Source organism: Quyinboa mangrovi (assembly GCF_042219825.1).
Lineage (GTDB): Bacteria > Bacteroidota > Bacteroidia > Bacteroidales > UBA5342 > JBHJHP01.
The window spans coordinates 1-57,671 of record NZ_JBHJHQ010000011.1 but is presented as its reverse complement, the minus strand read 5'-3'; the positions used below and the strand labels follow the sequence as shown (position 1 = coordinate 57,671).

The following is a 57,671-nucleotide window of genomic DNA, read 5'->3' as shown; positions in this document are numbered from 1 at the left end:
TTGGATAAGAGATTGTTAAGAATCTTTTCGATTTTGTCAGGATCAAAAGCAGTAAACAGACTTTTCTTTAAAGTTGTGAACTTTAGCCTGATCTGCTTTTCTTCTGCCAGAGACCTAAATGATTCTACTATGTTTTCGACAAAACGTACAATATCAGCTTCTGTCAAATTTAATTTCAGGTTTCCGGTTTGCAGTTTTCTGAAATCCAGAAGCTGGTTGATGAGCCGGTCAAGATTTTTTGCATTCCTGTGTACAAGCTTAATGTTATCATTTACCTCAGTTTCGGATAGTTTGTTATGCATTATTTTTTCAACAGGACCTAAAATGAGTGTAAGCGGTGTTCGTATTTCATGGGAAATGTTGGTGAAGAACTTCAGTTTCATCATGTCCAGCTCATGCAGTTTTCTGGCATTAACGCGTTCCATTACCAGCTGATTTTTAATTTTTTCCCTGTTTATAAAAAACCTGAACAGCAAATACATCATTCCTGCAATGGAGAGAAAAATGAGCCCCAGAAACCATCTTGTTTTCCAAAAAGGAGGTAAAACAGTGATGTCAAGAAGCCGTTCATTCATATTTGATTGAGAACCTCTTATAAATTTTTTGATGTGTAACACATAATCACCGGGATTAAGGTTTGTATAAGTAGCTGAACGTGTGGTGCTTGGCTCTACCCAGTCCCGGTTGAAATTTTCGAGTTTATATGAATACAGATTTTTTTCACTGTTAATGTAATTCAGTGCAGCAAATTCAATGGTGAAAAAATTTTGATCGTAATTCAGTGTGATATGATTAGTCTCAGAAATACTTTTGGATAAAATTGCATTTTTATCGTCCGAGACAGGAATGGATTTATTGAAGATTTTTAAATCCGTCAGAACGATTGGGTAGTCATCTTTTTCCAGAATTATTTTTTCCGGATTAAACATGTTAAAGCCTGATATAGAACCGAACAGCAGTTCTCCGTCCTTGTTTTTACAGGCGGCTCCGTAACAAAACTGATTGTTACTAAGGCCATCCTTGTTTGAAAAATTCCGGAAAATTTCAGTTTCCGGATTAAACTTTGATAACCCGTTTGTTGTACTGATCCAAAGGTTTTTGTGATTGTCTTCCAAAATACAAAGCGCCTGGTTGTTGGTAAGTCCGTCGGTTTCGGTATAGTATTTAACCGGACCGTTTTGTGAGGAATAAATAGCAATGCCTTTGTCGTTTGTAGCGATCCATATTCTATGTTCCGAATCCTCAAACATGCTGCGGGCATGCTCAAAATAGCGGGTTATTTTTTTGCTCTGAGGATTAAAAATAATAACTTCATCAAGGGTTCCTATCCATAAATTTCCGTTTGAATCCATATCTATCCACGATATTTGCTCAAATCCGTTCACCTGGGGATAATGTCTGAAAGAGTTGGTCATTGGCATATATCTGTCAAGCCCCTTAGTGGTAGCAATCCAGATGTTCCCTTGTTTGTCCATACATAAATCCCAGACACGGTTATCAGATAGCGATCCTTTTTGTCCCGGAATGGATTTATAGTTGATGATGCGGCCGGTTTTTAAATTGATAACATCAACACCTCCAAGAAAGGTTGCAACCCAAAGATTCCCTTTTTTGTCGTCCAGGAAAGCTTTAATACAATTCTGACTTATTCTGTTTTCCCCACGGGAATCTGCCGTCAGGTAGTTATATTTTTCTGTTTTAGGATTGTAAATATTTATACCACCATCTTCTGTTCCTATCCATATTTTACCGTCATCATCTATCCAGAATGCATAAACTATGCTGCTGTTCAGAAATCTGTTATCTCCGGGTAATGATCCAAAATTCATGAACACTTGTTTACTCCGGGCCAATAAATTTAATCCGCCACGTGTGCCTATCCATGTCTCTCCATTCCTGTCGTGATAGACACATAATACAGATGTATTGGACAAACTCCTGACATTGTATGTGTTATGTTTATAATAACCGGTAATTCCTTTTTCGGCGGAGTATGTGAACAGACCACCTCTGGTGCCGATCCAGTATTCTCCAAATGTTCCTTTTGATACAGTTTTTACAGTTTCTGACCTATTAATTCCCGGAGGCAGGATGACAGGTTTGATGGAGCGGGTAGCTGGATCTACAATAAATAATCCTGATGAGTACGTCCCGATCCATAATAACCCGGTGTCGTCACCATATAATTCCCATATTTCATGGTTTTGTCCATCTCTGTAAGGAAGATCAAACGCTTCCATTTCGTTTGAGCCAGGATTATAAATAAATACACCATTCGAGGTCCCGATCCACAATGATCCGTTTTGATCCAGTTCCAGATTCCTGATATAATTTCCGGTAAATGTGATATCGTTATCCAACATCTTTGGGTTTATTATATTCAACTGGCTGGACGTATCAAGGTATATCAGGTTATAATTGGTACCTATCCATAAGCCGCCCGTCTGGTCAACTTCTATATCGTTTACAGAGATCTCTTTATATTTTAAATCCGGATGATTTTTAAATGGATGAGAAAATGTTTCCTTGTCGCGGTTGAAAATATTCAAACCACCTGCTTCGGTACCTATGTAAAGGTTTCCTTTGCGATCTTCTCTGATAACGCGGACGAGGTTTCCTGATAAACTGTTATTTAAAGAAGAATTTGGCAGAAAATTTTTAAATGTATAGCCATCAAAGCGACTTAGTCCCTGGCTCGTCCCAATCCATATCCAGCCCTGTTTGTCCTGGAAAATGCACTGAATCTGATTGTTTGGGAGTCCGTTTTCCTGCGAATAAATATCGAAGCTCAGTTCTGTTGATCCGGTTGTTCCTACCGATATAAATATATTCAGAGCAGAAAGCAGGAAAACAAGATAAATATGATAGGATTTTATAGTCTTAGCTCTCATGATTGGCAATACATAATTATCCCCAAAATAAAACTAAATTTTCATAAAACCCTATGTTCATCCTAATAATATAAGGCATGTAGGAATCCTTTTTTTCTGACTGCTGATAAAAATCTGAGTGCCTGATTCTTGATAATCAGTATATGATAAATCAAATTATTAGATTAAATTTACCCTTATTTTGTTACGTTTCACAACCAAGATGTATATTATGTATAAAAGATCCAATGCTTCAGTAACTGTGTTAATATTTTTCGTTCTGCTGTCAGGTGTAGCTTTAATGGCACAGGAAAGACCTCCGGTTCATGATCCTGTAATGATGAAACAGGGAGATACCTATTATGTGTTCAGCACGGGATGGGGAATATCGGTTCAGTCATCAAAGGACTTAAAAACATGGGAAAGGGAGAAAAGGGTTTTCGAACAGGCTCCGGAATGGACCAAAGAAGCTGTAGAGGGTTTCAGGGGACATATGTGGGCTCCGGACATTGCATATTTTAACGGTCAGTATTACCTGTTTTATTCTGTATCGGCTTTCGGGAAAAACACATCTTGTATTGGTTTAGCCACTAATAAAACGCTTGACCCGGATGATCCGGAATTTGAGTGGGTGGATCAGGGTAAAATTATTCAGTCTTATCCGGGGAAGACAAACTGGAATGCTATTGATCCGAATTTTATAGTGGATAAGGATGGAACGCCGTATCTTACTTTTGGCTCTTTCTGGGATGGTTTAAAACTGGTAAAACTGGCCTGGGACGGTAAAAGTGTGGATGATGATTTGGATCAGATACCTACCATTGCTTCACGTAAACATAAACCGGGTGAACCTAATCCTCCGGCCATAGATGATAATCCAAAAGATGCAGGCGGGAATGCCATTGAGGCGCCTTTTGTTTTCAAGAAAGGGAAATATTACTATCTGTTTGCATCTATAGATTATTGCTGCAAAGGTCCCCGCAGTACGTATAAAATTATTGTGGGCCGATCCAAAGACCTGGCGGGCCCGTATAAAGACAAGGATGGATATGAACTGAAGTATGGTGGCGGAACCATTGTGCTAAAAGGGGATGATAACTGGTATGGCATAGGTCACAATGCTGTTTATTCAGCCGATGGAAAAGATTATCTCATTTGCCACGGATATGATGCCAATGATAAGGGAAAATCAAAACTGATCGTAACGGAATTGACGTGGGATAAAAAGAAATGGCCTGTAGTGGAAGAGAAACTTTAGAGTTTTTATCTTTCCGCATCAGATTCAATTGTCCGTTTTTTAAATTGGGAAAGAAGTAATGCTGTGATCATGCCGGCAAGGCTGAATACAGCCAGCAGTGAAAACAGATTCTGAAAACCCGGCAGACCGGGTTCAGCATCAATAATTCGGCCCGCAAGAGGATAGAAAAATACGTCCGGTGTAAATCCAATCACCGAAATAACACCAATAGCAGTACCTGTAAGATGACGTCTGATGCCTGTTTCTTCCATCATGGCAAAGTAAACACCACGAAGTGCATATACAGCAATCATTGATATGATGATGCTGCTGAAAATTATGATTTCCGTGTTTACACCCGGATCAGCCAACTGAAGGATGGTAAACACTATTAATAGTAAACTGAATAACCATACAATAACCTGTGAGCCACTGAACCGGTCAGCAAGCAGTCCTGCAAGAACAGCCGCTCCGATTCTGATGTAAGCCATCCGTGAAACAAAGGCTGCTGCGGCAACCTCATTCATGCCAAGAGGCCCTGCACAATACAGGGTATAAAAGTCGATAGCCTTAAAGCCACAGTAGGCAAAAATAACAATCAGTGCCTGTAACCACACTACGCGGCTTTTTAGCACCTGAATAAGTTCACTGAAGTTATATTTCTTTTCCCCCGACCGCTTTGCTTTTGTGTCGGGAACGGTGAACCACGTAAATACTGCTGCCAGCATAGCCAGCAATGCATACAGGCCTGTAACCCAACGCATAGCGGACTGGCGGTCAGAAAACGTTGCTTCGGTAACTGTTGCAGGGAGAATAAAACCAAGCACAACGACACCCAGACTGGCAGCACCTGCAGCCATCATACCACGTCCGGCTTCCAGAATACCAAAAGCCTGTCCCTGTCTGAATTTACCACCCCATATCCGGGTTGCCTTCAGCATTCCTGCCCAGAAAAGGAAAATGGTTGTGATACCCCAATAACCATAGAGAATTGTGAGTCCGGTTTTTCCCGGCAGGGTCATCATATAAACACCTCCAAGTCCGGTGGCAAACTGTGAAAGCGACATCAGCTTCCGTGCAGAGAACCGGTCGGCCAGAATGCCGCCCGGGAAATAGGATAACATGGCCATGATGCCGTAAACACTCATGGCATCTCCCAACTCCGTGTTGTTCATATTTAATGCATTCAGTAACGTGGGGCGAAAAAACCGTGGGAGATGAAAGGGTAGGCCAAATATCATTTCTCCACCAAATATAAGGCAGAAAATGATTATCCAGTGCCGGAATTTTTCTGAGCGTTTCATTAAGTAGGAAAGCTGATTGTTGCAGATTATATATAAAAAGAACAGTATATATGTCGATTGGTTCGGATCAGACCATTGTATGCATGTGCTGAAACCCCAAACATTTTTAGCTTAAGGTAAGCCTATATCTCTTAATTGGCTGGATTAAATTCCTTGTTTCTGATCCGTTTGATCTTTGTTGCCTCGTCTCCTTTTTCACTGAACCGGATTAAACGCAGCAGGAGCTTGATCACTCCTCTGCTTTTTGTGATCATGGGTGTAATATCTGCTATTTTCTGGTCTCTGATAGCTATAATTTCTTCCTGATTTTTGCGGGAGAGCTCGAGTTCCATTGCAAAGCTCCATGCACCGTTTCGGGCAATTTTCATGCTGAAGTTAACAAAAAGATTATCCAGGTTACCTGCTAACTTCAAAGGATATCTCAGCCAGCGCCAAACCTTTGTAAGGTCCTGTTGAACTTCATCTAGAAGTTCGCCAAGCAGTTCATTTATCTTAATAAAATCGTTTTTTAGTGCCAGTATATCAATTTTACCTGTAATCTGAGCCGCAATTCCGAGGTCAAAATTTATATGTGCATTCATTCCCAGCAACAAGTGTTGCAACACTATCAGATTATCTTTTTCAGAAGATTCAAAAGACGATTGCCAGGATTTGCTACACAACTGGTGATTTTTATATTGGTTATACGCCTCCAGGTAACGGTTCGCGAAGACAATATCAAATTGCTCCATTCGCGCATCATCATCAAAATAGCCGGTACCCAGTTTTTCCTTTACCCTTATCGTAACTTTTTGGTACAATACGGCGAAATAACCATACGTACTTTGTTTTTCAATGGATTCCAGAATGATCTTTTCAAGTTGCTCAATGACTTCATTCAATGTATTTGCTGCCATGTTTGCGAGTTAACAGATTATTCTTTCAAACAGATGGAAGGGGAGATATGTTTCATTTGGTTACAGGATAAAGACGTGCGCTATGTAAATACTGTCCCATAGCAACTTATTCTATCGTTTTTGGTTTATAGTTTATTTTTGTAATATTATCTTTTCTGTACTTTTTTAATGGTATTCTTATGCCAAAGTCAACGTATGCGAGGTGAGAATATTCCCATACATTTTTTTTTAAGGTAAAAAATGATGGCAAATAACTTGCACCAATATAAAAGTATTTTAAAAGAAACAAATTGGCTTCGAAACATAGTCCAAGTGTATAATAGTGATTATTCTGTGTCAGATTAAAATGTTGTTCCAATTGATTTAAAATGTGTTCCTTGTATTGAAAATATGAAAGACTTAATCCATATCCCACGGAAAATCCAAAATTCTTTGTCGTGGTTATATTGAAATCATAGTTATTGGTCAGTTTTGTACTCATAGACAAGAAATTCGTAATAGTATCACCAAAATCCCATCTATCCATATATATCTGAGGAATATCATCAAACCCTGTCACACCAATGTTCCATGATATAAACGAACGTTTTGAATGGTAGTAGTCTGCTCCTAGCGTAAGTCCTTTATAAATATTGTAAGTTTCATATTTGACTGGATTTTTGATGCCTATGTTGTCAAACCAGGGAAGGGAACTTCGAAAATAGATTTGTCCTTTTTTTGATGGTTTCCATTTTTTATATTCTGATAAGCTGTTGTTAAGATCTATATAAATAGAGTTATGATATGTATACATCGCATCACGATAATATGCGTCTCCTACATATCCCAAAGGGGAATATAAAACAAAAAATAAATTGCCAAAAGTAAATTCGGGTGAAAGGCGGCTTTTAATTCTTACATTCTTATAGGTTGTGTCATTTTTTATAGCTACATAAAAATCGTTTGGACCTCTTGGAACTTCAAGTATGACAGGTGTGTCTACGCAGGTATCATTATTCAGACAAATTTTAGCTGATTGAGACGAAGTGTGGATCTCTATGTTAGTCTCTCTTGAATTCAGTAATGTTGCGCATGAATACATTAACAAACAAATAAAAAATAATGATATAATTTTAAATATCCTCATGATTATATAGGTTTAATTTTGAGGTAGATATAAAATTTCATGAAAGCGATAAAATATATCAGTAATAATTTTTCAGTACCTTATGGTTTAGCAGCCAGTCCTTTATCTGTCCGATTTACCTTTTGAATGGTTCCGTCGTTGTTAAAATACAGGTATTCTGCACATATATGACGCTGCCGGCCACAGGATGAATCTGTATCCAGCCAGCGGTGATAGAACAGGATCCATTGTCCCTTGTATTCAACAATAGAGTGGTGGTTGTTACTTTGGTGTTCCTGTTCCATGATAACACCTTTATAGGTCCATGGTCCAAGTGGTGAATCGGCCATATAGTAGGTGAGGACACGGTTTCCTTCGGGCATGGTAAAATAGTATTTGTCCTTGCGTTTAAACACCCAGGGACCTTCCATAGGGGGTTCATAACCGCCCATATCCATTTTAATAAAACCTCCTGTTATGCTGCGCATGTCATCGGCCATTCTTGCCACATGATAATTCATGCCACTTCCGCGAAAATAGATGTAAGCGCTGTCGTTGTCATCAACGAACAGGCAGGGATCATTGGCATACGGTTTACGCCATAAAGGTGCACCAATGACATCTTTAAAAGGGCCGGTTGGAGAATCACTTTCCGCTATTCCAACCCCCATCCATTTGGTGCTGTTTTTCGGATTGACCCGGTCTTTTATTCCGGTTCCGGCGGGGTAACAGAAATAATACTTTCCGTTTTTGTAGGCACAGTCCGGTGCCCAGGCATAATTATCAGCCCAGGTCAGATCATCCACAGACAAACAAGCGCCATGATCCACCCAGTTTATAAGGTCATCGGATGAAAATACGTGCCAGTCCTTCATGAAAAAATCGGGCTGACACTCTTCGTCATGCGATGCATAGATATATATTCTGCCGTCCTTCCATACGTGGGCTGAAGGATCAGCTGTTTTAATGTTGCTGCCAAAATCAAGTGGATTCTGGGCATAACTCATACTAATTGTTAACAGGGCTATAAAAACCGTTAAAAATGAGGATAACTTCATGAGTATTTATTTGAAAAATAATAATAGTCACCGGATGAAATAAACTATTATTTAAAGTTCACCCGGTGACTAAAAAGTCTTATTTGCTTAGCTGAATAAGCACAACAGATTTAGAAGGTAAAGTGACATTCATTTTACCATTCTTTGGTTTTTTAACGTCCCATTCTGTAAGCGTAACTTCTTCTGCTTTACCAAAGTCGTTATAAGCAGCCATTTTTTTACCGGTCACAATCTGCGCACTTACTTTTTTATATTCTTCGGTTCCCAGATTCAACTCAATGGGCTCTTCCTTATTGGGGTTCAGGTTACACAGAGTAATAGACATTACGCCATCTTTAACTGAAGCTGATGAATTTACTGCAGGCATGGATTCACCTTCCAGTTCATAGTTTTCGCAGGTCAGATCTGTCGGAATAAGCATCGCATCCTGGTGCACCTTATACATTTTAAATACATAATAGGTTGGGGTCAGAACCATTTCATCGCCCTGTGTCAGGATCACTGCCTGTAAAACATTAACTACCTGGGCAATGTTGGCCATCTTAACACGCAGAGCATTGTTATTGAATATATTCAGGTTGATACCGGCTATAAGCGCATCGCGTAATGTATTCTGCTGATAAAGGAATCCCGGATTAGTTCCCGGTTCCACATCATACCATGAACCCCATTCATCCACCATTAGTCCAACACGTCCTCTGGGATCATACTTGTCCATTATAGCACCATGCTTATCGATCAGTTCCTGCATTTTAAGTGTTTTATTCAGGGTGGTGAACCATTCCTTTTCGTTAAAATCAGTGGCACTTCCCTTATGTCTCCAATTGTACGGAAGGGTGTAATAATGCAACGAAATGCCCTGCATTAAGTTTTGCTTATTGCGTGTTCTTTCCATTACTGTTTCTGTCCAGTTGTAGTCGAAAGAGTTGGCGCCGCAGGCAATTTTAAATGGTGCCCCTTTGGAATAGGATGCATAGCGTCTGAACAGATCCGCATAATACTCAGGGCGCATGTCACCGCCGCAGCCCCAGCTTTCGTTGCCGATACCCCAGTATTTCACATGCCAGGGTTTGTCACGACCGTTCTTTTTACGCAGGTCTGTCATAGGACTGATATTGTCAGATGTAACATATTCCACCCACTCGGCAGCTTCCTGAACCGTTCCGGATCCTACATTTAAGCTGATGTAAGGTTCTGTGCCCAGCAATTCACACAGGTTCAGGAATTCATGTGTGCCAAAGCTGTTGTCTTCGGTTACACCACCCCAAAACACATTTACAATGGATGGTCTGTCCTCTTTAGGACCAATGCCGTCCTTCCAGTGGTAGGTATCCGCAAAACAGCCGCCCGGCCAGCGTAAAACAGGTATCTGCATATCCTTTAGTGCATCCACCACATCCATTCGGTATCCATTAATATTCGGAATCCCGGATGTGTCACCCACGTAAATGCCACCATAAATACAGCGCCCCAGATGCTCGGCAAAGTGACCATAAATCTCTTTGTTAATCTTTGTTCCGGCATTGTCAGGATGCAGGACAAGGCTGTTCTGCGCCTGTCCGGCAAATAATGCCATACATACTACTCCCAATAATAAAAAAGCTTTTTTCATTCTGATTATGTTAATTAAGTTTTGAAATTATTTAATTGCCATCAATTTGGTATTGTAAATATACGTTACTCTGTTAAATTTTCCCAACGAAGCAGGATCAACCATTCGGGAAATAATTCAATTATATCTTTCGTACTTACTTTCTTTTAACCCTTTCATTATTAAACATATTATGCCATCGTTTTTCCGATAGCGTATTTCTGTTGGCTAATGTAAATCTACCCAAGTAGAGATGATTTTATTTATTTTACAGATTAGACAAGAAAACATGCATCTTCATTCCGTTGTCTGTATTTTTTGATGTATCGATCTGCACCCATTGTTGGTATCTGAAAAGCGCTACCTTTGTTCATAAATTAATTCTTACTAAAAAATATAAATATGAATCAGCAAATTCGTGATATAGCTGAAAGATTGCGCGGATTAAGGGATTTGTTTGATATTTCTGTTTCAGATATGGCAGCAACCTGTCATGTCTCAGAGCAGGATTATCAGGGTTATGAAAGTGGGGAATGCGATATCCCGATCGGAGCGCTTCAAAGTATTTCAAAAAAGTACAATTTTGAACTCTCAGCTTTGTTATTCGGAAATGAGCCGAATATGAAATCTTTTTTTCTGACCCGTGCCGGGAAGGGGGACACTGTGGAACGCACACGGGCTTATAATTACCAGTCGCTTGCATCTCGTTTTACGGGAAGGAAGGCTGATCCTTTTATTGTTACGGTTGAGCCGGAAGCAGAGGAGAAGGCAATGAATCTTAACAGCCATAACGGACAGGAATTCAACTATGTGCTGGAAGGTAAAATGCTGTTAAGTGTTGGAGGACATGAGCTCACGCTGAACACCGGGGACAGCCTCTATTTTGACGCTACGCTTCCTCATGGTATGAAGGCCCTGGATGGCAGGACTGTACGCTTTCTTGCAGTGATAATATAACAAATTCTGAACGAAACATAAGCTCCATGATTGATAAATATTTAAAACAGACAAGCTTTAAAGACTTAGAAGATTTTACAACAAACTATGAACTGATTATTCCCGGAGATTTCAATTTTGCATACGATGTAGTTGACGGATGGGCAAAGTCAGATCCCGATAAAAGGGCACTGCTGTGGACCAATGATAAGGGTGAAAGCCGAACATTTACCTTTGGTGAATTAAAGGATATTACAGATCGGACTGCAGGTTATCTTTCGTCACTGGGTATTGGTAAAGGCGATATGGTGATGGCTATATTAAAGCGCCGTGCAGAATTCTGGTTTACTATAATTGCACTGCACAAAATAGGTGCTGTCATTATTCCTGCCACGCATTTGCTGACGAAGAAGGATATTATTTACCGTGCTAATGCGGCAACCATAAAGGCTGTTATATGTGACGGTGATGAACTTATTACAGATCATGTGAATGAGGCCCTGCCGGAATCACCATCTGTAGAAAAACGGATTTCAATCGGGCCGGTAATTCCTGATGGCTGGGAAGATTTTCACAAAGGCATTGAGAATGCACAACCTTTTCAGCGTCCTGCTGAGCCCACAAAAAATGAGGATCCGTTAATTGTAAGTTTTACATCCGGAACTACCGGCGATCCTAAAATGGTGGTGCTCGACAGTGTATATCCGCTGGCACATATAGTTACCGCTAAATACTGGCAGAACCTTCATGAAAAAAGTCTGCATCTTACCATAGCGGATACAGGCTGGTTAAAGGCGGTGTGGGGTAAACTGTATGGACAGTGGCTGGTTGGGGCAACTGTTTTTGTGTATGACCACGAAAAATTTACACCGTCCGATATCCTGGCCGTCCTGTCAAAATACAAGGTAACATCGCTTTGTGCCCCACCTACCATTTTCCGCTTTTTAATTCGCGAAGATATGAGCCGGTATGACCTGTCAGCACTGGAGTGGTGCACCATTGCCGGTGAAGCTCTTAATCCGGAAGTTTATAACAGGTTTCAGGAGCTAACAGGCATTAAATTGCGTGAGGGTTACGGACAAAGCGAGACAACGCTCACAGTGTTTACATCGCCATGGATAGAACCCAAACCGGGATCCATGGGTTTGCCAAATCCGCATTATGATATGGACCTCCTGACACCTGACGGAAGATCAGCTGAAGCAGGTGAACAGGGTCAGATAGTGATCAGGTATGATAAAAATTATCCGGCAGGATTGTTTAAGGGATATTACAGAAATACCAGGCTAACGGATGAGGCCATGTCGGAAGGTATTTATTATACAGGTGACCTGGCATGGAAGGATGAAGATGGATACTTCTGGTTTGTTGGCCGGGCAGATGATGTCATCAAAAGTTCGGGGTACCGTATAGGACCTTTTGAAGTGGAAAGTGCACTGATGTTACATCCGGCTGTGGTGGAATGTGCCATTACCGGTGTACCGGATGATATTCGTGGGCAGGTGGTAAAGGCAACAGTGGTGTTGGGAAAAGAATATAAGGATAAGGCAGGTGATGACCTTGTTAAGGAACTTCAGGATCATGTAAAACAGGTGACCGCACCATACAAATATCCCCGCATCATTGAATTTGTCGATGAACTACCCAAAACAATCAGTGGCAAGATACGCCGTGTAGAGATTAGGGAGAGGGATCACAGGTAAAAATAAGGAAGAGGCTGTCCAAAAAGGCAAATAAGAATATAAGGAACTTATAAATTGATAGTGATCCTTCTATTACCCCTCCAAACCTCCCCTAAAGTGGGAGGCTTTAAGTCCCCTTTAGGGGATTTAGGGGTAGTTTTTAAAAAGCTACTAACAATCCGTAAGTAAAACTTATACAGATTTTACTTTTTGGACAGCCTCTTCAATTCTGTTCTTTATATCCTTATTCTTTTACCAGTTTCTCGGTTAATACCGTCTCCTCAATATTTATTTTAAGGATATAGATACCTGAATTCAGAGTATTTATGTCAATATCTTTCCTGTTGGATGCTTCTAAAACCAACTTCCCTGATGTATCAAAAATTTTCATCTGATAGCTTTTGTCGGTATTAATGAAGAGCTTGTCTTTAGCCGGATTTGGATAAAATGAGATAATCTCTTGTGCTACCTGCTCCAATCCGGTGGCAACCACATTGATGTAACTTGATTTGGTCATGGTGTTTTGTCCCGCATCGTTTATACACGTCAAAGAAACCTGGTAAATACCCGGATTACTGTAATTAATTACCGGGTTCTGTATTGCAGAAGTTGACGGTGTTCCTCCCTGGAATGACCACTGCCATGTTTCAGGGTTGTTGATGGACTGGTCAATAAACTGAACCTGTAGAGGTGCTGTTCCTGAGATGAAATCAGCTGTAAAATTAGCCACAGGAGCCAGTTGCAGACTTCGGGTTCCAACAGTGTAATATACAGGCCATCTGGCATCGTATATTAATATGTCGGCATTACCGGATGCTGAAATTTTATTGGAAGCAAGACTAATTTCTGCGACGACTTCAAGATCATCTGTGGTGAGTGCAGAGTAAGCAATTTTATCATCATTTTTTGAAAATGACGGATATCCAAGCGTTGCATTAGATACAATCATATCCAGATCGCCGGTCAAAAGATTTGCTCCCAGAACGGCATAATCTTCGTTTACATTATCAAAATAGTCAAAAGCAATAATATAAGGTGAGTTTTTGGAAAATACCGGATTGCCAACGCTGACGTTTTCAGGCAGGTCTCCATACAGTTTGGTAATAGTCCCGTCTCCAAAATTGTTGGTTTCATTATCCCAGACCTTTATAAATCCTATATCCCAGTAACTGATATCATCACCTGTTGATGAATTCAGTTGGTTGTAGGAATCATACATCAGGTATTCTCCTGTAAAATCAAATTCAATGGCATCGGCGTAGAGTACCCCACCGGCATCTTCGCCACTGTGACTGGTTGTTGGATTATACAGATGGTACTTTGCCCACTGTGCCGCATTAAAGTCGTAAATATAAATAGCTGTATCTACTTCAGTAGAAATGGCTGCAACACGAGTGCCGTCTTTTGACACGGCAACGTTATCCCAGAAAGCTTCCTGTGAGAGATAGTTCTCTGCCGGAGTGTTTGGGTCAATACTTAAGTATTTTATATAATCGTTTTGATCTACAAAAACTGCATCCACCCCGTTGTCTGTTACACTGGGTTTCCCTTTCATGTCAGTTGTTGTGAGGCCAATAAAGTCTTCTCCTGTTGTTGTGGTTCTATATAAATAATATGGAAACTGTGTGTCGGTATTGTAGGTTAAAAGATATTCATCTCCCTGGTTGGTGTTGTAATCCTGTTCATAATCAATTACTTCTTCTTCGTAAATACCAACAGCATCGAAAGCTTCACCAGCCTTTGTTACTTCATTCGAAGCATCACCATATAAATCTTTTGCAGACTGTATCACGGCTATTCTTAAATCGATATACTGTGATTTGCTGGTAAGGTAAGTCGTTAGTGCCCGGTAATATACCTGTTCGGCTTTATCTTTTGTAATAGCTGTGGCAAAAAGATAATAGGCATAATTTCCGATACCGCTGTTTATATGTACACCACCATTATCCTGATCGCCAAGATACATTTCCTTTAAATGATCAGGTTGCCAGTAAGGGTCGTTAAGACCTGTTCCCATGTTGTGGGGATCAGCCATGTTGCGTAGCGCACCGGATGGGGAGAAGGTTGTTTTGGTAATATCTTCTCCAATCAGCCAGTCTTCACGGTCAACCATGGCACCGAAAATATCCGCGTAACTTTCGTTTATAGCTCCGGACTGTCCCTGGTATTCAAGATTGGCTGTACTGGAAATAATGCCGTGCCCCAGTTCATGTGCTGTAACATCCAGTGCACCTGCCAATGGTTTAAAATTGATTCCCCCATTGCCATAGAATGCTGCTTTACCATTCCAGAATGCGTTTTCCATGGATGTGCCATCATCGTTTGTAACGTTAATAAGCGAAATAATATTTCCTCCCTGACCATTGATAGAATTTCTTCCATACGCATCTTTATAATGGCGGTATGCCGTGGTTGTATTGTAGTGAGCCGAAATTGCTGTTGGGTTATTCCATGTGTTATTCGATGATGTAACCTGGGTATAATCGAGGTTTTGTGTCGATGTGTTTTGTGCATCCAGAGTCATTATCTGACCTTCGCCTGTTTCAGTGTTAAACATAGGTTCGGCAATATCCATCAGGTAATATGTTCCGTTCTCAAGATAAGTGTTTACAGTGCGTTGCACATTATTTAAATCTGTAGCTGTGGCGGTTGCAGGACCATCTGATTTGGTATTATTATATGCTTTGACCACAGAACCATTACCGGCATCAATATAATATATCCATTCTTCAATAATATTTGGCCTGTACTCAACTTTGTAAACCAACTTGTTATCGTAAATAACAAGCTTTGGCTGAACCGGATCATACCCCAGGAAATTCCTTTGGGGTTCACTTATGGCCCGGCAAATAGTTCTGGTAGAAATATCTGATTTTACTTTTTGAACAGCCTGTTCTTCTGTGAGGCTAGAAGTGGTTTGGATATCCGGATCAACCAGGTATATCTTTCCGGTAAATAAATCCCTGTCCGATTTTATATGAAGGAAGCTTTCACCTCCCTCAACTTCTATCCCTTTATAAAGTTGTTGTGCCTTAATATGAGTGATCCCAAGTTCATCGGTTATGACAGATCTTATTTCAAGATCCTTTTCAGGATCATGGAGCCGTGTTGTTGAAGAAACAGACGTGTGAAAGTCATAAAATTGCTGCTTCAGAGTTCTTGCACTTTTTGTCTGAAGCTCCTTTTTATCTACTTCAAAATACACTGGCAATCCCTTTGACTTTACCAGGTTTTTAACGTTGGAATTCTGTGATAATCCGGGTTGCTTCATATTTTTTGAAACAGGGAAAGCTGATGTTGAAGACAGTGGAGTGGATTTAGTTTGCGTGCCGCTATTGATGGTCGTATATTTCAGGTTTGTTGCTGTGGTGCCTGACGTATTGCGGTTGACAGTTTTAAAACTATGTGTCTGTTGGGCAGATGTAAGTACCGAAGGGAAAAACAGAAACAGGAAAGCGTATAATTTAATCTTCATAATAAGCTAGTTTAACGTTTTTACAAGTTCAGAATAAAACTCTTTCAATACAGGATCAGATGAAGCATCGGACCAGGTTGCCTTGTTTTGGTAGTCTTTGGTAATCACTTCAATAAAGTATGTCATGTTACCTTTGGTATCATTTTGAATATGCTCAAAATCAATTTTTTTCAGGTGTTTTGAAATTCCTTTGAGTGATCTGTAATCAATACGTTTGAGTTGTTCCTGCTGTTCGCCGTTCATTTTAAATACAAAACCTTCAGCATTCAGCATATAGGTATTCGTTAAGCCTGTAAATCCGCCACCACTGCCAAATGTAATCTCTTCAAAATTATTTACGGATCCGGTTTTTTTCAACGATGAACAACTTGCCATTATCAGGACCAATACAAGTAAAAAATGGGCTTTCATAATATTTAGTTATAAAGATTAACAGAAAAACCGTATACAGGATCACATACTGATCCTGTACCGGTTTAATTTTTCCAGTTATAAAATTAAGGAAATAAAAGCAATAAATAACAATTTTGGTTAGCTCAGGAAACCTTATTACGGTGTAAAATATAATCCATTACAAACCATAGCAATAAGGAAAACAGAAATATGATTATGCCGTAAATAGGTGCGATCATGGATACCTTTAAACCACCAAAAAACAGAGATTTTGATATGTCACCCACTTTTGCAATATAACTGAACGCAACATACATTCCGATTAATTGCCCTAATATTCCTGTTATCATGGCAAAAAAACCAAATGATTTAATGTAAGACAGTCTGTGTATAATCAGATCAGTTTTGCTCTCTTTGGCCTTTGTTCCAATAATAAAGTGATAGATTCCCCATGCCAGAATAATAATTAAAACAAGGGTAAGAATGCCCATAAACAGGGCGCCGCCTTCATAAAATAGTTTCATCATAATTTGAATTTTTTTAGTTCACTTCAAAATTAAGTTGAACCCCCAAAAACAGCAATGTCGTATCCGGTCCTAAACCTGTTGTTCAGCATTCTTAGCGCTGTTTCATTAAAAAGTGACGTCAAATTCCGTAAAAAAATTTCTATATTTAATCTTTGTTGTAAGTTAAGTGTTACAACAAAAGAAATATAAAATTAGCGAGAATGAATTTATTTGACGGGGAAAAGTTTATAAAGGAACTTTATCAGGAATTCGATGTGATTGATCAAAACCTGAAATCATTTCATGATGATTTGTGTCGTGATGTTTTTGCGCTGATTAAAAAAAGTTTTTCGGATATCAGATTGACAGAAGAACTCCGATCGGCCATTAAAGATAAGATAACGGAAGTATTTTTTTCCACTCAAAGTGTGATTGATAAGGATAACACATATGCTGAATACCGGATAAATGAAGAACTGGACAGAATGAGAAGTCTGATTGAAAAGAGAGAAAGGGAAAGCATGAACCCGGAATTTGACGCAAAACTACTTTATTTTGTAAAATACCATATTGTTGAACACTTTAGTGCCGTTTATAATCTCTCATCAGAAGGCTTTTTGCTGCTTGACTTATATGTGAAGTATCACTTTCAGGACTTGCGGCAATTCAACAACAATCTATAGTAACAAAACTTTTATTTTAGAAGTCAGAAAATGGCAGTTAAATTTCCTAAACCGGTGTGGCATATTATTTTCTGGATAATTGTCGTATTGTTTTTAACGTTGGTGTTTGGGGTTTCGTGGGGGAATAAACTGCATGCGTTTTTCTTTACCATTTCGTTGTTGCCTGTTATCATGGGAACGTCATATTTTTTTAACTATGTACTGGTTCCTAAGTTTCTGCTTCAAAAAAAATATTTCAAATTCGGACTATACTTTTTTTATACGCTGGTTGTTTCATTATATCTGGAGCTGATGGTTCTGATGTGGGCTTTTATTTACCTGGCTAAATTTGATTACAGTGAGATAGGCCCTAATGCTTCTGATGGTATTACGCTTGGCGTGATTTTATATGTTATAGTGTTTATTGGTTCATTTACATTAATGGTAAAACAGCTGGCAGATAATCACAAGGAGCTGCTCATTTTAAGAGAGGAGGTGGCAAAAAGAGAAGCTGGTGTTCTTGAAGTTATGTCCAACAGAAAACTTACCCGGATTCCGTTGAACGATATTCTGTTTATTGAAAGTTTATCAGATTTTGTTAAAATACACACGCAGGGAGAGGAGGTAGCGAGTAAAGAGAAAATCAGTTCTCTGGAAGAACGGTTACCGGATTATTTTCTCAGGATCCATCGTTCGTTTTTAATCAATACGGATAAAATTAGCCGTTTGAGCAATAATGAAATTGAGATTGATAAATTTACCCTCAACATTGGGCGCAGCTACAAAAAGGATGTAGTTGAAAGCTTAAAGCCTGTAAATCAGTCCTGATAATCCGGTGTGTACACCAGTTCAACAACTCCGGATGTAAATTTTTTCTGCCGGATAAGTCTGAGTTGCATTTCATCCGGCAGACCTTCGAACAGTTCAATGCCTTCCGAAAGCACATATGGCATTATGAAGACTCTGATCTCATCTATTAATCTGTTGTTCCAGAAAAGCGTATTGACCTGTCCACCTCCTATTAACCATATGTTTTTACCTTCGCCTGATTTCAGGATTTTTATAAAGGAAACAGGAACGTCAGAAATAAATTTCGCATACTGATCATCCGCCTTATCCCGGTTTCGGGTCAAAACGTAGTTGGTTTTATTTTTATACGGAAATTCAATATCCCAGCCTATGATCTGCCGATACGTTTTGTTACCCATTATTGTTGTGTCAATGGTCTCCAGAAAACCGGCATACCCGTAATCATCCTTATCGGGATTTGGAAGATTTTCCAGCCAATCCACACTTCCGTCCTTACGTGCAATTTTGCCGTTCACACTACAGGCTATATACAGAACGACCTTACGCATCGGTTTAAAAATCAATATTTAAAAGATCCAGTTTTGTATCCGGGTCAGTCAGTATCAATACTTCGTGCATATATGGCACCCTGTCTGAAATGTCGCCATTAACAGGCAGGAACCATGGTACTCTCCATTTTCGTGGATTATAAACCGGGTTTTTGATTAGAACAAAGCGCTTATCCAGATCGCTGAATGAATTGGGAAAGAATTTAAACGGAAGGGTTTCAAAATATTCATTGATCACCAATTCACGGGAATAGAAACAACTTTTATGATTTAAATTGAATGCTACGTCCTGACGGGCACTTTTCAGGACAAATCCATTGGCATCATTATTAAAAGTTGCCATATTCAATTCAGACTGCAGCTCAAAATCATCGAATTTTGTTCCAGCCATAAGATACTGATCCGGAACAATATATCTTGCACCTTTCGGGCTGGCTTTCCATTCCACGTACAAAATGGCGTAGGTTTCCGGTTCAACCAGCATAAAGCCTTTCTGCAGAGCCCACGGTGCAGATTCAGTCTGATCGAACGAAATTTTGTATACTGGTCTATCCATGTACCGGGTTTTACCTTCCAATACATATTCATAACTTTTTCGATACTGTTGCTTCAGGAATGTAGCTCCGTTATAGACAGGATCCATGTCCTGAATATCGTAGATACTGTTAACCTTAGGTGAAAAATCCACATGATTATCGTAGTTATCGGTTTTGAACCATTGTCCCTTTAAAATCCTTGAACTATAAATAATAGAGTTGTCCAGTATTCCCGGAACACGTATAACAACATTCAGATCAAGCAACGACTGCATCTCTTTCCCCCAACCGGTTTCCTGACGGTAGGCAACCAGTCCGTATTCAGTTTTTTTCGATCGCGTTTTTAACAGATTCCGGATAGCATGTCTTGCAATATCATTTCCATCTTCATTTGTTTGTGACAATTTTAATGGGCTCAGCGTAACATGCGTATCATTATCGCTTATATCAGAAGCAATTAGTATTTTGTCTGCTTCTCCCTTGTAGGAAATAATTACAGTGTCATAATCTCTCACCAAAGCCATATCCAGATAGAAGTTGCCATCTTCATCCGTCACGTTGCCCCATTTTCTGGACAAAACTGTTACATCGGCAAACACGGCAGGTTGGTTATCTGGTTGGCTCACATGAACTTTGATTTTTGTTGGATTAATCCAAACGGGTTCCGGTTCTTCTTCTACTACGGGTATGTCATCAGGATTTTCGTAAAAAATAACATCATTCTCTTCTGCTGGCTCTTGCTCTGCCAATACTGGAGGAGCCAATGGTTTGTCTGATCCGAATTCCAGTCGCGCGTTACCAGGTACTCCATCTGCAGACAGGCCAACCACATCAGCCCTAAACCTGTGTCCGCTATCTGAATTGTAAAATTCCACGACTGCCTTACCGAATTCATCTGTTTCTATTTCAGGATTCCAGTACAGTGTTGTGCGTTCATCAGATTTAATTTTTGTGTCAGGATCAGAATAATCCGGAGAATAGAATTCTTTTGTTTTACTGTACCCTGTTACTTTTAATTTTAATATTCCCTTGTAATGAACCTGACTGTAAAGTCCACCACCATTTACGGTATAGATAGACAGTATACCTACCGGTGCAGTCAGGTTTTCAGATTGCTCGATCATCGAATTAACGTCTGAAATAGCAGATTGATCATCTCCGATCTGAGTATTGTAAAACTCTGCAAGACCTTTCAATACGTTACCGGGTTGGTCTTCCTGAGGGTAAATAAGATCAATAGAACTTACAATTGTAGGATCAAGAATAATTAAATCCTGAACCTGATAGAGTCTGTGCATTTTGTTAAGCACACCATTCGCATTTGTAGATCCAACAAGTTCTCCGTCAACAAAAATAAAGAACTGATGACGTCGTCTGTCCTTTGGTGTGAATCTGATCGACGTGTCTGATGTCATTAGTACTTCGAGTCCGGGTATTGCATCTTCTATGATACTCATCAATCCCCAGTTCCAGGGTTTTTGTTCGTTGAGATCTTCAAGTTGTCTTTTCCCAACGGTTTGATCCGGAGCACCATATTTCTTTACCATGGCATTTTTAAAATCCTTGCCTTTAGTTCCGGTAACAGTTACCTCGTCAATAATTACATCTGTGGTATCCAGGTACAATTGATTATCGGCGGCAGCGGCCAGTTCTTCTTCCAGGGTATTTCTTTTTAACAGGCCGGTATTGTAAACTCCGGAAAGATTTTCGCCTCTCAGTTCAAATGGATTTGAGACAGAGAAGTCAACTGGTTGTGATTTATTGTTGGTCTCAAGTTCCAGCAGAAAATCTTTCTTCAGGTTCATCTTGTTTTTTGTCTGTAAAACAGCACTCATGGTGTCATTAAAATCTTTCAATATAAACGAAAATTCACCATTGTCATCTGTAAATTGTGTGTATACGTTAAAACTCTTGGCAAAAAACAATGTAACATCCATGCCTGAGGGAACTTCTTTCTTTTTATTATTGTTGCGAAATAACTGACCTTTAAAGTAAAGTCCTGGTTCTTCAAGATATTTGGGCATTGGAATGGTATCCTTTAGCACTTCTTCCCATGTATAACGTCTCCATCCATTTGTCAACATCAGCAGTTCTGACATAAGATAGTTTTTGGAACCTAGTTTCAATATGTCCTTCAGGTCTTCAGGTAAACCAGGGAGCATAGAACTCAAATAGAAATTGGATACAAAATCGGGATCGCGATATAGTTCCTCGCTTAATCGATCCGCATCGGTAACAGCTAGTGAAAAAGATCCTTTTACAGGATATCCTTCTTTGTCTTTAGCTGTTAGTTCAACGGAAACTTTTCCTCTTTTATCTGCTTGAAAATGTGGATTATCAATGCTGAACTGGAGCTGGTCATTCTTGCTGAGAAAAAACAGACGTTCGCACACCGGACGTTTGATATGATCGAAGACCGTAAACTGAATAATACCTGTATTCAGGTCTTGTTTTGGAATGGCATACGTTTTTGTTTCCTGATTCAGGCTGTCTGAAAGGGCGTAAACAGGCGAGGTATTCTGCATGGCGAGTAAAAATAAGTTTTCAAACCTGCCTGAGCTGTTAGTGATGGTCACCAGAATATTTGGAGCTTGTGGGGATGATTCAACCTTCAGATTGTATCCTGATAGCAGAACCTCAGGAAGGGGAAATTTCAGGGGGTCAGGTTCATTGTCTACATTTATTTCTGCAAAATATGTTTTACCGGCCTCTGGTGTAAACATAAAGAATCCACGTCCCTTCCAAAGTGTTTGTATGGTGGAAACAATATTCCCTGTATTGTCTTTAACATAACCTGTTACTGCAATATTCAGTCCTGTTTTGTCTTTGGCTTCAAACGCCACTTTGCAATTGATGCCGGATAATATTTCACCACCTTCAGGATAAAAAGTAAGTTTTAGTCCGGGCTCTTTGTTCTGTTCTTCTGTATAATCAGGCGTCTCTACTTCCTTGTTTTTATTTCCCCTTATATTCAGGTCCTTTAGGATATTTGAAACAGTATCTTCAATTGCATATTCATTTTTCTCTTTCGAAGGTTGATCATTCAGGATATACACAGGTTTTCGGTAATAAAAATCGGCACCGGTATTTCGCATCCAGTTTGTATAGGCAACAAGTATATATTCGCCACTTTTATATTCTGAAGGAATATCAATTTGCCCATATGCCCTTCCTTTGTTTAGTTTCAGTATCTTTTTTTGAATGACACCTCCGGTTGGCTTGAGTAAATCAACATACATAACAACTTCTGTTTCATTCAGCTTTTGATTTTTTACATTCATAATAAAACCACTGAACCAAATTGTTTCACCCGTATAGTACACCGGTTTATCGGTTTGCAGATAGGCTTTCTCCTGCCTGTAAACTGTTTGGTAGCTCATTATTTTTCTGATAAAAGCAGTGTTTGAATCTGCAATTTCTGTTGTAGCAGATATGCAGAATACTGCAATTAGCAGGATCGCCGGAATGAGAGGTTTTTTAATCTTTAGCATTTTTCCAAAAGGTTATATTAAAGGCCTTAAATTACTAAAGTTTTTTAAAAAACGCCCTGTCGGTTAAATAAAATCAAAAAAAAGGCACCGCTGGTATTGCGATGCCCTGTTTTTAATTCTTAAACCGATGAATTATGGTTACATCTTCATAAATTTCCCTGTTGCCTTACCATTAACAAAAACAAGATAAATGCCGGAATTTAAAGATTCAATATTCAGTTGATTATGTATATTTTCCTCGAGAACCTTTGATCCGGTAAGGTCAAAGATTTCAACCTTTGCAGGGGAGCTCATCTTAAAGTAAAGGACTTCTCTGGCCGGATTCGGATAGAATGCAACTGGTTGTGATGATAGCTTCTGAACCGGTTGAAACTGCCCTGCTGCCATATCAATAATCATGTAGCCCAGTTCATCCTGTGCCACTGTTTTTGCACCGGTTGACATTTCAGCCTGTTTGAATACGCGTTTATTCAGGTTAACATCAAAGTAGCGGAGCGATGTTGTCACATTATCATTGGCTGTCTGTAATTCTGCGAACAAAGCCGGATCGGTATAGGAATCGTCTACATTGATCTGTACCTGCTTTAGAAGGTCACCAACCATAGAAGTAGTTTTCCCAACAGCAATCTTTTTCCGGTCCAGAACACCGGTACCTTCAGTTGCAGCAAAATATGTGATTGTTTCAGATGAAACAGAAGCTGTTTGCGCTGCTTCTTTCTGAATACATACCTGGAATCCTGTAGTGGTCACATCTTTAATCCTCACCTTTGTAGGGAAAGATGTAACATCGGTAAGCTGTGTGACAAATACAATGGGTTTGGTATCAAACGGAACGGTAAAATTCACCTGCTTCCATGATCCATTTACAGATGAAACCTTTTTTACTTCTGCTGTAATACCTTCCATATCGTAGTTTCCGTCCGGTAAAGCGAGGAAAGATATGGATTCCGGCTTGTTTTGAATATCCAGATTATCGCCAGCCTGAAATGCCCAGGTTTCGACACGCATATCTACTTTACTGTCATCCAGTTTGCTGATTCTTTTTGTGAGCTGTGGTTTGCTGTTTCTATATGAAATTGGTCCCAGAATAATAGACGGATCATTTGTAAACGATTGTGGAAATACACAGGCCTGATCATCAAAATTTGAAACCATAAATTTAGCAATCTGGATGGAATCCTGTCCGGAAGTCACAGATACGGATTTAACAGGGGAATAAACAGTGGTACCACCAGCAATAACACACTTGATCCGGAACTGGACTGTTCCCTGAACACCCTCCTGGTAAGGATCCTGATAAACGGTAACTCCCGGATTTGTGGTACTGAATACTTCCACAAATTCACCATCGTTTATGCGTCTTTCCACTGTAACTATATTGGTAAGTTCCTTGTTCGGATCTTCCCACTGAATTAAATTCTTTTTCAGCGAAGGAATGGATGTTAAAAGCTTGATGTATGGTTTCTGTGTATTCCAGTGAGGAATAACTTCATTTTTATGGGTGAATGCAATTTCTGAAGGATTATCGTAGTAATATTGTCCAGCCAGTGTCAGTCCGCCGTTTAAAACCATAGCACGGCAGTCCTGTACCCAGTCGTAGATAAAGTAGCGTTCCACAAAACTTGCAGTATCCAGAACCTGCAGTATAGCTTTCATGTCATTCAGCTGTTTGTTTGCATTTGCCGTATTATATTCCCTGTTTCCTGCCGGCCAGCTTTCCGTGGTCCAGTTGGCACCGTTATTCCATTCTGTGATCCATAACGGGCGACCGGTTCTGTCGTGAATATATTTCAGGCTGTTATACCAGTCTTGTGCCGATTTCACCCAATAACAGTGAAGGGCAACAAAATCTACCCTGTAATTTAGTTCATCGCACTTTGCGATAAAATCAAACAGGTTTCCCCCTCCAGGTGCTGAGTTCCATTCTGAGGACCAGGCAGGAGACCCAATTCTTAATCCCGATTTCATGAAATTGGGCCATTGAGAAATCATATCATCCATTGATATATTGGACTGATCCGGTCTGTCCGGTTCATTGAACCCAAGCAGATGACTTATGTTTTGTTTGTTATTAATGGCATCCCATGATGGCCATCCTCCATTCTGGCGTATCGCAGCATATTCATAGTTATAAGAAGAATTACCACCTATATTCCAGTCGTAATATGCTGTAGAATTAATGTCTTCAGGATTCCAGCCTGCTTTACCTTTTTTAGTTACCCATTGGTGTTTGAACACACGGATAAAGGAAACCTTGCCGGATAACAATGCAGGCATATTAATTTCCAGATCGCTGTTATCAGCAATAAAAACGCGGCTGTATCCCGAACCATCGTTATTGTTGGCAAATGTTGCCATATAGCCTCTTTTAAGTTTAAAAGACATAATGGCATTATCGAATGCCCCCAGGTTTGTATAGTAAGTGTGCACTGCATACGAACTCTGATTGCCTCCGAATTCTGTTTCTGTATAAACAGTCAGAGGTTTAAAATCTGATCCGTGAGGCATGATTACGGTGCCCAGTTTATAAATAGCCACACGTCCGTTTGTGCCATCAGTTAGAGTGTTACCGTTAATTTTTATGGAGGTTCTGTATTTGGCTACCACTTCCGTAGGACGCATATTGTCAAAAAATAACCAGGCGTCTACATTGGTAAGATCAACAGTACTGTTGGTTAAGGCATTCTTAGAATTTGTTATATGATATTCTACAGCCTCGCTCAATACAATATCCTGTTCCAGAAGAGAATCAACGGTCTGTACGTCAACAGCATGTGCACTTGTCATTCCGAAAATCATCAGGATTGCCGATATCAAAGAAGCTCTTCTAAAGAACTGATTTTTTCTGAGCGACTTAAAATAAAAAGTAGTTTTAAAAGTGTTTAAATTATTCATGTTGCGGATTTAAAATTCTGATGCAAAAATATTTATTAATTCTGTATGGCCCCCAAACCGATGTGCAAGATACTGCAACAAATTTCATACCAGGGGTTATAAAATCAAAATAGAGTGTAAATTTTTCGACAGCCATCTTTGGCACATAAATTACGCTATACAAAATGACAGGAATTGCATTTGTTGCATTTTAAGTTTTACTTTTGCACAGGTAATAAAAGATCACTTATCAATGAAGTTTCTATATCTGGCAGGTCTAATAGCTGTTTTAATTGGCTGTAAATATAACAGGCAGCAGGAAAATAGTTTGGCCAGTGTCCTGACAAATGAATATGCTAACGGATTCAGTATTGAAAATAACGATGAAGCTTACATTATTACCGTCATGCATCCCAATGATCACAGTGTACCATTTCAGAAGTTTGCCTTATATAGAAAAGAACCTTTAAAAACCAGAAATGATATTGAATTTCAACTAAAAATTCCACTAAAAGATGTGGCTGCACTTTCTGTTACACATATCGGTTTTATAAATGCTTTAAATGCCATTAAAAGTGTAAAAGGTGTTACAGATCCTTTTAGAGTATATAATTCTGAAGTTAAGTATGGCATTGAAAAAGGAGAGGTGCAGAATCTGGGTGAAAGCATGGTGCCGGATACTGAAAAGATTCTGGCAATGCATCCCGATGCTGTGTTTATGTCCGGGTTTCCCAACGCAAAAGAAAATAACCGGATATTGAAAGAAGCCGGAGTACCGGTTATTTACACTGTGGCCTGGACTGAAAAAACACCATTGGCTCGAGCCGAATGGATTAAGTTTTTTGGATTATTGTATGATAAAGAAGCATATGCAGATTCTGTTTTTTCTGCTGTGGTACAACATTATAAAACATTGGTGAATTATGCGGATTCTCTTGATACAAAACCTGATGTATTTTGCGGAAACAGTTTCAAGGGAGTCTGGTATCTGCCAGGTGGTAAAAGCTATGTGTCGGGACTGATTAAGGATGCTGGTGGAAATTATATTTTTAACACAGATACCACATCCGGAAGCATGGCCGTAAGTTTTGAGGTGGTTTATTCCGAAGCAAAAAACGCAGACTACTGGCTGAATGTACAGGAAAAAACCATATCAGAGATGTTATCTCACGATAAGCGTTACGGTTCATTTAGACCGGTTGAAATTGGTAATGTGTATAATCGGCAGGGACGTGGCGTTTTAAATCGGGGAAACGATTATTTTGAAACAGGAACCTGGCGACCGGATTTAGTTTTAAGCGATTTAATTCATATTTTACATCCCGAAACAGGACGAGATTCCTTAATCTTTTACAAACGGCTGGATAAATGAAACAAACTTCCCGGTTTACATTCCGATTGGTAATTGTAGCGCTGCTGACCGTGGTGTTCTTTATTGCCAATTTATTGATGGGAAGTGTATCTATTCCTCTTATGGATGCCATTAAAATCTTGTTCGGATCGGGTATGGATTCAACTTATACATACATTATTCTGGATTTCAGATTGCCTAAGGCTTTGGTGGCCATTTATGTAGGAGCAGGACTCTCAGTGTCGGGATTAATGATGCAAACGTTGTTTCGAAATCCGCTGGCAGGACCATTTGTATTAGGTATCAGTTCTGGTGCGAGCCTTGGAGTTGCTTTGTATACCATGGCAGCTGGTTTGGCGTTTGGAACGGCGACTGTTTTAACGACCGGAGCACTGGGAATTGTTTTTTCAGCTATAATTGGAGCTGCGCTTGTTATGGCACTGACACTCCTGGTTTCGTTACGCGTAAACGATACGGTTTCTTTGCTTATTGTTGGTATCATGTTTGGCAGCATCACAGGGGCAATAGTCACAGTTTTACAATATTTCAGTGATCCGAATACAGTACACAATTTTTTGGTATGGACATTCGGAAGCTTGTCGGGAATCACATGGAGTGAAGTGCGGATAATAACGGTCTGCTTTGCCATTGGAATTGTACTTGCATTTGCTCTGGTCAAGAATCTGAATGCCATGTTGTTGGGTGAAAATTATGCCCGTAGCATAGGTGTAAATAATAAACAATTACGCATTATAATTATATTGATCACAAGTTTGATTGCCGGCACTTTAACGGCTTTTGTGGGACCCATTGGTTTTATTGGAGTCGCTGTTCCGCATATGGCACGTTTCGGACTCAACAGTTCGGATCACAAAAAACTGATGCCATTAACTGCTTTGTATGGAGCATCTTTAATGCTTTTGTTTGATATTATATCACAGCTGCCGGGATTACATAATACTATGCCTATTAATGCGGTAACCGCCTTGTTTGGGGCGCCGGTAGTGATCTGGGTCATCTTCAGAAGTAAATCAAAAAAGAGCGCATTCTGATGGTGGAATTTAAAAACATACCGTTCGATACCATTCTTCAGACGACGAATCTGAGTATCGGTTACAAAAGCCGGAGGAAAGTTCATAAGATCGTAATGTCGGATCTGAACCTGAGTATTTTCAGAGGAGAAATGATTTGCCTGATCGGACCGAATGGTGTTGGAAAATCGACACTGATCCGGACTATTTCGGGCATGCAGCCTGCCATTGAAGGTGAAACCTACATCGAAAATATTCCGCTTAATGATGAAAATCTGAAACAGTTGTCGCGTATGATCAGCGTAGTGCTGACGGACCGGATCAATCCCGGACATTTTACCGTGTTTGATATGGTTGCCATGGGACGACATCCGCACACCAACTGGTTTGGTAGTCTGGGGCCTGAAGATATGGAAGCGATAGAAACCTCTCTGAAGCAGGTTGGTATGTTGAGCTTTTCGGATCAACCCTTCGAAAACCTGAGTGACGGCGAGCGGCAACGGGTTATGATCGCCAGGGCTCTTTCGCAGGACTGTCCGTTGATTTTACTGGATGAACCAACCGCACACCTTGATTTACCCAACAGGGTGGAAATTATGAAACTGTTGCGTTCTTTAGCCAGAAGGACCAATAAATCCATTCTGATATCTACGCACGAACTGGATCTGGCGCTACAGACGGCAGACCGCGTATGGCTGATGACGGAAGAGCGCGGTGTAATTACCGGAACACCGGAAGACCTTGTGTTAAGTGGTGAGTTCGAACATGCATTTCATAACCAGTCCTTTGATTTTGAGATCAACTCGGGAACATTTAAGGTGGTGTATGAGCAGAATAAATTTGTAAAACTAAAGGGTGATAATGTGCGTGTATTCTGGACGCGCAGGGCTTTGGAGCGACATGGATACCGGATTTCTGATGAGGCACCGTTTGAGGTCATCGTTAACGAGAAAGACTGGCTGGTAGAACGCGGAACGGAAAAAGTAGTATGCAATACGATTTGGGAGGTTTTGAATTCGCTGATTGCCTGATCTTACATTTGTGCTATCTTTGTTGTATATGCAGAATCCAAACGATGAAATAAGGTTTACCGGACAGCGGGAACGGTTGGTGCGTGAACTGGAGCGGAAAGGAATAACGGATGTTTCTGTTTTAAATGCCATAAATAAAGTTCCCCGGCATAAATTTTTCAGACCTGATTTACTCTCATTTGCTTATTACGATAATGCCTATCCGATTGGAGCGGGACAAACCATATCTCAGCCTTATACTGTAGCTTATCAGACTGCTTTACTCAAAGTGGACAGAGGTTTAAAGGTGCTGGAAATAGGAACCGGTTCCGGATATCAGGCGGCAGTATTATGTGAAATGGGCGCTACCATATACAGCATTGAACGTCAGAAAAGTCTCTACTCGGTTACACCTGTTCTGCTGAAAAGACTGGGATACTATCCCAAGCTGGTTTATGGTGACGGGTTTGAAGGGATTCCGGAAGAGGCACCGTTTGACCGGATATTGATAACGGCAGCAGCACCTGAGGTTCCTCAGAAATTGCTGAAGCAACTGACTGTGGGTGGACTGATGGTTGTGCCTGTTGGTGGTGAACCGCAGATAATGATGCGGATTGCACGGATCAGCGAAACAGATTTTGAGATGGAGAAGTTCGGTGCCTTTACATTCGTGCCGATGCTGAAAGGAGTTGAATAAGACACAAGAACCAAGAATCAAGATATAAGACAGATTAAATAACTAAAGAATAGATAAATGAAGAATGGTTTTACATCGTACAGCGATAATCTGCTTTTCAATCTGCGCTCCCGATAGTTATCGGGATTGTGAGAAATTGTATAAAACTTACAAAGTCTTGATTCTTGGTTCTTGATTCTTGCTTCTAAATAAAACTAATATGCTAACAATTAAAACATTCATATTTAATCCGTTTCAGGAAAACACGTACGTGGTATCGGATGAAAGCGGAGCCTGTGTTATAATTGATCCGGGATGTTCGTCGGATCGTGAAAACAGTGACATTAGTGCATACATTGAAGAAAACAAACTTAAGCCTGAAAAGGTATGGTGTACACATTTGCATGTGGATCACGTACTTGGGAATGCCTTTTTTTACGAAAAATATGGTTTAAAGCCTGAAGCCCATTTTAATGAACAGGACCTTTACAATATGGTTCAGGGGCAGGCGCAGATGTTTGGTTTGGTGATGAATGCAGAGCCTCCATCCATCGGAAACTATCTGAATGAAGGTGATTTGATAAGGTTTGGAAACACGACGTTTAAAGTATTGCTGGTGCCGGGACATTCGCCCGGAGGGCTTTGTTTTTATTCAGAAAATGATAAGGTGGTATTTGCCGGCGATTGCCTGTTTAGTGGCAGCATTGGACGAACAGATCTCTGGGGAGGTGATCATGATCAGTTGATTAGCAGAATTAAGTCCGAGCTACTGACTTTACCCGATGAAACCGTTGTATATTCCGGTCACGGTCCGAAGACCACGATAGGAGAGGAGGAACAAGATAATCCGTTTATAAATTAGTGGAAGTGCAACTTTAAGTCGCACCCACTTCTGACCTGCTATTTTACAGAGGTATTGCTTTGGGCAAAATAATATTTTTAAAGGTATATTATACCCAGAAAATTAATATTCAGACTTTTCCAGAATATATTTGGCTATTTCAGGTTGTAATTGCTTAAACAAAGCTAATAAAATGGAATAAGTTGGTTTATAGACATATTATTTATCGTCATTACTCCTCTGTAAGATCCTTAATATCAGACAATAGAACCATAATTAACTAAAACATGCCTCTTGACAGTAAGTCAAATTTTTTGTAATTTGCACAGAACAACCCTAAATTATAAACTAAATTTTAAATTTTATTTCTAAAGGAGTACTGATTATTATTTTGTAATTAGTGAAGCATAGTATCTTTTTACACGGGGCAAAAACACCCCGCCTCGTTACTGAAGCAGGGTGAAAACTAAGTTTTTAATCTGTGAAACCAGCACGTTTCACATAAATCCAAATGTAATGAAAAATACTAAGAAAAAAATCATTTCGTGTTTATTAGCAAGTATCATTTTGTTTGTTTCCTGCAGCCAATATGATAGTCCGACAAAGGATTCCTGCAATATTGATGCAGCACAATTGGAGAATATGCATCAGTCTGTTAAAATTAATTTAATTAATGCGAAGTTAGAAGATCCCCAAGTTATTCTAAAGTCTGCTAACGGAAGGGATAGCGAAACAGAATATAGGGAGAATATACAATTTGTAAATGAGAATGGTTTAGAAGCGTTGTTTGAAAAAAACAAGATTGATATAGAAGTGCTTTCAGAGGTTATGTTTTTTAATGAACATCAAAATAGTGAGACTCTTTATCAGGATTTAATTGAAAATTTTAATATTGATAACGAAGATGAAGCACTTATGCTGTTTACTGTTTTAGAAATTTACAATATTTTATTAGAACAAACTTCAATTTCATTAAAATCTTCTGGAGCCGAAGCAGCCAGAAGTATTACATTAGGCTGTGCATTAGCATTGGCTGGCACAATTGGAGCAACTGTTGGATTCATATGGATTACAGGTGGAGCTGCTTTAATTTATGCGCTTACAATGAAAGGTCTTGCTACAGCAGCTTTGATAGAAGCATGTAGTAAATAATAATTACTAAAATTACTAATATGTACACGCCTTATAAATTCCTGATCATTTTTTTTATAATCTTTGAATTAATAGCAATAGTCCTTTTCGTTAAAGAAGAAATTAGCTTACGACTATTTTTGATGTTTACAGGATTATCTGTTGGTATGATTGCATTGCAAAAGTACAATGAAATCCAAAGGAATAAAAAGAATAATACAAAATAGCTAAAACAGACTTGAGGAATTGATCCGATGACGTTGAGTCATCGGATCAATAGTTTTTATAACTTAAATGCCTCTTTTATGGCATCCACATAGTCTAGTTTTTCCCAGGTAAACAGTTCCACTTCTGTTTCCAGTTCTCCGGAATAAGGTGAGCTGAATTTTTTACGAACCACTTCCGGTTGACGTCCCATGTGCCCGTAAGCTGCTGTTTCCAGATAAATCGGATTGCGCAGTTTAAGCCTCGTTTCAATGCCGTTTGGCGTCAGATCGAAAATCTCAGACACTTTATTGGCAATGGCAGCATCACCTAAATCAATGTTGGATGAACCATAGGTGTCTACAAAAACACTGATCGGCTCTGCTACACCGATGGCATACGACAACTGAACCAAAATCTCATCTGCTACACCTGCTGCTACAATATTTTTAGCAATATGGCGCGCTGCATAAGCTGCAGAACGGTCCACTTTTGATGGATCCTTACCGGAAAAAGCACCACCACCGTGAGCACCTTTACCGCCGTAGGTATCCACAATAATTTTACGTCCCGTTAAACCGGTATCGCCGTGAGGTCCTCCAATTACGAATTTTCCGGTTGGGTTCACATGGTAGATAATTGCTTCATCGAACAGTGCCTTAACACGTTCAGGGAGGTGTGATTTCACTCTTGGGATCAAAATATTGATCACGTCGCTTTTAATTTTAGCCACCATGTCTTCGTCAGCCTTCAGCTGTTTATCAGGCGATGAGGGTGTAATAAACTCGTCGTGCTGTGTTGATACCACAATGGTATGAATACGTTCAGGAGCGCCATTGTCATCATACTGAATGGTAACCTGCGATTTGGAATCCGGACGAAGATAAGTCATCTCTTTTCCTTCGCGGCGGATATCAGCCAGTTCTTTGAGCAACAAATGTGATAATTCCAACGATATTGGCATGTAATTATCTGTCTCCCTGCTGGCGTATCCAAACATCATTCCCTGGTCACCTGCACCCTGTGTTTTGGGGTCTTCGCGGTCAACACCTCTGTTTATATCAGCAGATTGTTCATGGATGGCATTCAGAACACCACAGGAGTCTCCTTCAAAACGGTATTCCCCTTTGGTATAGCCAATTTTATTAATCACCTTTCGTGCAATCTCCTGAACATCCACGTAGGTCTGAGATTTTACCTCACCGGCCAGAACAACCTGTCCGGTAGTTACCAATGTTTCGCAAGCAACTTTCGACCTCTTGTCGAAAGCCAGAAATTCGTCGAGCAGAGCATCTGAAATCTGATCGGCAACCTTATCAGGATGGCCTTCAGATACGGACTCTGATGTAAATAAATATCCCATGATTTAAGATTTAAACTTTAAATATTTGTGGATGATTTGTCAGGCAAGGCTTATAAATGCAGATTCTTTTTAGCATTTTTTTATGTGGTTGCAAGCAGCCAAATCTTTCCACGATTACGGCTGCAAATATATATATTTTTCAGACTCATCTGTAATTTTTAACCATTTTAAATAGTTTTAATGCACAATATCAGGCTGGAATTTATACGCTGAAGGAATGATTTATATTGGGAGGATTCATAATTTATGTTAGCCGATAGCATCAGAACATGAAATTCCGTTATTTTTGTGAAGATTATCCGGTTTTATGGCTAAAAAAAGGAAAAGAAAAAGTTTACGTCAAAAGTACCGTATTTCCATCATCAACGAGGAAACATATGATGAGGTACAGTGGTGGAGGTTATCTCCGTTCAATATTCTCATTTTTATGTTTATTGTGTTTACAATTGTTGGAGGTGGTACCGCTGCAATTATCGTGTTCACGCCGTTGAAACAATATATTCCGGGTTTTCCTACCGCTGAAATGCAGGAAAACATAGTAAGAAGTACTATTCTGGCTGATTCACTGGAAAACAAGATGAACCAGTATGGAAGATATCTGAACAGCATTGGTGTTATTCTTGAAGGTGATTTGCCGGAGGAAATGTTTGCCGATACAGGTTCTTCTGAAACTCATCCAACATTTATGGAACGTATGGATCTTGAACCAAGTCTGGCAGATTCGCTTTTTAGATCAGATATTGAACAACGTGAGAAATATAACCTTCAGGTGTTTAATACGGATGAAGAGGAAACTAACGATGATGAGTTGATGCTTTATAAGCCGGTGGATGGTGTGATAACCAACTCGTTTGATCCGGAAGAGGAACACTGGGGCGTTGATCTTGCTGCAGCACCGAACGAAAAGGTAATGGCGGTGGCAGACGGAACAGTAATTTTTGCAGAATGGTCGCTGGTAACGGGTTATGTTATTCAGGTTCAACATGCCAATAATTTGATAAGTGTGTATAAACATAACAGTACCTTGTTGAAGGATGAAGGGAATAAAGTAAAAGCAGGAGAGGCCATAGCGATCATCGGTAATTCGGGAGAACTGACAACAGGCCCGCATCTGCACCTTGAACTATGGAAAGATGGTAAAGCCATTGATCCGGAGAAACACATTGTATTTTAATCCATGGAAAAGACCAGAAAAAAACTAGCTATATTAGGTTCGACGGGTTCAATCGGAACACAAACTCTGGATGTGATTCGTGGACACAGTGATAGATTCGAGGCTTACGTTCTTACGGCAGGTAACAATGCTGATTTGTTGATAAAACAGGCACTGGAATTTAAACCTGAAGTAGTCGTTATCGGAAATAAGGATAAATACCCGACTGTTTCGGAAGCACTGTCAGGTTTACCCATAAAAGTTTTTGCTGGAGAGGAGGCTATTGCCCAGGTGGTTGAATTTGGTGTTGTTGACATGGTGGTGACGGCTATGGTGGGATATGCAGGTTTAAAACCAACCATTAATGCCATTAAAGCTGGTAAAAATATAGCCCTGGCCAACAAAGAAACACTGGTGGTGGCTGGTGAGCTCATCATGGGAATGGCTGCAGAAAACAAGATTGCCATTTTGCCGGTCGATTCCGAACATTCGGCTTTATATCAGTGTATGGCAGGTGAGTGGCAAAATCCGGTTGAAAAAATTATTTTAACGGCTTCCGGTGGACCATTCCGAACCCGCAATTATGACTACCTGCAGAATGTAACCAGCAAAGAAGCTTTGAAACATCCTAACTGGGATATGGGTGCCAAAATAACCATTGATTCTGCAACAATGATGAATAAAGGGTTTGAAGTGATTGAAGCCAAGTGGCTTTTCGGTCTTAAACATAACCAGATTGAAGTCATCGTGCATCCGCAGTCCATTATTCATTCATTGGTGGAGTTTACTGATGGATCCCTGAAAGCACAAATGGGGCTGCCCGATATGAAACTGCCCATTCAGTATGCATTATCGTATCCGAAAAGATTAAGGTCAACTTTTCCTCGTTTTAACTTTTTAGCTTATCCTGAACTGACATTTGAACAGCCTGACCCTGAAAAATTCCGCTGCCTTGAACTGGCATATCAGGCCATGTATTGCGGTGGCAACATTCCCTGTATTATGAACGCAGCAAATGAGGTGGTTGTGAAAGCCTTTTTACAGGACAAAATCGGATTTCTTGAAATTGCAGAAATCATAGAAAAGACTATGGAGAAAACAGCCCACGTTAAAAAACCAACCTACGAGGATTACGTGGCTACCGATGCTGAAGCCCGGAAAATTGCCGCGTCGATGATTAAGTAAGATATAAGAATAAAGACACAAGAACCAAGACGCAAGAGGCGAGACATAAGAATCAAGATACAAGACTACGATTCACGGTTTTACGATTAACGATTTCACGTCTCAAAAACTCGAGCTGTCGAACCTCAAAGGCAGTAAATCATTGGAATTTTCTATGGCAACAATTTTTTCACTGCCGTAAAGTATTACTTTCATTGGTGAACCAAACCTGGTGTTGGATTCTGTAATAACCTGGCGGCAACTGCCGCATGGAGAAACAGGCTGATCCAGGAAAGTGCCATCTTTTTGAGCGCAAACTGCCAGACATAACGCTTTGCTTTTTGGATATTTGGAATGTGCCGCAAACAGTGCCACACGTTCTGCACACAGGCCGGATGGATAAGCGGCATTTTCCTGGTTGCTTCCGGTCACTATTTCGCCATTATCAAGCAAAACAGCTGCTCCAACATGAAATCCCGAATATGGAGCCCATGCAGTGTCGGCAGCTTTTTTACAGGCTTCGATGGTTTCTTTCTCCAATGCTGAGAATTCATCACTGTTTTCGAATTCCAGTGTGGTTAGTGTGATCTGTTTTGTTTTCATCGCAGTTTTCTAAACGTTTCAAAATTAGCGATAATGTTCTGTTGCATCAACATTATATAAGGTGTTTGTGCTATTTTTGTGCAATTAATCCTATTTTATGTTACAAAGTGATCCTATTGGTCTGGCCGTTTCTGACTATTATAAAACCGGTAAAGCAAAAAAGCTCATTGTGCATTCATCACAATTTGATGACGATGAAATCCCGGTAAACTATCTTTTCAGAAAGTATAGTAACCTTCCGGAAATTGAGAAATCCGCCATTGACAACTGTAAAGGGAAAGTGCTGGATATAGGGGCGTGTGCGGGTGCCCATGCCTTAATACTTCAGGAAAAAGGTATGGATGTGACAGCCCTGGAAATATCTGACCTGTGTTGCGACGTTATGAAGAAGCGTGGTGTAAAAAATGTGATTCAGGGTGATTTTTTACGGACTGAAACAGAGAAGTATGATACTGTACTGGTACTTATGAACGGAACCGGACTGGCAGGAACTATCCGTAATCTGGGATCATTTCTAAAGAGGTTGGGTTCATTTTTAAACAGCGGAGGTCAGATTCTTATCGACAGCAGCGATTTAAAATATTTGTACGAGGAAGAAGACGGATCGTTCCTCATAGACCTGAATGGAGATTATTATGGGGAAATGGATTTTCAGATGGAGTACAACGGAATTAAAGGGGACGCGTTCCCCTGGTTGTATGTTGATCCGGATACATTTGCTCTCATTGCAGAACAGGCAGGTTTCAGCTTTAGGGTCCTTAAAGAAGGCAGCCATTACGATTATCTGGCGCAGCTTATTAAAAAATAATCTATTTCTTAAGATTCTTAAAGTAGAGATCCAGCAATTCTCTTGCTGCGATGAATGAACTTTTTTCCTCGTTCAATACCTGTTGTTCCAGTGTTGGGATGCTGGCTTTTATATCCGGTTCATTGTAGAAATTTTGTTTGAGCTGTTCATTGATACTCTCATACATCCAGTATTTGGCCTGACGTTTCCGGCGGTCGTAAAAGTAATTGTTAGTTTTAGTATGACTCAGGTATTCCAGCAACATATTCCAGATGTCGCTGATGCCGGTATGATGTAAGGCAGAACAGGTCATGACCCGGGGTGACCAACCTGATTCTGATGGTGGAAAAAGATGCAGTGCATTGCTGTACTCCCGTTTTGCCATGTCCGCTTTTTTTATATTGTCACCATCTGCTTTGTTAATGGTAATCGCATCAGCCATTTCCATGATCCCTCTTTTAATGCCCTGTAATTCGTCACCGGCACCGGCAATCATCAGTAAAAGAAAAAAATCAACCATGGAATGTACCGCCGTTTCTGATTGCCCTACACCAACTGTTTCCACAAATATGGTATCAAAACCCGCAGCCTCGCATAAAATAATACTTTCACGCGTTTTTCGTGCCACACCTCCTAAGGTTCCCGCAGACGGACTTGGACGGATATATGCTTTCGGTTCAAATGACAGCTGTTCCATCCGGGTTTTATCACCTAAAATGCTGCCTTTTGTTTTTTCGCTCGATGGATCGATTGCCAGCACGGCCAGTTTGCCTCCATTTTTTATAATATGCATGCCCAGGGACTCAATGAATGTGCTTTTTCCAGCTCCCGGAACACCGGTAATGCCAAGGCGGATAGAGTGTCCGGTATGCGGCAGACATTTTTCAATTACTTCCTGAGCCAGTTGATAATGTTCCTGCTTATTGCTTTCCACCATGGTAACGGCCTGACTAAGAATGGTGATATTACTTTTAAGAATACCGTCTACAAATTCATCTACCGACAAAACAGCTTTCTTCTTTTTTCTGAATTTCTTCAGGTTAGGATTAACGGCAGGAGGTTGGTCTATGCCTGAATTAACGGTTAATCCTTTATATGATTCGTCGTTTTCGGGGTGGTTAATATGATGATGTGTATCCTTTTCTGACATAAAATTTAAATTTCAGGCAAAGTTACTGAAATCAAAGGCCGGTGCCCATGAATACGAAAAAATATTGTTAGTTGGTTTTCCACAAGATGTTGGTTTTGCATAATTCAATTTTTTATTACATTTGCATCCGCAAAACGGTTTACCGTTGCCAAAACGCCCGGATGGCGGAATAGGTAGACGCGCTGGTCTCAAAAACCAGTGGTAGCAATACCGTACCGGTTCGATTCCGGTTCCGGGTACAGAAAAGCGAAAAACAGAAAGTTGTTTTTCGCTTTTTTTATGTTGTGGTGTAGCGAACAAATTGTCTTTAAATGAAAAATAACTAACAATAACCTGTCAAAAAGTGCGGTCTTGATTCGTTTCTAACTTTGTCTGAAGATATAAACTCCGGCCTGATTTACATAATCATCCTTTCTCCAGGTTATAAATCCTGATAGAAGCATCAGGATTACATTCGCCATGTTTACTGATCTGGGGCTATAATTGTTTAACCCTTCCAGAGTCATTATTAATATATAAAAACTGTGCGCTGGCCGCTGTAAAGGGTGAGGACTGGCGCGTTGGAAGACAACAGATTGATGCTTTCGGGTAAGTTATTGCGGTTCTTTACAGCAAGCATTTTTTCGATAGTTTTAGATGCGTCAAAAAGTATCAACTGGGTGAATCCTGAGCTTGCCGAAGGAGAGGGTGTTAAACCCCTTAAAATAGTTTGTAACAGCTTTTGCCTTTAAACTGTTGAAGTATTGTTGCCTAGTTTATTTAATCAGGGGGGATTGTTGTGGTCGTGAAATGATTGTGATTCGTGGTTTACATCTTGTATTATTTTATTTCGCATTTGCAGTAACCAAAGTATAGCCGACCAGTCTGTCGTATCGGTCGCTAAACGACCTGTAGTAAGCATAGATGCGGTAATTATTTTCGGTTTCAAAGAAATTATTTTCATACGGGGAATAACTTGCAACTTTTTCTCCGGTTGGTAAAAACAGGTACTGGTAATCGTACCTTCCTTGTTTAAGAAGGATATTTGTATAATATGCTTTTTCATCAAAATCGTATTTCATCTGATACGGATCGTTAAATTCTCCGTAAGTAAAATCACCATTTAAAAAGATCTTCCCATTAAAATAAGGTTCATCACGGCGAATGGTAAAATGTACAATAACATAATCAGATTCCAGTGCGAGATTGTCCTGATCAGCTTCCTGCTTGCGGATAAAAAATTTCCCATCTACATCGTGCCTGTAACTGTAGCTGATCTTGCTCTGAGGTTCATCAGGAACAAGAACCATGTGATAGTAGGGTGCAAAATACTGAATGCTTTCAATTCCGTGTGTGTTATATCTTGTTGATGTAGCTTCGAAATATCTGAATTCATTTCCTCCTTTAAAGGTAAGATCTGTGTTGTGTTCATAAACCAGTTGGCCGGATCTTATAAATGTTGGCTGAATACCAGATTTAATATTGTCTCTTCTGTCATTTTGTTGAATAAAAACTTTTAAATCTGTTGCCGGATCCTGGATGTGAAGATCAGGATGATTAATAACAAAGTTGATCTGTTGATTTTCCTTTCTGATATCAGTTTCTGTTACAAAAGCTACTTCAGGTGCAATGGTGACAACATTTTCATATACATAAAAACATGCTGTTAGCAGTGGTTCTTTACTGTTATCATTTGTTATTGTAACCACATAATTTCCGGAAACTTTAAATGATGTATAATCATTTGGAAGTGAGAGAGAATAATGTACATAAGGAACATTTGTGTTTATAGAGTATTCATAATTATCAATAAAAGATGTTTTAAACCCTCTCAGAAATTCGGTATCAGTTAAATCGGAAGGCAGCCAGTTGCTGTTGCAATGTATGATATTGTATTTGAGACTTTGTTCACTATCGGCAAGTTCATCAAAACTTATGACTATTTGATCATCGCTATTCAGACCAATGGCCGGATAGGACATTATATCGTCGGAATTGTATACCTGTAAAGTCTTAAAATCAGAGGCCATAATATGAGTAAAATAGGGCTCAATTCCGTATGAATTAAATAGAGTTATTATAAATAAAAATAATAATGTATTGATCTTTAGCATAATAGGCTAATTTTAAACAATTTACAAATATAGATGTTTAAATTGAAGAAAAAAATCTTTATAAAGATGTTAAACAATAACGATTGAGCGATAAAATTTAATACTTTTGCACAAAATTTTTAGGAAAAATTATATTTCTTCTTATTATGGCGGAAATGATTAAAATCAGGAAGGGATTGGATATTAAGCTTGAAGGTAAAGCCGAAGAGCAGATTTTATCAACCCCGAAAGCAGAGTTATTTGCTTTAAAACCGACAGACTTCCATGGATTAACGCCAAAACTTCTTTTAAAACCCGGTGAGAAGGTCAAAGTTGGAACCCCGGTGTTTTATGATAAGTACAACCCCAATATTTTATTTGTTTCACCCGTAAGTGGTGAAGTGGTTGATGTTGTCAGGGGAGAACGCAGACGCATCCTTGAAGTCGTTGTTAAAAGCGATGGTAAAATGACTGCAGAGGATTTGGGAAAATCTGATGTGTCAAAAATGAAAAGGGAAGAAGTTGTTGAGAAGATTCAACAAGCAGGCATGTGGCCTTTTATCAAACAAAGACCATATGATGTTATTGCCAAAGCAGATAAGGAACCCAAGGCTGTATTTATTTCGGGTCTTGACACAGCTCCTTTAGCTCCAAATTATAATTTTATCCTTCAGGATAAAGGAAAAGAGTTGCAGGAAGGCATTAACATCCTGAAAAAACTCACGAAAGGCAAAATACATTTATCTGTTGATGGAAATTCTTCAGCTAAGGTTTTTAAAGCTTTGAAAGGTGTTGATTTGCATGAAGTGTCTGGCCCACATCCGGCAGGAAACGTGGGTATTCAAATTCATCATATAGATGCGATTAATAAGGATGAAGTTGTCTGGGTAATTAACCCTCAGGATGTTGCTGCATTAGGAAGCTTATTCCTGAACGGGAAATATGATCCTTTACGGACAATTGCTGTAACGGGTTCTGAACTTAAGAAAACCGGGTACTACAATATAGTGATCGGTATGTCTGTAACTCCTTTTGTGGCAGACAATCTTAAGTCAACTAATCCCCGTGTAATCAGTGGAAATGTTTTAACGGGAACCAAGATAAGTAAAGACGGCTATCTCGGATCTTATCATCATCAGATTACTGTAATTCCGGAAGGCGATCATTTTGAATTCATGGGATGGGCTAATCCCGGATTTAATAAATTCAGTATTCATGGCAACGTGTTCTCATCATTTTTGGGTAAAAAACTTTGGCGTTTAGATGCTAATCTTAACGGAGGACACCGCGCTCTGGTAATGTCAGGTGAGTATGACAAGGTACTTCCAATGGATGTTTTACCTGAGTTTTTATTAAAAGCTGTTATTGTTAAGGATATAGATAAAATGGAACAGCTTGGGATTTACGAAATTGCACCTGAGGATATGGCACTTTGTGAAGTTGTTTGTACATCAAAAACAGAAGTACAAAAGATAATTCGTGAAGGTTTGGATCTGATGATACAGGAATTAGGATAAGAAGAAATAAAATATAAAATTTTAGAGCCTTGAAAGCATTAAGAAAAATTTTAGATAACATTAAACCTCAATTCGAAAAAGGTGGAAAACTTGAGAAGTTCCACTCCGTATTCGATGGTTTTGAAACTTTTCTCTTTGTACCGGACAAGACTTCTAAAAGCGGGGTTCATATTCATGATTATAATGATATGAAGCGTACCATGATTACAGTAGTCGTGGCATTGATACCTGCTCTGCTTTTTGGAATGTATAATGTTGGTTATCAGCATTTTCACGCGTTAGGAGAGACGGCTGCATTTTGGGATACATTTTTCTATGGTTTAATTAGAGTACTCCCGCTTGTCATTGTATCTTATGGCGTAGGTTTAGGGATTGAATTTACTTTTGCCCAGATAAAGGGACACGAAATACAGGAAGGATTCCTTGTTACAGGTATGCTTATTCCCCTGATTGTACCGATTGATGTACCGCTTTGGATGGTTGCAGTGGCAACTGCATTTGCTGTAATCTTTGCAAAAGAAGCTTTTGGTGGAACCGGCATGAACGTTTTTAATGTGGCACTGATCACGCGTGCGTTCCTGTTCTTTGCATATCCTGCTTTTATGTCTGGTGATAATGTTTGGATCAGAGGAATTACCAAAGGTGCACCGTTGCCAGATGGTTTCAGTGGTGCTACTGCTTTGAGCCAGGCTGCCCTGGCACATTCAGGTGAAGCTGCAAAGATTGTGGATGGATTTGGACATCCGGTATCTCTTTGGGATATGTTTGCAGGTTTTATTCCCGGATCAATCGGGGAAACTTCAACCATTGCGATCCTGATTGGAGCAGCAATATTAATTTTTACGGGTGTTGGCAGCTGGAAAATTATGGTAAGTACGTTTGCCGGAGGTTATCTTATGGCACTGTTACTTAATTTGGCAACCAGTGATAATGCATTTATGCTGATGCCGCCACATTATCAGTTGGTATTGGGTGGATTTGCATTCGGTGCAGTTTTCATGGCAACAGACCCGGTAACAGGCTCAAGAACAGAAACAGGAAAATGGATATATGGATTCTTGATTGGCGCTTTGGCCATTCTGATCAGAATTGTTAACCCGGCATATCCCGAAGGGGTGATGCTGGCGATCCTGCTCATGAATATATTTGCGCCACTCATCGATCATGTTGTGGTCCATCAGAATATTAAACGACGTTTGAAACGTGCTAAAGCAAACGCTTAAAAGACAGATGTCATGAACAGAGAAGGAAATGCTTATACATTTATTTATGCTACAATAATGGTTGTTGTTGTGGCTGCAATTCTTGCTTTTGCCTCATTGAGTTTAAAACCAAGGCAGAATAAGAATGTAGAGATTGCAAAAAAATCAGACATCTTAAAGTCGGTAAACATTATTAGTACAGCAGATGATGCCGAAGCAAAGTATAGTAAATATATTACAAGTACTTATATTCTTAATTCGGCGGGAGAAAAAGTACAGGGAGATGCGTTCTCTGTAGATATGACCAAACAGGTTGCATTGAAAGCATCAGAAAGAAAACTACCGGTCTATCAATGTACACTTGATAATGGCGAAACAAAATATATTCTTCCTTTAAGGGGGAAAGGACTTTGGGGACCGATTTGGGGATATGTTTCACTGAACAGTGATAAAAAGACCATTTACGGTGCAACATTTGACCATAAGGGAGAGACACCGGGGCTAGGAGCAGAAATTGCAAAACCGCATTTTCAGGCGGAGTTTGCAGGAAAGAGCATCCTTGAAAACGGTAAGGTTACATTTTATGTATTAAAGGGTGGCGCATCCAAAGGTAATATCCATGCTGTTGATGGAATCTCGGGAGGTACTATTACAAGTAAAGGAGTTCAGGCGATGATGAACGACTGTTTGTCAGCCTACGATAAGTTTTTAAATGAATAAAATTTGACATTATGGGCTTATTTTCAGCAAAAGAAAAAAAGATATTATTTAATCCCTTAAGCAGCGATAACCCTATCGTTGTACAGGTATTGGGTATTTGTTCGGCACTGGCTATCACAGTGAAGCTGGAGCCTGCTATTGTAATGGCAGTATCTGTTACTGTAGTAACAGCTTTTTCCAATGTGATTATTTCACTAATGCGAAATACTATTCCGACCAGGATTCGTATTATTGTTCAGCTGGTAGTTGTAGCTGCTCTGGTTATTCTGGTAGACCAGCTATTGAAGGCCTTTGCATATGACGTGAGTAAACAGCTTTCGGTTTTTGTTGGATTGATAATTACCAACTGTATCATTATGGGACGTCTTGAAGCTTTTGCGCTTGGCAACAAGCCGTGGTTGTCGCTTCTTGATGGTATAGGAAACGGAATGGGATACGGTTTGATTCTGGTTCTTGTTGCATTTTTCAGGGAATTATTCGGGTCAGGACAGTTGTTTGGTTTTCAGGTAATTCCACAATCACTGTATGAACACGGTTATAGCAATAATGGACTGTTTATCTTACCTCCTATGGCATTGTTCCTGGTGGGATTAATAATCTGGGTTCACAGAAGTAGGAAAAAAGATTTGCAGGAAACACATTAATCTGAAGGAGAATAGTTATGGAAAAGTTATTAAACATATTTGTCGAATCGGTTTTCATAAACAACATGATATTCGCATACTTTCTTGGTATGTGTTCATATCTGGCTGTTTCAAAAAGTGTTAAAACTGCAAACGGTTTAGGGCTCGCTGTAATATTTGTAATGGCTATTACTGTCCCTGTAAACTATTTGCTTGAAAACTATGTATTAAAAGAAGGTGCTTTGTCATGGCTGGGTGATTCATTTGCAGGTTTGGATCTGAGCTTCCTTAGCTTTATCATGTTCATAGCTGTAATTGCTTCAATGGTTCAGCTGGTGGAAATGGTGGTTGAGAAATTTGCTCCGTCACTGTATTCATCGCTTGGTATCTTTTTACCATTAATTGCTGTAAACTGTGCCATACTTGGTGGGTCTCTTTTTATGCAGGAGAGAAATTACAGTAATATAGCCGAAGCGACTACATTCGGTGTAGGTAGCGGTGTTGGATGGTGGCTGGCTATAGTAGGTATTGCGGCAATTAGGGAGAAAATCAGGTATTCTGATATTCCTGCTCCTCTCAAGGGACTAGGTATAACGTTTATCGTTACCGGTTTGATGGGTATGGCATTCATGGGATTCATGGGTATTAAACTTTAATAATAGCGATAAAAATTAAAGATATGGTGTTTTTAGCTGGTCAGGTAGTTACAATAACAATAAGTGTGATAGTGTTTTTGCTGGTCATTCTTATTCTGGTATCGATCCTGCTTTATGCCAAAAAGAAGTTGATTCCTTCGGGCAGTGTGAATATTAGTATTAACAATGGCGATACTGTATTGGAAGTAGATCAGGGGCAGACCTTATTATCTGCAATGACCAATAGTAATATTTTTCTTCCTTCTGCCTGTGGTGGTGGAGGAACATGTGGTATGTGCAGAGCTCAGGTTGATTCGGGAGCTGGTACTATTTTACCCACTGAAGTAGATTTCTTTACCCGTAAGGAACAGAATGAAAACTGGCGTTTATCGTGTCAGATAAAGGTTAAGGATAATATTGAAATGCGCATTCCGCAGGAAATTATGGGTATTAAAAAGTGGGAATGTACCGTTGTTTCCAATAATAACGTTGCAACATTTATTAAAGAATTTGTGGTTAAACTACCAGAAGGAGAAATACTTGAATTCAAATCAGGTGGCTATATACAGATTGACGTGCCTAAAATGGATGTGGACTTCAAAGATATTCAGATTGGTGATAAGTGGAAAAGTGAGTGGGAAGATCTGGGGATTTTCAATCTGAAAATGCGTAATCCGGAGCCAACATACAGGGCTTACTCCATGGCAAATCATCCTGCTGAAGGAAATATCGTTATGTTGAATATTCGTATTGCAACACCGCCATGGGACAGGGAGAAAGGAACATTTATGGATGTAAATCCGGGTGTGTGCTCTTCATTTATTTTCTCTCGTAAACCAGGGGATAAAGTAATGATTTCTGGACCTTATGGTGAATTCTTTATCAAGGAAACAGAAAGGGAGATGATGTTTATCGGTGGTGGTGCCGGTATGGCGCCGATGCGTTCGCATTTGTTCCATCTGTTCAAAACAGCAAAAACAGGAAGAAAAGTAACATTCTGGTATGGTGCCCGTTCTCTGAAAGAAGTTTTCTACAGAGAAGAGTTTGACGAGATACAGAAAGACTTTCCCAATTTTGAGTGGCATCTTGCACTTTCTGAGCCGAAGCCTGAAGATGACTGGAAGGGTCCGGTCGGTTTTATTCATCAGGTAATTTTAAATAATTACCTTGAAAAGCACGAGGAGCCTGAAGATATAGAGTATTATCTGTGTGGTCCTCCGCTAATGAATAGCGCTGTAACTAAAATGTTATACGATCTTGGAGTACCGGATGAAATGGTAGCGTTCGACGATTTCGGATCATAAATCTTGGTCTGATTGATAAAGATAGGGGAAGCGAAAGCTTCCCTTTTTTATTTAGAAGCAAGCTCATTAAATTGAATTTATCCCTTTGCCACTCTTGAAATATGGGGGGAGTTTGTTACTCAAACTATGTTATTTAATCAAATGCTTGGATGAAGTAAAAGTGCGATGTGCTTAGGCCATGGTAAGAAGATAAAAGAATCCCAAGGATGCGCCGGCTAGAATTACAATTAATACGTACTCAAAAACGGTTAGCCACATTAACTGCTTCTTTTTGTCGAGTGCAGAAAAAGATTCTTTAATTTTTCGTAGCATTTCAGAATTATCTTCGTTCAGGATGCAAATATGCATATAATAATTTGTATATAATGTAATTATTTGGGATTAAAACTATCAAAATATTGAAATTTAAATAGGTGTTTACATATTTTGGCACACTTTTTAAACTCTTTGATTTAAGACAGCAAGGCCAGAGAATTTAATATTTAATCCCACTTTATCACATTAGGTAGTTTAATTCCGGGGGTAACCTTTTAAGTGAGGTCGTCTGATGCGGAAATAGTATTGTTCCTGTTAAAATATTGTTTATATCAAAGAATGCCACTGTTTGCAATTTCAGCATAAATTTACTCTATTTGCTTAGATAGGCTATTTCTATTCATTTTTTAGCTAAAACATTATTTTTATGAGTGCTGCACATTATTCTGAGGATACTATTCGGACGTTGGACTGGAAAGAGCATATCAGGCTGCGTCCCGGTATGTATATCGGTAAGTTGGGCGACGGGAATTATGCAGACGATGGAATATATGTCCTGCTCAAGGAAGTCATGGATAACTCCATCGATGAATTTATGATGGGAAACGGTAATGTTATAGAAATAGATATCTCCGATGAAGGGAGAGTATCTGTTCGCGACTTTGGCCGTGGTGTACCTCTTGGAAAGGTAATTGATGTAGCTTCTAAAATGAATACCGGTGCCAAGTACGATTCCAAAGTGTTTAAAAAATCGGTAGGGTTGAATGGTGTTGGTATAAAAGCTGTAAATGCGCTTTCTGGCTACTTCTTCATACAGTCATTCAGGGATGGACAATCAAAACCTGCGGAATTTTTAAGAGGTGAGCTTGACAGTGATATACCCGTTCAACCAACGGACGAAAAAAATGGTACGTTGGTAATTTTTGAACCGGATGAGAAAATCTTCAATGGGTACAGGTACCAGTATGAGCATATTGAAGCGCTGATTAAGAATTATGTTTACCTCAATACCGGACTTACCATTGTTTTTAATGGTCAGAAATACAGTTCTAAAAACGGACTATTAGATCTGCTGAATGATAATATGACATCGCCGGGACTTTATCCTATTATTCATCTTAGAGGCGATGATATAGAGGTTGCAATGACTCATGGTAATCAATACGGCGAAGAGTACTATACGTTTGTAAACGGACAGCATACAACCCAGGGAGGAACCCATCAGATTGCTTTTCGTGAAGCGGTTGGGCGGACAATACGGGAATTCTATAATAAAAGTTTTGATCTGGCAGATATGCGCAATGGCCTGATTGCAGCTATCAGTGTTAAGGTAGAGGAGCCGGTTTTTGAAAGTCAGACCAAAACAAAATTGGGTTCTAAGGATATGGGACCTGACGGACCGACGGTAAGGCAGTTTATCAATGATTTTCTTAAAAAGGAACTGGATAACTTTTTGCACAAGAATTCAGCGACTGCAGACGGTCTTTTTAAAAAAATTCTGGAATCAGAAAAAGAGCGTAAAGCAATTGCCGGAGTGACCAAGATAGCACGAGAAAGGGCAAAAAAAGCTAATCTACATAACAGAAAACTCAGAGATTGCAGGTTGCATTTGAACGATGAAAAAAGTGGGGATAACTATCAGAACTCGATGATTTTTATAACCGAGGGTGACTCAGCCAGTGGTTCAATAACAAAAGCAAGGGATGTGCAAACGCAGGCGGTGTTTAGTTTGCGGGGAAAACCTTTAAACTCATATGGTCTGACTAAAAAGGTCGTATACGAAAACGAGGAGTTTAATCTATTGCAGTCGGCACTCAATATTGAAGACGGTCTGGAAGGATTACGTTACAATAAAGTTGTGATTGCAACAGATGCTGATGTGGATGGTATGCACATCAGATTATTACTAATTACGTTTTTTCTGCAGTTCTTCCCTGAACTGGTTAGGAAAGGACATGTTTATATTTTGCAGACACCGCTCTTCAGGGTTCGGAATAAAAAGGAAACCATTTATTGTTATTCGGATGAAGAAAAAGTTGCAGCTATAAAAAAGCTGGGGCCTGATCCCGAAATAACAAGGTTTAAAGGTCTTGGCGAAATTTCTCCCGATGAATTCAAACATTTCATCAACATCGACAACATGCGTCTCGACCGGGTCAGAATGAAAAAGGAGGATCAGGTAGGAGATCTTCTCACATTTTACATGGGAAAAAATACGGCAGAAAGGCAGAATTTTATTATCGATAACCTCATTACAAATCTTGACGAGATAGAATAGCATTTATGGCAGACGATATTGATAACATAGAGGATCAGGATGATGACATAAAACCAAATGAAAATCAGGATGGGAATGGTGAACCTCATATCCATCTTGCAACAGACGGTCCTGCACATCTCTCCGGAATGTATCAGGAATGGTTTCTGGATTATGCCAGTTATGTAATTCTTGAACGTGCTGTTCCTCATATTAACGATGGACTAAAACCGGTTCAGCGACGCATTCTGCATTCCATGAAACGCATGGATGATGGTCGTTATAATAAGGTTGCAAACATTATTGGTCATACTATGCAGTTCCATCCGCATGGGGATGCTTCTATTGGTGATGCGCTGGTTCAGCTGGGACAAAAGGAATTGTTGATTGATACCCAGGGAAACTGGGGAAATGTATATACCGGTGATAATGCGGCGGCGCCACGTTATATTGAGGCGCGGTTGTCAAAGTTTGCACTTGATGTTGCTTTTAGTCCGAAAGTAACCGAATGGAAACCATCTTATGATGGCAGAAATAAGGAACCGGTTACGCTACCTGTAAAATTCCCGTTATTGCTGGCTCAGGGAGTAGAAGGAATTGCTGTTGGTCTGGCATCAAAAATTTTGCCCCACAATTTTAATGAGTTGATAGATGGTGCAATTGCCTATCTTAAAGATGAAGAATTTGAACTGTATCCTGATTTTCAAACCGGAGGTTATATTGATGTATCGCGATATAACGATGGTTTAAGAGGTGGTGCTGTAAAAGTCAGGGCTAAGATATCAAAACTCGATAACCGTACACTTCTTATTCAGGATATTCCTTATGGCAAGAACACATCTACGCTGATTGAATCGATTCTTAAAGCCAACGAAAAGGGTAAGATCAAGATCAAGAAGGTTGATGATAATACTGCAGAGAATGTCGAAATTCTGGTGCACCTGGCTTCAGGAACATCTTCCGATAAAACCATTGACGCATTATATGCATTTTCCGATTGCGAATTAAGTATTTCACCTAACTGTTGTGTGATTGAAGATAACAAACCACGCTTTCTGGGAGTGAGTGAGGTACTTAAATCCAACGTGGATCATACCAAAGCGGTTTTGTTGCAGGAGCTGGAAGTTAAAAAGCATGAGCTCGAAGAATCCTGGCATATGTTATCGCTTGAGAAGATTTTTATAGAGGAGAGGATTTATAAAGATAAGGGATATGAAAATGCAAAAGATAAAGAGGCTGCTATAGCACATATTGATAAACGACTGGATCCGTTTAAGGAAAAATTTATCAGAGAAATAACTTCAGAGGATATAGAGAGGTTGTTTGAAATTAAAATGGGGCGTATCCTTAAATTTAACGCGGATAAAGCTGCCGATCGTTTGCTGGCTATTGAAGAAGAAATAAAAGCCGTTGAACACGATATTAAGAATATTGTCCCTTATACCATCGGGTGGTTTAAGAAGATAAAAGATAAGTACGGAAAGAACTTTCCTCGTAAAACAGAAATAAGAAGTTTTGAGAATATTGAGGCTACAAAAGTTGTGGTCGCCAACGAAAAACTTTATGTAAATTATGCAGAGGGTTTTGTTGGTATGGCGCTCAAAAGGGACGAATTTGTTTGTAATTGTTCTGATATTGATGATATTATTGTCTTCTTTAAGGATGGACGTTATTTTGTGACTAAGGTTCAGGATAAACAATTTGTAGGAAAGGATATATTGCACATTGCGGTATTTAAGCGTAACGATAAACGCACAACCTATAATGTGATCTATCGGGATGGCAGATCCGGAAATTACATGAAAAAGCGGTTCAACGTAACCAGCATTACCCGTGATAAGGAGTATGATCTGACGCGTGGTACAAAAGGATCAAGGATTTTATATTTTAGCGCGAACCCCAATGGTGAGGCTGAAGTAGTTAAAGTCATGCTGAAACCAAAACCCAGGTTACGGAGTCTTGTGTTTGAGATGGATTTCAGTGAGCTGGATATTAAAGGTCGTAATGCGTCCGGAAATATTCTCACTAAGAACGACGTGCATAAAATATCACTGAAGGAAAAAGGTGTATCAACACTGGGTGGCCGTAATATTTATTTTGATCACGATGTAAGCCGCCTGAACTCGGATAAAAGAGGGCAGTATCTTGGTGAATTTCAGGGTGAGGATCTGATTTTGGTTGTGACCAAAGAAGGAGAGTATTACAATACCAATTTTGATTTGTCGAACCATTACGATGATGAAATTCTTCTGGTAGAAAAATTCAACGAGGATAAGATCTGGTCTGTAGCGCTTTGGGATGCCGAACAGGGATTTTACTACATTAAACGCTTCACCTTTGAGCAGTCGATGAAAAAACAATCGTTCATTGGTGAGCATGTAGATTCGAGACTGGTCTTATTGACCGATGATAAGTATCCGCAGTTTATAGTCACTTTTGGAGGTAAGGATGCTGACAAGGAAGATCTGATAATTGACGTGGATGAATTTATTGGTGTAAAAAGTTTCAGGGCTAAAGGTAAACGGGCAACCACAAATAATGTCTCCAAAATAAAACAGGGTGAGTCATTGCAGAAGGATCCTGAAGAAGAAGATAACGATAAAGATGACCCTGAGCCCGATGATTTTTCTCGTGAAGATGGCGAAGGGCAGATGTCACTGTTTTAATAATGATAAGAGTATATTTAATAGGATTTATGGCAAGTGGTAAATCTTATCTCAGCAGGGTGTTGTCTGCTGAAATGAAGTTGCCATTGATTGATATGGATAAGTATATTGAGGAAAAGAATTTTATGTCTGTTCCCGAGATTTTCAGTACTTATGGAGAAGATGAGTTTAGAAAAAGGGAGCAAAAAGCACTAGAGGAATTATCGAATATTGAAGATGTAATAATTGCTACTGGAGGTGGAGCACCTTGCTTTTTCAACAATATGGATGTGATGAATGAGACCGGAGCAACATTGTATATTAAAGTTCCGGAGGATGTTATTGTAGAGCGGTTGATCAATTCAAAACATAAACGGCCTTTAGCTGACGGGAAATCGCGCGGTGAACTGATTGATTTTGTCAGCCATAAAATTGCTGAACGCGAGCCGTATTATTCACAGGCAAAAGCTATCATAAATCCTTTGGACCAATCCCTTGAAGAGATTATTGAGTTAATTAAAATATTGTCTTAAACCGGACGTATTTTCAGTTACTGCATACAAATTACTGAAATCAGTACGAATAAAATCTTCTGAAAAGAAACGATCGAATTGTCTGTATAGATCTGAGTAAAATTGGTGTGGATCAAAAAATACGATAGGTTTGTTATGATAGCCAAGCTGCCGTAATACGATTTCTTCGATAATTTCATCAAGTGTTCCAAAACTTCCGGGTAGTGCGATATAGCCATTCCCGGTATTTCGCATTACTTCCTTGCGCTCCTTCATGTCCTCTACTTTAATAATTTCATCGGCAAGTGAAGTGGTTAATCCCATATCAATAATCTTTTGCGGTATTACTCCGATTAGCTCGCCGGAGGGATTATTTGCTTTAAATGATTTTGCTACTTCTTCCATTAGGCCAACACTGGCACCGCCGTAAATAACGGAATGACCATTTTCTGCCAGCCATTTTCCAAGATCTCGTGCCACCTGGAAATATTTTTCCGGAATATGATTGCTGGATGAGCAGTAAACACAAATTTTCATGATGTTTTTTTGTCTTATTCAAAAAGGCTAACTTTATGCCAGCCTTTACAACACAATTATAAGTAAAATATGGATTGGCTCAAAGGGAATCGGATCAAACTACGTGCGCTGGAACCAACAGATATTGATGATCTGTATAAATGGGAAAATGACAGCGAGTTGTGGCATGTCAGCGATACAGTTACGCCATATTCAAAATATTTATTGAAGGAATATATCGAATCTGCTCCTAAGGATATTTATGAGAACCGTCAGTTACGTCTGGTAATTGAGGCCGAACCTGATGGGAAAAATGAGTCGGTTGGTGCTATAGATTTATTTGAATACGATCCATATCATAACAGGGCCGCAATCGGAATTTTTGTTGATAAAGCATATCAGCGCAACGGTTATGGTTCAGAAGCAATGGAGGTCATAAAAAAATATGCTTTTTCATATCTTCACTTAAAAATGTTGTATTGTCATGTTGGAGCCGATAATCCTGTAAGCGTATCATTCTTTAAAAATGCCGGATTTGAAGTTTGTGGTCAGCTAAAAGAATGGTTGAAAGGCGTTAACGGATATGTAGATAGTTATGTGCTCCAGTGCATTAATCCCGATGTTTAATCCATTATACATATATGAAGATTGTAATTGATGATAAAATCCCTTTTATTAAAGGCGTTTTTGAACCTTATGCAGAAGTTGTTTATGTCGGCGGTGCAGCATTTAATGCAGAAATGGTGCGTGATGCCGATGCGCTGGTGATAAGAACCAGAACCAAATGTAATGCTGCATTGCTCGATGGTTCTTCAGTGAGATTTATCGCAACCGCCACAATTGGGCACGACCATATTGATAAAAGTTACTGTGCAGAAAAGGGAATTAAGTGGACAAATGCACCGGGATGTAATTCCGGTTCGGTTATGCAATATATTGCGTCGGTATTGTCGGTTTTGCAGTTGAGAAATGGCATCGATGTAAAGAAACAAACCATAGGCATTGTAGGGGTTGGTAATGTGGGATCCAAAGTTGAAAAACTATGTCGCAACATTGGAATGAATGTGCTGTTGTGTGATCCGCCACGACAGGAAAGGGAAGTGGGCGATTTTGTGGATTTCGAAACAATTCTTGAAAATGCAGATATCATAACCTTTCACGTCCCATTGGATTACGATTCAGATTACCCTACTTTTCATATGCTGAATGATGTCAGCTTTAAAAAGTTGAAAAAAGCACCGGTTGTGATTAATTCAAGCCGGGGCGAGGTTGTTAAAACAGAATCCATAAAAAAAGCTTTGAGGGATGAGTTAATTTCAAAAGCTGTTTTGGATGTATGGGAAAATGAGCCCGAAATTGACAATGATCTTTTGAACGAAGTTTTGATAGGCACACCTCATATTGCCGGCTATTCGGTGGATGGTAAAGTGAATGGCACAACAATGAGTGTTCATGCCATAAGTAACTTTTTTAACCTGCCCTTAAAAAGCTGGTATCCCGATATGGTGCCTGGTGCTGAGATCAATGAACTCGAATTAAAGGGGAATAATATTTTTGAGGTGTTTCTTCAAACGTACGACGTTGAAATTGATTCAGATAAACTAAAGTATGCACCGGAGAAATTTGAATTTTTCAGGGGAAGTTATCCGGTAAGAAGAGAATTTGGATTTTTTAATGTTAAAACAAAAAATAATTCAGAAGAGCTGTTGACATGGATTAAGAATTTTGGGTTTAACGTTTGATCACAAAAGTCAGATTCGTTTCTTTACCAGTTCAAGAATATCAAAAACAGCAGGACAGGTATAGCTGTTTTGAAGCGTAATATTTTTTATCTGAAGAATATTCGTTCTGTCGGTATGGGGGTATTCCCTGCATGCTTTGGGTCTCGATTCATAGATCATGCAGTAATTGTCAGACATTAGAAAGGGACAGGGCATACTTTTAAACACAAGGTCGCCGTCTTCGTCCGTCTTCAGGTATTGCTCAACCACTTCGGCAGGTTTTAATTTTAAAGCTTTAGCCATCTTATCCACATCGCGGTCAGTAATTCTTGGTCCAAGTGTTTTACAACAGTTGGCACATTTCAGACAATCAGTGTAGGCAAAAACCTCATCGTGAGCTGTGTGAAACAGGTCGTCTACTAATCGTTTCTGCTTTTTCGAAAAACTTTTTAAAAGAGACCTGTTTTCTTTTTCTGCGTTTTGAGCCAGAATTTTAAGTTGTTTCAGTTTCTCTTCCATGCTTCTTGCGAAATTTAATTTGAGACAAAAACAATCCTGATATTACGATGAGTATACCCGCAATTTTTTGAAATGACAGGGCTTCATTTAAGATGAAAAATGCGAGGAAGGCGGTGATAACCGGAATTAGATTTATAAATGTATTTGATTTGGTTACGCCTATTTTCTTTACTGAATTCGTGAAGAATATAAATGCAAGAACAGATGAAAAAACAATAAGGCCGGCAAGCGCTAGAATTGGTCTGATGTGAAAAGTCGTGTGGATTGTGTCTTTAAAATCAATCACCATAAAAAATGGAAGGAACATGAAAAAGCCAAATAGGTTCTGGTATGCCAGTATGGTGGTATTGGTATAATTGGCAGTAAGCTTTTGCAGGAAAATAGGGAAAAAGGTTGCCGAAATAACGGCTACCATCATAAGTAGTGTTCCTTTAAACGAAAACGAACTTTCAGCAATGCTACTGTATTCCATGATAAAAATACCGGTAAGTGATATAATTATTCCGAAAAATATGGAGAGTTTAAACTTTTCCTTAAGCAGATAATAGCTGGCAAATGGAGTAAAAAGTGGTATGGTTGAAATGATGACCGAACCGTAAGTTGATGAGACAATTTGCATGCCATGACTCTCGCCCATAAAATACAGAAATGGTTCAAAAAATGCCATAAGCAAAAAATACTTCAGATCGGCTGCTTTAATAGGCTGTAATTTTTTAAGAATAAATCCAATAACAAAAAAAACAATAGCAGCACCGGCAACTCTTAGTGTTATAAGATTAATGGGATGAAATTCTTCATATGCTATTTTTACCCAAATAAAAGATAAGGCCCAACCAATAACGGCCAGCACAATCGGGTAATATTTTTTTAGTGCGTTCATGTGGCTGCAAATGTAGCTGAATTTAAACAACTTTGAAATGGAAATTTTTCATTAACATTTATCATTTTTCCGTGAATTGGGTAAATTTACATTTGAAAAAAAATGAAGCATGATTGTATATAAATTTGGTGGTGCATCGGTAAAGGATGCAGCTGGCGTTAAGAACCTGAAATCTATTGTTGATGCCTGCAGTGAGAATCTGATTGTTGTTGTTTCTGCAATGGGAAAAATGACCAATGCATTCGAACACGTAGTAGATGCCTTTTTTTCCGGCGAATCCACAGCAGAAATGAAAGAGCAAATTTTTGATTTTCATAAAAGTATCATCAATCAATTGTTTAAGGAAGATTATTTTCCCGAACAGTTTATGATGTTATGGAGTCATTTTGAGAATGAGTTGGCAAAAGTTCCTTCTCTCGATTATGATTTTGATTATGACAGACTTGTATCGTTTGGTGAATTATTTTCCACCGCAATTGTTTCGGAATATCTGAATGCAAACGGTACGCAAAATTACTGGACAGATGCCCGTCAGATTTTAAGAACATCAAACAATTTCAGGGAAGCCAAAATATTGTGGGATACTTCCATGGATATGGCCCTTAAGCATTTTAATTTCTCAGATACAAAATGTTATGTCACGCAGGGTTTTATTGGTTCAACCCTCAATAATCAAACCACAACACTGGGACGGGAGGGTTCTGATTTTACCGCAGCAACACTTGCATATCTTTTAGATGCGAAATCTGTAACGATATGGAAAGATGTGCCAGGTGTATTGAATGCTGATCCTAGATGGTTTACAGAAGCGGAATTAATTCCTGAGATTTCATATAAAGAAGCGACTGAATTAACGTTCTTTGGGGCACAGATTATTCATCCAAAAACACTGAAACCCTTGCAGAATAAACAGATTCCAATGTTTGTCAAGTCATTTTATGAACCCAGATTGCCAGGGACAAAGGTTTTTGATGATGCTGTATTTTTCGATCTGCCAATATATATTCGTAAAGAAAATCAGGCATTGGTAACAATATATCCATCCGACTTTTCATTCATTGTTGAAGATAATATTCGTGATGTGTTTGATATTTTTACTAGGTTCAGGGTTAAAGTGAACCTGATGCAAAATTCCGCCCTGAGTTTTTCTGTTTGTATAAATTACGATAAAAGACGGTTTGATGACATGATTAAAGAACTAAAAGAAGAGTTTAAAGTAGTTTATAATATGGATGTAGAACTCTTAACCGTAAGAAATTTTAGTTCTTCAAAAGCAATTGATTTTACTGTTAATCGTAAAATTTACGTGGAACAGAAAACAAGAAATACAGCAAGCTATGTTTTAGCCTGATTTTAATTAGTTATTATCTCATAGATTTTCAGCAGATTAATATTTTCATCTAAAAATATTTTGAAAATTTCTTACAAAAAGTTTGGATAAATGGGATAATAATGATTTTCTTTGCAGCCGCTTTTGGAAGGGGTAGAGACCCTGGAGAGTTGGTCTTGAGTTTTTGTAAAAAATAAATCATTAATGATTTGGAGGCAAAGGAAAGAAGTATTAATTTTGCCACACTTTTTTCGGCCAATAAAAAACCGGGCCCTGCGCTTAGGTAATTTAGAGTGTTTGAGAGGGGTAAAAAAACGAAAGGCGCAATAAAGAGCGTAAACGTTCATTGAGGAATTGTAAAGTCTTATAATAAGGTAAGAAAAGAAATTTAAAACAAGCGAACCGTCATTCAATTGAAGAGCGAGGGGATCGAAGCTCTAAGGAAATATATAACTACAACGAAGAGTTTGATCCTGGCTCAGGATGAACGCTAGCGACAGGCCTAACACATGCAAGTCGAGCGGG

The 57,671-nt window shown here is 39.3% G+C and carries 46 protein-coding genes, 1 tRNA gene and 1 rRNA gene (1 of these 48 running past the window's edge); 28 read left to right on the top strand and 20 right to left on the bottom strand.

The window, feature by feature from the left end; genetic code table 11:
* Window positions 1–2,891, bottom strand: partial view of a hybrid sensor histidine kinase/response regulator transcription factor gene (locus tag ACE1ET_RS19960; RefSeq protein ID WP_375730192.1) — the 5' portion only. The gene continues 1,195 nt to the left of window position 1, outside the view; only the first 2,891 of its 4,086 coding nucleotides appear in the window; the start codon lies at window positions 2,889–2,891; its stop codon lies beyond the left edge, outside the window.
* A 211-nt stretch (window positions 2,892–3,102) separates the two neighbouring features.
* On the opposite strand from ACE1ET_RS19960, the gene ACE1ET_RS19955 reads away from it, so the two are divergent.
* Window positions 3,103–4,128 carry a family 43 glycosylhydrolase gene (locus tag ACE1ET_RS19955; protein ID WP_375730191.1) on the top strand — a complete coding sequence of 342 codons (1,026 nt, stop codon included), beginning with the start codon at window positions 3,103–3,105 and terminating at the stop codon, window positions 4,126–4,128.
* Between the two features lie 5 nt (window positions 4,129–4,133).
* On the opposite strand, the gene ACE1ET_RS19950 is transcribed toward ACE1ET_RS19955, so the two are convergent.
* From ACE1ET_RS19950 to ACE1ET_RS19930, 5 genes are all read right to left on the bottom strand, one after another.
* The gene (locus ACE1ET_RS19950) at window positions 4,134–5,348 is read right to left on the bottom strand and encodes an MFS transporter (protein WP_375730200.1); all 1,215 of its coding nucleotides are present in this window, start codon (window positions 5,346–5,348) and stop codon (window positions 4,134–4,136) included.
* Window positions 5,349–5,542: 194 nt separating this feature from the next.
* Window positions 5,543–6,307, bottom strand: coding sequence for a DUF5995 family protein (locus tag ACE1ET_RS19945; RefSeq protein WP_375730190.1), 765 nt, complete (start codon window positions 6,305–6,307; stop codon window positions 5,543–5,545).
* Between the two features lie 106 nt (window positions 6,308–6,413).
* Window positions 6,414–7,433, bottom strand: a complete 1,020-nt coding sequence (locus ACE1ET_RS19940) for a hypothetical protein (RefSeq protein ID WP_375730189.1) — start codon at window positions 7,431–7,433, stop codon at window positions 6,414–6,416.
* Between the two features lie 80 nt (window positions 7,434–7,513).
* Window positions 7,514–8,470, bottom strand: coding sequence for a family 43 glycosylhydrolase (locus ACE1ET_RS19935; RefSeq protein ID WP_375730188.1), 957 nt, complete (start codon window positions 8,468–8,470; stop codon window positions 7,514–7,516).
* Window positions 8,471–8,549: 79 nt separating this feature from the next.
* On the bottom strand, window positions 8,550–10,082 hold the full coding sequence (locus ACE1ET_RS19930) for an alpha-N-arabinofuranosidase (RefSeq protein ID WP_375730187.1): 1,533 nt from the start codon (window positions 10,080–10,082) through the stop codon (window positions 8,550–8,552).
* 381 nt (window positions 10,083–10,463) lie between these two features.
* Between ACE1ET_RS19930 and ACE1ET_RS19925 the strand changes: the two genes are divergently transcribed.
* Both ACE1ET_RS19925 and ACE1ET_RS19920 read left to right on the top strand, forming a co-directional pair.
* Window positions 10,464–11,018 (top strand): helix-turn-helix domain-containing protein, encoded by a 555-nt coding sequence (locus ACE1ET_RS19925; RefSeq protein WP_375730186.1) that lies wholly within the window; start codon window positions 10,464–10,466, stop codon window positions 11,016–11,018.
* Between the two features lie 26 nt (window positions 11,019–11,044).
* Complete coding sequence (locus ACE1ET_RS19920; RefSeq protein WP_375730185.1) at window positions 11,045–12,700, top strand: AMP-binding protein; 1,656 nt, start codon at window positions 11,045–11,047, stop codon at window positions 12,698–12,700.
* A gap of 223 nt (window positions 12,701–12,923) precedes the next feature.
* Here ACE1ET_RS19920 and ACE1ET_RS19915 read toward each other — a convergent pair whose 3' ends face one another.
* The 3 genes from ACE1ET_RS19915 to ACE1ET_RS19905 form a co-directional block, all read right to left on the bottom strand.
* Window positions 12,924–16,154, bottom strand: coding sequence for a M4 family metallopeptidase (locus ACE1ET_RS19915; protein ID WP_375730184.1), 3,231 nt, complete (start codon window positions 16,152–16,154; stop codon window positions 12,924–12,926).
* Window positions 16,155–16,160: 6 nt separating this feature from the next.
* On the bottom strand, window positions 16,161–16,565 hold the full coding sequence (locus ACE1ET_RS19910; RefSeq protein ID WP_375730183.1) for a hypothetical protein: 405 nt from the start codon (window positions 16,563–16,565) through the stop codon (window positions 16,161–16,163).
* A gap of 125 nt (window positions 16,566–16,690) precedes the next feature.
* The gene (locus tag ACE1ET_RS19905; protein ID WP_375730182.1) at window positions 16,691–17,074 is read right to left on the bottom strand and encodes a MotA/TolQ/ExbB proton channel family protein; all 384 of its coding nucleotides are present in this window, start codon (window positions 17,072–17,074) and stop codon (window positions 16,691–16,693) included.
* A 200-nt stretch (window positions 17,075–17,274) separates the two neighbouring features.
* On the opposite strand from ACE1ET_RS19905, the gene ACE1ET_RS19900 reads away from it, so the two are divergent.
* Both ACE1ET_RS19900 and ACE1ET_RS19895 read left to right on the top strand, forming a co-directional pair.
* Window positions 17,275–17,736 carry a hypothetical protein gene (locus ACE1ET_RS19900; protein ID WP_375730181.1) on the top strand — a complete coding sequence of 154 codons (462 nt, stop codon included), beginning with the start codon at window positions 17,275–17,277 and terminating at the stop codon, window positions 17,734–17,736.
* Window positions 17,737–17,766: 30 nt separating this feature from the next.
* Window positions 17,767–18,543, top strand: a complete 777-nt coding sequence (locus tag ACE1ET_RS19895) for a LytR/AlgR family response regulator transcription factor (RefSeq protein ID WP_375730180.1) — start codon at window positions 17,767–17,769, stop codon at window positions 18,541–18,543.
* Here the strand turns inward: ACE1ET_RS19895 and ACE1ET_RS19890 are convergent.
* From ACE1ET_RS19890 to ACE1ET_RS19880, 3 genes are all read right to left on the bottom strand, one after another.
* A complete protein-coding gene (locus ACE1ET_RS19890; protein WP_375730179.1) occupies window positions 18,534–19,073 on the bottom strand; it encodes a dihydrofolate reductase family protein in 540 nt (179 codons plus the stop codon). The two genes, ACE1ET_RS19895 and ACE1ET_RS19890, sit on opposite strands and share 10 nt — an antisense overlap.
* A 4-nt stretch (window positions 19,074–19,077) precedes the next feature.
* Window positions 19,078–23,100 (bottom strand): MG2 domain-containing protein, encoded by a 4,023-nt coding sequence (locus ACE1ET_RS19885; RefSeq protein ID WP_375730178.1) that lies wholly within the window; start codon window positions 23,098–23,100, stop codon window positions 19,078–19,080.
* Window positions 23,101–23,238: 138 nt separating this feature from the next.
* The gene (locus ACE1ET_RS19880) at window positions 23,239–25,995 is read right to left on the bottom strand and encodes a glycosyl hydrolase (protein WP_375730177.1); all 2,757 of its coding nucleotides are present in this window, start codon (window positions 25,993–25,995) and stop codon (window positions 23,239–23,241) included.
* Between the two features lie 232 nt (window positions 25,996–26,227).
* On the opposite strand from ACE1ET_RS19880, the gene ACE1ET_RS19875 reads away from it, so the two are divergent.
* The 6 genes from ACE1ET_RS19875 (at window position 26,228) to ACE1ET_RS19850 (ending at window position 32,035) form a co-directional block, all read left to right on the top strand.
* Window positions 26,228–27,346, top strand: a complete 1,119-nt coding sequence (locus ACE1ET_RS19875) for an ABC transporter substrate-binding protein (RefSeq protein WP_375730176.1) — start codon at window positions 26,228–26,230, stop codon at window positions 27,344–27,346.
* Entirely contained in the window at window positions 27,343–28,377 is a 1,035-nt protein-coding gene (locus ACE1ET_RS19870; RefSeq protein WP_375730175.1) for an iron chelate uptake ABC transporter family permease subunit, read from the top strand. The genes ACE1ET_RS19875 and ACE1ET_RS19870 overlap by 4 nt, the downstream gene beginning before the upstream one ends.
* Window positions 28,377–29,387, top strand: coding sequence for an ABC transporter ATP-binding protein (locus ACE1ET_RS19865; RefSeq protein ID WP_375730174.1), 1,011 nt, complete (start codon window positions 28,377–28,379; stop codon window positions 29,385–29,387). Before ACE1ET_RS19870 ends, ACE1ET_RS19865 begins: the two co-directional genes overlap by 1 nt.
* 28 nt (window positions 29,388–29,415) lie before the next feature.
* Window positions 29,416–30,063, top strand: coding sequence for a protein-L-isoaspartate(D-aspartate) O-methyltransferase (locus ACE1ET_RS19860; protein WP_375730173.1), 648 nt, complete (start codon window positions 29,416–29,418; stop codon window positions 30,061–30,063).
* A 199-nt stretch (window positions 30,064–30,262) separates the two neighbouring features.
* Window positions 30,263–30,904, top strand: coding sequence for an MBL fold metallo-hydrolase (locus tag ACE1ET_RS19855; RefSeq protein ID WP_375730172.1), 642 nt, complete (start codon window positions 30,263–30,265; stop codon window positions 30,902–30,904).
* Between the two features lie 495 nt (window positions 30,905–31,399).
* The gene (locus ACE1ET_RS19850) at window positions 31,400–32,035 is read left to right on the top strand and encodes a hypothetical protein (protein ID WP_375730171.1); all 636 of its coding nucleotides are present in this window, start codon (window positions 31,400–31,402) and stop codon (window positions 32,033–32,035) included.
* A gap of 262 nt (window positions 32,036–32,297) precedes the next feature.
* Here ACE1ET_RS19850 and metK read toward each other — a convergent pair whose 3' ends face one another.
* The gene (gene metK / locus ACE1ET_RS19845; RefSeq protein WP_375730170.1) at window positions 32,298–33,581 is read right to left on the bottom strand and encodes a methionine adenosyltransferase; all 1,284 of its coding nucleotides are present in this window, start codon (window positions 33,579–33,581) and stop codon (window positions 32,298–32,300) included.
* A 307-nt stretch (window positions 33,582–33,888) separates the two neighbouring features.
* Here metK and ACE1ET_RS19840 point away from each other — a divergent pair, with 307 nt between their 5' ends.
* Window positions 33,889–34,755 carry a M23 family metallopeptidase gene (locus ACE1ET_RS19840; RefSeq protein WP_375730169.1) on the top strand — a complete coding sequence of 289 codons (867 nt, stop codon included), beginning with the start codon at window positions 33,889–33,891 and terminating at the stop codon, window positions 34,753–34,755.
* 3 nt (window positions 34,756–34,758) lie between these two features.
* Entirely contained in the window at window positions 34,759–35,919 is a 1,161-nt protein-coding gene (locus ACE1ET_RS19835; RefSeq protein ID WP_375730168.1) for a 1-deoxy-D-xylulose-5-phosphate reductoisomerase, read from the top strand.
* Window positions 35,920–36,021: 102 nt separating this feature from the next.
* Here the strand turns inward: ACE1ET_RS19835 and ACE1ET_RS19830 are convergent, their stop codons facing one another.
* A complete protein-coding gene (locus ACE1ET_RS19830) occupies window positions 36,022–36,501 on the bottom strand; it encodes a cytidine deaminase (RefSeq protein WP_375730167.1) in 480 nt (159 codons plus the stop codon).
* 97 nt (window positions 36,502–36,598) lie between these two features.
* On the opposite strand from ACE1ET_RS19830, the gene ACE1ET_RS19825 reads away from it, so the two are divergent.
* A complete protein-coding gene (locus ACE1ET_RS19825; protein ID WP_375730166.1) occupies window positions 36,599–37,309 on the top strand; it encodes a class I SAM-dependent methyltransferase in 711 nt (236 codons plus the stop codon).
* Window position 37,310: 1 nt separating this feature from the next.
* Here the strand turns inward: ACE1ET_RS19825 and meaB are convergent, their stop codons facing one another.
* The gene (gene meaB, locus ACE1ET_RS19820; protein ID WP_375730165.1) at window positions 37,311–38,438 is read right to left on the bottom strand and encodes a methylmalonyl Co-A mutase-associated GTPase MeaB; all 1,128 of its coding nucleotides are present in this window, start codon (window positions 38,436–38,438) and stop codon (window positions 37,311–37,313) included.
* Between the two features lie 155 nt (window positions 38,439–38,593).
* Between meaB and ACE1ET_RS19815 the strand changes: the two genes are divergently transcribed.
* Window positions 38,594–38,677: transfer RNA gene (locus ACE1ET_RS19815), tRNA-Leu, on the top strand.
* A gap of 585 nt (window positions 38,678–39,262) precedes the next feature.
* Here the strand turns inward: ACE1ET_RS19815 and ACE1ET_RS19810 are convergent.
* Entirely contained in the window at window positions 39,263–40,531 is a 1,269-nt protein-coding gene (locus ACE1ET_RS19810) for a type IX secretion system plug protein (RefSeq protein WP_375730164.1), read from the bottom strand.
* 155 nt (window positions 40,532–40,686) lie between these two features.
* On the opposite strand from ACE1ET_RS19810, the gene ACE1ET_RS19805 reads away from it, so the two are divergent.
* Genes ACE1ET_RS19805 through nqrF form a run of 6 tightly spaced genes read left to right on the top strand, consistent with a single transcriptional unit; the run spans window position 40,687 to window position 46,511 of the window.
* Window positions 40,687–42,027 (top strand): Na(+)-translocating NADH-quinone reductase subunit A, encoded by a 1,341-nt coding sequence (locus tag ACE1ET_RS19805; protein ID WP_375730163.1) that lies wholly within the window; start codon window positions 40,687–40,689, stop codon window positions 42,025–42,027.
* A 29-nt stretch (window positions 42,028–42,056) separates the two neighbouring features.
* The gene (locus ACE1ET_RS19800; RefSeq protein WP_375730162.1) at window positions 42,057–43,250 is read left to right on the top strand and encodes an NADH:ubiquinone reductase (Na(+)-transporting) subunit B; all 1,194 of its coding nucleotides are present in this window, start codon (window positions 42,057–42,059) and stop codon (window positions 43,248–43,250) included.
* Window positions 43,251–43,262: 12 nt separating this feature from the next.
* Window positions 43,263–43,949, top strand: coding sequence for an NADH:ubiquinone reductase (Na(+)-transporting) subunit C (nqrC, locus tag ACE1ET_RS19795; RefSeq protein ID WP_375730161.1), 687 nt, complete (start codon window positions 43,263–43,265; stop codon window positions 43,947–43,949).
* Between the two features lie 11 nt (window positions 43,950–43,960).
* Entirely contained in the window at window positions 43,961–44,593 is a 633-nt protein-coding gene (locus tag ACE1ET_RS19790; protein ID WP_375730160.1) for an NADH:ubiquinone reductase (Na(+)-transporting) subunit D, read from the top strand.
* A gap of 17 nt (window positions 44,594–44,610) precedes the next feature.
* Window positions 44,611–45,228, top strand: a complete 618-nt coding sequence (gene nqrE / locus ACE1ET_RS19785) for an NADH:ubiquinone reductase (Na(+)-transporting) subunit E (protein WP_375730159.1) — start codon at window positions 44,611–44,613, stop codon at window positions 45,226–45,228.
* Between the two features lie 23 nt (window positions 45,229–45,251).
* Window positions 45,252–46,511 (top strand): NADH:ubiquinone reductase (Na(+)-transporting) subunit F, encoded by a 1,260-nt coding sequence (gene nqrF / locus ACE1ET_RS19780; RefSeq protein WP_375730158.1) that lies wholly within the window; start codon window positions 45,252–45,254, stop codon window positions 46,509–46,511.
* Between the two features lie 171 nt (window positions 46,512–46,682).
* On the opposite strand, the gene ACE1ET_RS19775 is transcribed toward nqrF, so the two are convergent.
* Window positions 46,683–46,859, bottom strand: coding sequence for a hypothetical protein (locus ACE1ET_RS19775; RefSeq protein ID WP_375730157.1), 177 nt, complete (start codon window positions 46,857–46,859; stop codon window positions 46,683–46,685).
* Between the two features lie 334 nt (window positions 46,860–47,193).
* On the opposite strand from ACE1ET_RS19775, the gene ACE1ET_RS19770 reads away from it, so the two are divergent.
* The 3 genes from ACE1ET_RS19770 to ACE1ET_RS19760 are packed head-to-tail and all read left to right on the top strand — an operon-like array spanning window position 47,194 to window position 52,201.
* Window positions 47,194–49,044 (top strand): DNA topoisomerase IV subunit B, encoded by a 1,851-nt coding sequence (locus ACE1ET_RS19770; RefSeq protein WP_375730156.1) that lies wholly within the window; start codon window positions 47,194–47,196, stop codon window positions 49,042–49,044.
* Between the two features lie 5 nt (window positions 49,045–49,049).
* Complete coding sequence (locus ACE1ET_RS19765) at window positions 49,050–51,689, top strand: DNA gyrase/topoisomerase IV subunit A (RefSeq protein WP_375730155.1); 2,640 nt, start codon at window positions 49,050–49,052, stop codon at window positions 51,687–51,689.
* Window positions 51,690–51,691: 2 nt separating this feature from the next.
* The gene (locus ACE1ET_RS19760; protein WP_375730154.1) at window positions 51,692–52,201 is read left to right on the top strand and encodes a shikimate kinase; all 510 of its coding nucleotides are present in this window, start codon (window positions 51,692–51,694) and stop codon (window positions 52,199–52,201) included.
* On the opposite strand, the gene ACE1ET_RS19755 is transcribed toward ACE1ET_RS19760, so the two are convergent.
* The gene (locus ACE1ET_RS19755) at window positions 52,181–52,717 is read right to left on the bottom strand and encodes an LOG family protein (protein WP_375730153.1); all 537 of its coding nucleotides are present in this window, start codon (window positions 52,715–52,717) and stop codon (window positions 52,181–52,183) included. The two genes, ACE1ET_RS19760 and ACE1ET_RS19755, sit on opposite strands and share 21 nt — an antisense overlap.
* A gap of 69 nt (window positions 52,718–52,786) precedes the next feature.
* On the opposite strand from ACE1ET_RS19755, the gene ACE1ET_RS19750 reads away from it, so the two are divergent.
* Together ACE1ET_RS19750 and pdxB are read left to right on the top strand one after the other, a co-directional pair.
* Window positions 52,787–53,323, top strand: coding sequence for a GNAT family N-acetyltransferase (locus tag ACE1ET_RS19750; protein ID WP_375730152.1), 537 nt, complete (start codon window positions 52,787–52,789; stop codon window positions 53,321–53,323).
* Window positions 53,324–53,337: 14 nt separating this feature from the next.
* Window positions 53,338–54,438 carry a 4-phosphoerythronate dehydrogenase PdxB gene (pdxB, locus tag ACE1ET_RS19745; RefSeq protein WP_375730151.1) on the top strand — a complete coding sequence of 367 codons (1,101 nt, stop codon included), beginning with the start codon at window positions 53,338–53,340 and terminating at the stop codon, window positions 54,436–54,438.
* Window positions 54,439–54,447: 9 nt separating this feature from the next.
* Here pdxB and ACE1ET_RS19740 read toward each other — a convergent pair whose 3' ends face one another.
* Both ACE1ET_RS19740 and ACE1ET_RS19735 read right to left on the bottom strand, forming a co-directional pair.
* The gene (locus tag ACE1ET_RS19740; protein WP_375730150.1) at window positions 54,448–54,936 is read right to left on the bottom strand and encodes a YkgJ family cysteine cluster protein; all 489 of its coding nucleotides are present in this window, start codon (window positions 54,934–54,936) and stop codon (window positions 54,448–54,450) included.
* Entirely contained in the window at window positions 54,911–55,816 is a 906-nt protein-coding gene (locus ACE1ET_RS19735) for a DMT family transporter (RefSeq protein WP_375730149.1), read from the bottom strand. Before ACE1ET_RS19735 ends, ACE1ET_RS19740 begins: the two co-directional genes overlap by 26 nt.
* A gap of 109 nt (window positions 55,817–55,925) precedes the next feature.
* On the opposite strand from ACE1ET_RS19735, the gene ACE1ET_RS19730 reads away from it, so the two are divergent.
* Together ACE1ET_RS19730 and ACE1ET_RS19725 are read left to right on the top strand one after the other, a co-directional pair.
* Window positions 55,926–57,167 carry an aspartate kinase gene (locus tag ACE1ET_RS19730; RefSeq protein ID WP_375730148.1) on the top strand — a complete coding sequence of 414 codons (1,242 nt, stop codon included), beginning with the start codon at window positions 55,926–55,928 and terminating at the stop codon, window positions 57,165–57,167.
* Window positions 57,168–57,601: 434 nt separating this feature from the next.
* Window positions 57,602–57,671: ribosomal RNA gene (locus tag ACE1ET_RS19725) — 16S ribosomal RNA — on the top strand; the annotation flags it as partial.

Bases quoted from the DNA above. Each gene is read 5' to 3' on its own strand.
- ACE1ET_RS19955 (WP_375730191.1), top strand. From the start codon at position 3,103: ATGTATAAAAGATCCAATGCTTCAGTAACTGTGTTAATATTTTTCGTT.
- ACE1ET_RS19950 (WP_375730200.1), bottom strand. From the start codon at position 5,348: ATGATATTTGGCCTACCCTTTCATCTCCCACGGTTTTTTCGCCCCACG.
- ACE1ET_RS19945 (WP_375730190.1), bottom strand. From the start codon at position 6,307: ATGGCAGCAAATACATTGAATGAAGTCATTGAGCAACTTGAAAAGATC.
- ACE1ET_RS19940 (WP_375730189.1), bottom strand. From the start codon at position 7,433: ATGAGGATATTTAAAATTATATCATTATTTTTTATTTGTTTGTTAATG.
- ACE1ET_RS19935 (WP_375730188.1), bottom strand. From the start codon at position 8,470: ATGAAGTTATCCTCATTTTTAACGGTTTTTATAGCCCTGTTAACAATT.
- ACE1ET_RS19930 (WP_375730187.1), bottom strand. From the start codon at position 10,082: ATGAAAAAAGCTTTTTTATTATTGGGAGTAGTATGTATGGCATTATTT.
- ACE1ET_RS19925 (WP_375730186.1), top strand. From the start codon at position 10,464: ATGAATCAGCAAATTCGTGATATAGCTGAAAGATTGCGCGGATTAAGG.
- ACE1ET_RS19920 (WP_375730185.1), top strand. From the start codon at position 11,045: ATGATTGATAAATATTTAAAACAGACAAGCTTTAAAGACTTAGAAGAT.
- ACE1ET_RS19915 (WP_375730184.1), bottom strand. From the start codon at position 16,154: ATGAAGATTAAATTATACGCTTTCCTGTTTCTGTTTTTCCCTTCGGTA.
- ACE1ET_RS19910 (WP_375730183.1), bottom strand. From the start codon at position 16,565: ATGAAAGCCCATTTTTTACTTGTATTGGTCCTGATAATGGCAAGTTGT.
- ACE1ET_RS19905 (WP_375730182.1), bottom strand. From the start codon at position 17,074: ATGATGAAACTATTTTATGAAGGCGGCGCCCTGTTTATGGGCATTCTT.
- ACE1ET_RS19900 (WP_375730181.1), top strand. From the start codon at position 17,275: ATGAATTTATTTGACGGGGAAAAGTTTATAAAGGAACTTTATCAGGAA.
- ACE1ET_RS19895 (WP_375730180.1), top strand. From the start codon at position 17,767: ATGGCAGTTAAATTTCCTAAACCGGTGTGGCATATTATTTTCTGGATA.
- ACE1ET_RS19890 (WP_375730179.1), bottom strand. From the start codon at position 19,073: ATGCGTAAGGTCGTTCTGTATATAGCCTGTAGTGTGAACGGCAAAATT.
- ACE1ET_RS19885 (WP_375730178.1), bottom strand. From the start codon at position 23,100: ATGCTAAAGATTAAAAAACCTCTCATTCCGGCGATCCTGCTAATTGCA.
- ACE1ET_RS19880 (WP_375730177.1), bottom strand. From the start codon at position 25,995: ATGAATAATTTAAACACTTTTAAAACTACTTTTTATTTTAAGTCGCTC.
- ACE1ET_RS19875 (WP_375730176.1), top strand. From the start codon at position 26,228: ATGAAGTTTCTATATCTGGCAGGTCTAATAGCTGTTTTAATTGGCTGT.
- ACE1ET_RS19870 (WP_375730175.1), top strand. From the start codon at position 27,343: ATGAAACAAACTTCCCGGTTTACATTCCGATTGGTAATTGTAGCGCTG.
- ACE1ET_RS19865 (WP_375730174.1), top strand. From the start codon at position 28,377: ATGGTGGAATTTAAAAACATACCGTTCGATACCATTCTTCAGACGACG.
- ACE1ET_RS19860 (WP_375730173.1), top strand. From the start codon at position 29,416: ATGCAGAATCCAAACGATGAAATAAGGTTTACCGGACAGCGGGAACGG.
- ACE1ET_RS19855 (WP_375730172.1), top strand. From the start codon at position 30,263: ATGCTAACAATTAAAACATTCATATTTAATCCGTTTCAGGAAAACACG.
- ACE1ET_RS19850 (WP_375730171.1), top strand. From the start codon at position 31,400: ATGAAAAATACTAAGAAAAAAATCATTTCGTGTTTATTAGCAAGTATC.
- metK (WP_375730170.1), bottom strand. From the start codon at position 33,581: ATGGGATATTTATTTACATCAGAGTCCGTATCTGAAGGCCATCCTGAT.
- ACE1ET_RS19840 (WP_375730169.1), top strand. From the start codon at position 33,889: ATGGCTAAAAAAAGGAAAAGAAAAAGTTTACGTCAAAAGTACCGTATT.
- ACE1ET_RS19835 (WP_375730168.1), top strand. From the start codon at position 34,759: ATGGAAAAGACCAGAAAAAAACTAGCTATATTAGGTTCGACGGGTTCA.
- ACE1ET_RS19830 (WP_375730167.1), bottom strand. From the start codon at position 36,501: ATGAAAACAAAACAGATCACACTAACCACACTGGAATTCGAAAACAGT.
- ACE1ET_RS19825 (WP_375730166.1), top strand. From the start codon at position 36,599: ATGTTACAAAGTGATCCTATTGGTCTGGCCGTTTCTGACTATTATAAA.
- meaB (WP_375730165.1), bottom strand. From the start codon at position 38,438: ATGTCAGAAAAGGATACACATCATCATATTAACCACCCCGAAAACGAC.
- ACE1ET_RS19810 (WP_375730164.1), bottom strand. From the start codon at position 40,531: ATGCTAAAGATCAATACATTATTATTTTTATTTATAATAACTCTATTT.
- ACE1ET_RS19805 (WP_375730163.1), top strand. From the start codon at position 40,687: ATGATTAAAATCAGGAAGGGATTGGATATTAAGCTTGAAGGTAAAGCC.
- nqrC (WP_375730161.1), top strand. From the start codon at position 43,263: ATGAACAGAGAAGGAAATGCTTATACATTTATTTATGCTACAATAATG.
- ACE1ET_RS19790 (WP_375730160.1), top strand. From the start codon at position 43,961: ATGGGCTTATTTTCAGCAAAAGAAAAAAAGATATTATTTAATCCCTTA.
- nqrE (WP_375730159.1), top strand. From the start codon at position 44,611: ATGGAAAAGTTATTAAACATATTTGTCGAATCGGTTTTCATAAACAAC.
- nqrF (WP_375730158.1), top strand. From the start codon at position 45,252: ATGGTGTTTTTAGCTGGTCAGGTAGTTACAATAACAATAAGTGTGATA.
- ACE1ET_RS19775 (WP_375730157.1), bottom strand. From the start codon at position 46,859: ATGCATATTTGCATCCTGAACGAAGATAATTCTGAAATGCTACGAAAA.
- ACE1ET_RS19770 (WP_375730156.1), top strand. From the start codon at position 47,194: ATGAGTGCTGCACATTATTCTGAGGATACTATTCGGACGTTGGACTGG.
- ACE1ET_RS19765 (WP_375730155.1), top strand. From the start codon at position 49,050: ATGGCAGACGATATTGATAACATAGAGGATCAGGATGATGACATAAAA.
- ACE1ET_RS19760 (WP_375730154.1), top strand. From the start codon at position 51,692: ATGATAAGAGTATATTTAATAGGATTTATGGCAAGTGGTAAATCTTAT.
- ACE1ET_RS19755 (WP_375730153.1), bottom strand. From the start codon at position 52,717: ATGAAAATTTGTGTTTACTGCTCATCCAGCAATCATATTCCGGAAAAA.
- ACE1ET_RS19750 (WP_375730152.1), top strand. From the start codon at position 52,787: ATGGATTGGCTCAAAGGGAATCGGATCAAACTACGTGCGCTGGAACCA.
- pdxB (WP_375730151.1), top strand. From the start codon at position 53,338: ATGAAGATTGTAATTGATGATAAAATCCCTTTTATTAAAGGCGTTTTT.
- ACE1ET_RS19740 (WP_375730150.1), bottom strand. From the start codon at position 54,936: ATGGAAGAGAAACTGAAACAACTTAAAATTCTGGCTCAAAACGCAGAA.
- ACE1ET_RS19735 (WP_375730149.1), bottom strand. From the start codon at position 55,816: ATGAACGCACTAAAAAAATATTACCCGATTGTGCTGGCCGTTATTGGT.
- ACE1ET_RS19730 (WP_375730148.1), top strand. From the start codon at position 55,926: ATGATTGTATATAAATTTGGTGGTGCATCGGTAAAGGATGCAGCTGGC.